Source organism: Chryseobacterium sp. ON_d1 (genome assembly GCF_006829085.1).
Classification (GTDB): Bacteria; Bacteroidota; Bacteroidia; order Flavobacteriales; family Weeksellaceae; genus Chryseobacterium.
This window is the reverse complement of record NZ_BJTC01000016.1, coordinates 57,672-115,342: the sequence shown is the minus strand read 5'-3', so window position 1 is coordinate 115,342 and position 57,671 is coordinate 57,672. Positions and strand designations below refer to the sequence as shown.

The following is a 57,671-nucleotide window of genomic DNA, read 5'->3' as shown; positions in this document are numbered from 1 at the left end:
TGAATCAGACTCTGAATTTTATCCGAATAAATATACTCCGGACTGGAAACTCCAATGATCAGATTTTCCGCTCCAAGCTCTGAAATATACCCTGCCATACTTGCATTCAGCAGAATAATTTTCTTAAAAGGAGTTTGATTTTTTTTAAAGTTATAACTAAAATTTCCTGATTTCAGCTCCAAAACTCCCTCATGTTCTTTAAACCGGGTACGGCTAGAGATATTTGTCCAATCTGAGGACGAATTTTTTGTTTCTCTTTTACAGGCAATTAGCGAGAATACCGTAAATAAAAGTAAAATTTTCTGTTTCATGTTTCAAAGAACGGAAAAAAGTGGTATATTTGCAACCGTTAAACAACAAGAAAACACAAGGCCTCGTGGCGCAACTGAATAGCGCATCTGATTACGGCTCAGAAGGTTACAGGTTTGAATCCTGTCGAGGTCACAAAACCGACATTTGAAGATTTTTCACTTCTTTGTCGGTTTTTTTTATTTCCTAATTCCTTCTTTATCAGAAAGATAGTATATACAAAAGTATTGATTTTTGCGGTTTGAAAATTCTCGCCGTCAAAGGTTAACTTTTCAGGATATATCAAACCAATTATAGCTCTTTTGTCTACTGAATCTGCTTTTTTATATCTCTCAGAAATTTTCGTAACAGCCTTCAAAGCCGCATCCAGCTTAAGTTCTACGTTATTATCCTTCTTGGTTTGCTTTATCGAATTGAGTTTGAATAAGAGTCGGTCAAGTTCATCCTTATTTTTTGTCTTCACAGCTCTAAAATCCTCTTCATCTAATTTATCTTCCAGATATAAATCTCTTGCTTTTGCTATCTTTTGTTCAATTCTGGTGACTTGCTCAGTCAGTATTTTTCGCTCATCATCAAGACCGTCCGTAACACTTGAAAAATTTTTCATCATTATAGTTTTTAACAAATTTGCAAATGCTGGAATAAACTCAAATTTTGAAAGTTCTGCCTCAAATAGTTCATTAACTATTTCAGAGTTGTGACGGAAGCCACATGCTAAGGTACAATGGTAATAGTAGTAATGCTTTGACCTTCCTTTAGCACTACTTGCAGTTAAATTTTTTCCACATTTTGGGCATAGCAGTAATCCGCGCAGAGGATACCTGTCTTCATTGATGACCCTACCTCCCGGTAAAAAAATATCTTTATTGCTTTTCCTTCTGAGTATATGTTGAACTTTCATAAAAAGTTCTTCTGAGATTAAAGGCTCATGTTTGCCTTTAATAATTCTCTCTTCTTCATCACCATGTGCTTTTAGGACAATATTACCACAATAAACTACATTGCGAAGAGCCTCAAGAAAAGAATTACGTGTGAGCTTCCTACCCTCCCTTTTATTCATTAGCTCTCTAACTTTTGCACTTGGGAGATGTCCCTTCGCTACTTCCTTAAAGGCCCAGATGATGTTAGAGGCCTCAGGTTCTTTTACTGCCACATATTTTCTGCCATCTTCCGTGCACTTATTGATATATCCGTAAGGCGCAGTTCCCATCATTCTGCCTTCTTTAATGGCTCTGCGCATACCATAAATAACATTCAATGCACGACGATCATTTTCTACTTCAGGAGTTGAAAGATATATAGCCAATAAAAGTTTATTTTCAGGAACTCTCAAGTCTAAAGGCTGCTCAATAGCCTGAGGAGAAATATTTAACTTAGTAAGTTTAGAGATCATCTGGTAAGCTTCGCTTGTATTACGGCTAAACCTATCCCATTTAGTAAACAAAAGAAGTCTAACTTCTTTAGCAGGCTTGCCTCTTCTGAAGCTAAACATATATTTCTTCCACTCTGGTCTGTCGAAAGTTTTTGCAGAATGATCCTCAAAAATTACCCGATCGATTTGAATATTTTGACTATTGCAATGTTTGCGAAGGCGCTCTTCCTGATCGCGCTGTGAATAACCTTTATCAGCTTGTTCATCCGTTGAAACTCGGATATATAAATCGGCGATTTGCATAAAGTTTTCATTAGTATGTTAGAAGGTGACTAATATTGAGATCAATTTGATTATCAATATTATATTCACTAAAATACGAAATTAATTTTTAGCAGAGATGAGCTCTTTGAGGGTCATCTTTACTAGAGTATGGAGTAAAGCCAGCACATCTGAAATTTCTTTTTCAGACATATTGATGTTTGATCTTTTCAATATTTTATCGGCCTCACTTACCGACATTTCGTTAAACTTCATAAGCGGTTCGAGCTCGAATTCCTTCAAATCTCTAAGTTGAGAATCTTTTTGTTTTCTTTTGCTACGCATCGCCCCTGAATACTTATCGCATTAACTTATAGATTAATTGATCATTTTGACTCAGTATATTTTTTACAATAACTGTTATTTTAATAATCAAATATTATCAGCTAAAATCGCAATAAATATGGTAGAATATGGCATCATAAATTGATCAAAGTCTATTTAACCACTAAATGGGTTACTTACGAATTTTGATTTGTAATAAAGGATTAAAATAGAATAAACTACAAGAGCAAAACTTATAGTTCTTATCATTTAAATTGTCTAGCCAGTAAAACATTATATAAAACGAAAGCAGATATTTGGAAAAGCTTTCTGCTAAAAATCTCCAGTCCAAAAAATACCCAATCAATCTTTATTCACCGGATAATAGCTAGAGCTTTGTAATCATACGATTGATTACTTCTGCATTACGCTTGTCTACATCGAACTCTTTTGACAAATCTTTCCATTGGTTTAATGCATATTTAGTCTGTTCAATAACATTATCGATTAGACTCTGTGGGAGTTTAGCTTCCTGACCTAACTTTGCCAAATGTTTTATGCTTACATTTCTGCCCTCTCCTAGGACCATTGTACTCTGCTCTCCACCAGGACCTGTCGAAAATGTTAAATCGTATGCAGGCGAAAGTTTCCAGTTGCCTGTTTCGTCCATTAAAAAACTGAAGTTCTTTGCATGGTCATCCCTATTGTGAGCCATAACATTGAAAACCGCCAGTCGATACATTTTTTCGACTTCACGAATATCTTTTGTCAGGGTTGCAGTCAAATTCAGTAGATCTTCGTAATCAAGCGAAGGTAACCTGAAATTGCTATGCAACAATCCACTTACGGTATGCATATGTAATCTCCTATTACCGTCCCTGTCGAATCTCTTCACTGCGAAATAACCGCTCCCACCATTTTGAGAAGGAAATAAATGCACATCCGGCATTGCGATACCCGCTTCTGCAGCCATCAGTGCATAGACATATTCAATAGCTCCGGAATCCGGACCGTCCTGTGAATTGGAAAACTTAACCAACCAATGTTCAAAAGTTTCGTCTAAGTTTTGGGCTCCGTATAAAATATTTTTACGTTCGCTATCTACGCCAATAAGTGCTTTAGGCCTGGCACCTGCTGATGAACCATTTAAAGCTAACAGCTCAGTAATTACCTCTTCCGAACTTCCTTCCAGGACTTTTTCAGTTTGTACAGCCAGCACGTCCAGGTCAACTTTATCTTGCGGCACTTCAGGACTATTATCCGGCTCGTAGACTAATGCTCCCATTCCGTGCATACCTACGTGAGCAAGGCGGTCCAGTGACGAAACATCTGAAGGCATCAATCCAAAGGTTCTGATCATTCTGTCAAACAGCAATCTTCCCCAGCCATCCGGCAAGCTGTCGCTGAATACTCCTGCCAATCCGTCAAATGGATGCAGAGGCAATTCACTAACGCCCCTTTTCAGAGGCAGCCTGAAAGGAGATATTTCGATTCCTGCGTCAAAAAAATTGTCATCGTATTGGAAGTAGATGACACCATCACGTATTGCAAGACGTCCAACAGGCTGGACTGCCAAGCCAAAATCTAACCCCACTTTTATTTCTGCAACAGGCTTAATCATTTTCTTCTACCTCTTTTTTTAATTATACTATCATCTTGTTTTAAAACATCATCTATTGAATTGAAAGCTGGCTTATCTGGCTTAAGAGCATCTAGCAATTCTTCCAATCCTCCAACCACCATCAAGATCTTTAGAAAAGAGTCCAGAGAAATCAATCCTTTTTGCTCAAACTTCCTAAGGGTGGAAAGTGCTACACCTGAACGTTCAGCAAGACCTTCCTGAGTAAGCTCCATCAGAAGCCTACGGTCACGAACATGAGTAGCAATCATTTTTTGCGCTTTAGATAATGATATAAGTAACATAACTGTATTATTTAATCATATTAATAAGCAATAATTATCATTATTGTATTACAAATATACTAAATACAGACTGTATAGATCGCTAAAATATACTATATTTTTTCTTTTAATTTAGATCTTCATACTAATTTCATTTTCTTTAGAATCCATCATGATCCCCCTTTTTAGAAAAAACAATCAATTCCATTTTATTCCCATCTATAATTGAGATGTCATCTGCGTTGTATAACGGGTCACTCACTTTTTCTGCTTTTTACGAAATGATTAAACTCAAATAATTCCTTGGCCGGTTGATCCCAGTTTTTTCTGGGAATCAATTGAAGGGTAACGAAAATGTCATTTTTCTTATTGTAGGAGTCGATACGTTCCAGTCTGCCTTGATAATCGGTTTCAGCGTGTTTGTATAGAGAATAAGGAAGAATAGTATCTGTGGGGAAGATATAAAACCGGTTATAGTTCCAGGGCGAATTGATTTCGAAGCGTTTGTATTGTTTTCCAAACAGAACGGTGTCGGAAAGATTTTTTCTGTTCCTGTAATTGGGAATCAATTCCTTTGAAAAGACGGCACCTTCACGCTTCGCCCACACCAATAGTGGCTTTTGTTTTAGAACAATATCAGAAAGCAGGAAGGTTTTCCCTTGGAAACCCAATGGATAGCAAAGAGAATCGGTCATATAGTAAAGCTGCTTGTTCATTTCCGGGAAGCTTCGGTCGGGAATGATCTCGATCAACTCATCTCCGGAATAGCTTATTTTAGAAATATGGAAACTCTGCATCTGCTCCAATCCTTTAGAAGCGTTGAAATATACATTTGAAACGAGATCGATCCCCCCTTTTTCGGATTTGATTTCCTTATTGCAGGAACTTAAACCGAAAGTCATTGCAAAGGATAATAATGTGAACTTTAATTTCATCTTGTTGGTTTTTATGAAAAGCGGTAAATCGTTAGACCTACCGCCTTCGGATAATAGTCAGGTAAAATTTATCGTTTGATACTCTGTTCTTTCACGTTATTTTTTTCATGCTTGTTATCCTGTTCCAGCCCTTCCAATGGTTTATTGGTGTTCAGCCTGTTCATCTCATTGTCATAGAGTTTAAGGTTTCTGTTCTGTGGGTCCAGAACTGCTCTTCCTTCGATGATGGAATCGTCCTGTTTAAATTTTACTTTAACGATATTTCCTTTTTCCAAAGATTTTATAGCATTATCCTTCCATTCTGGTTTATCGAAGACCAAATTTGCTTTCTCAACGATCTTATCCGTGTCAACACCGTAATTTTTGTAGAAGTTTTGAAACATATAGTTTCCTTTTTCTGTTTTAGGCTCATTGAAATCAAATTGCGCAAAGGCATTTTCCCGCTGCCCGCTTTTCGGATTATCGAATTCAATCTTTACACTGCGTCCTTCCAGAAGATTGATGGCCTCTTTTGCGGTAAAACTGTTATCCTTGCTGACAGGAAAATTATGGGAACGTTCCTCATTTTTTTCATTAGTCAGTTTTGCATTGAATGAATTGAGAAAAACGCCGCCGCTATCGGTTTTGTTGAATTTTAGCGTAAAATCAGCTTTGTTTCCGGGTAAAGCTTTATCGGAACCCGTCTGTATTTCAAAATGTTGCTCTGTTGATTGAAGGCCCTTTTCTAAATCTCTGTGAAGTTGTTCACTTTCGCCGAAGCCAAGATATTTCATCTGGTCTTTCAGGTATTGTACCCTGTCGAATTCTTTTTCTGTTTCCATAATTTGTGGATTTTGATTGTTAAACTTTATATCATTGTTTGTTAGTGTTTTATATGAGGGCAAATTATTTTCATCCAAATAAGTTTTTAATATTTCACCATTATTTAAGACGGTGTAAAACTCACCATATTCCCGTTTTTCCAAATAACCAAACGCCAATGCATATTTATCACTTGGTGTTAAAGAATGACCGTCGAGGATATCAGGGATGGTGTCCATTTGCTTTGCTGTCAGTGAATAATCGCCGTTAGTTGTTCCAAATTCCATTTCTTCCGCAAAAGCCTTTCTTTGGCTTGCTGTAATCATTAAATCTTTCAGTTTATATTCGTTTTCTTTTTTCAAGATTCTGTAATCTAGTAGCCCCTTTATCTCTTCTTTAGATAGTTTTGGATAAAGATCATTTTGTGCCGCTGATTCTTTTAAGGCTTCTTCAGAATCGCTTTTAAATTCATCCAAACTTTTAAAATCACCCATATTTTTCCATTCATTTTTTCCATAAGGTGATCGGTACTCCTGGGTTTGCAGATCATAGCTGTAATAGGAATGACCCTCCGGGCTTCTCAAAGAACCGCTTCCATCGTCATAATCATACCAGATCCACCCCTCCGGAAGGCCGGACGCAGCAACCAAATTCTCTTTTTCGCCATATCGAAAAAACAATTCAGATGGTACGCTTTCCAGTTCATTTATGAAATCTTTATAGGCTGTGGTTCTGGAACTAATTACTCTTTCGAACCAGGATAATTCCTTTCCATTGCGTTTCATGATTTCTTGTGACAGTTATTTATCGTTCGACTAATTTTTTCCATAACTATTTGCTTTGGCAGGAAATTCCAGCAATAATAACTGCTGCTGTAAGTAATCTTATTATTGACGAGTCCATTACATTTAAATTTGATTCTTTGATCAAACATCAGTAATTGTAATTCTTTTTGCATAAAAAGTTGTTTCGGTGCGGCATCATTTAACCAGGTATTGGACATTAACAATGCAAAAGGCTTATTGAAATTCAGACATTTTTCAAAAATTTTTCTTTTATTGGTAAAAGGAGGATTTGATATGATGATATCCCAGTTTTCAGGTTCGTACCTGTAGAAATCCTTACCTTCTTCCTTATGGGAAAACACAACTTTATTTGTTTTGCTGATTTCTTCTACAAATTCGCTTTTTTGTGTATCAAAGGGGCACCAGACAATAGCATTTTCCGGTATATATCCAAGGATTGGTATTACTGCGTATTTAGGAGTGTGACATTCATCATTATTGCCAGCGGAATATAAAATTTCATGACTTTTCATAATCATTGATGTATAAAAAATTATCTTCCTCTAAGTTTTGCCTTTTGTAACTCTTCTTCCTGTCCTTCATATTCCTCGCTCATTCTGCTAGCCTGGTCGTATAGATCTGAATCGATCACATCAAACAAAATATTAGAATCACCATTCCGAAACCTTTCATCTTCGATGGAGATTCTCGCAACGGCATCGAGTTCCCTGGAAACTATTGTGATATCATTTGAGATTTCTTTAGCAATTTCCGGGTATTGGTCGATTTTGTCATAGATATAATTTTTCAGCTTTTGTAGTTCAGCTTTGTAGCGGTTTAGTTCCTGCAGATTCTTTTGATCGGCTATAATAGCGGTAAGCTCAGTAGCATTTTTAATAAAGTCAAATTCAACTACTTTTCCATTTTGCTTATCAAAAATGAAGGCTTTCTTTTCGATACCCCAATCTTGTTGAGATTTTGAAAGATCTTTAATGTCCGTATACTGGAATTTTTCTTTGCTTTGTTCAAGAATTTCTGTAAGGTTCTTGTCCCTCTCAAGAAATATGACTTTCAGCTGGGTGCTATTATCAGTAAGTTGGAAGGTTGCCCTGTTTCTCTCATTATCTGCAACAATTGTATAACCCTGAAGAAATTTCTTAATATCGTCAGAACTTAATTTTTTGGAAAAAGTTAGATCATCATTAATAATTCCATAGTTTTTCAAATCTTCTGTAGGTAAATTTTGATGTTTCATAATTGTATTTTTTATTTTTGGAAATAAGAAGTTGGTTCGTTACCATAAGATGCTATTAGCAAATGATTCGCTCTGATCACGTCATTAAGAAAATGCACAGGATCGATAAATTTTTCATTCTTCTTCACCGCAAAGTGCAGGTGAGGTCCAGTAGAGTTCCCGGTATTGCCACTTTTTGCAATGATGTATCCCGTTCTTACCAACTCTCCCACTTTGTAATAGCTTTCTGAAAGATGTAGGTATGCCGTTTCAAAACGGTTGAAATGTTTTACTTTGATATAATTTCCGCCACCTTTGGGATCCCAGCCACTGGCTGTAACTATCCCGTCCATTACAGCATACACATTCTCAAAGTAGGCTTTAAGGTCAATGCCATTATGCATTCTCACTGTTCCGGTGATGGGATGTGTTCTTTTTCCGTAGGAAGAAGATATTTTAAAAGCATTGCTCAAGGGCATTGCGATCTTTGAGAACTTTACTTGATCATTCATATTCTCAAAGTCTCTCTTTTGTTGATGGATAAGTCGTTGGCTCTGTAAATCTAAAATCAGTGAATCCTTAACTTCTTTCACATCCCATTTTTTGTCTTTTTTATCTGAATTCTCCATAATCCATCTTTTCAGTGAGTCCAATTCTTTTTTCAGCTCAGCTTTGGATGTCGCGTTAAAAATGTCTTTCCAGAATTTTTTATCCGTTTTCTTTTTAAGATCCTTGGTCTCTTCCGTTTTTTCCAAGATTCGAACGCTTTCTGTTTTCTTTGGCATTGTAGGTGTAAGCGTATTAAATTGTCCATAAAGCGACGAATGAAAAGAAAAGAGCAATCCGATCAGAAAGTATGTTTTAAGTAAATTCATGATGCTGATTTTATAAATTCATTCACAATGAGTTCGACTTCCTTGTTGATCTTCCGGAAATTGCTCATAAGTATTTCTTCTTTGCGGTTAATTCCCCGTTTGTCAATAAATGAATAATAGACCGGCATCTGAGGGTATTGTTTCTCTTCTTCCTTAAGGACTTTCATATCCAAATTGATCTTTCCATGAATTGCAGATGTTTTATATTCATCTGCGTCGTTTTCTTCTCCTTGTGCAATCATTCCAACCATTTCACCTGTCCTCAATGCTGCTATTTTTCCAGCCGGGATCATATTATCCATTTTTTCATTGATGCTCGTTGTCGTTCCTTGCTGTGATATGGATTGGGAATAGGATTTCTGCTTGATCTTTCCGAACAGTTTTTCCAGCCATTCTAGTGTATTTTTGTCCCTTGCCGATCCGGAAAGAATATTTCCGACAATGGCAGAGATGGTATCTGCCACCTCCTTTTTATAAAACTGGCGAAGCTGAGGAATCTCCTGAAGGCCAAGCAACACGGCAACCTTGTTGCTCCTTGCTGTGGCGACTACATTGTCAATCTTATGGATATAAATAGTTGGAAACTCATCCGCAATAATGCCACCCGGCAGATTGTGCTTGGAATTGATCAGTCGTAGGGTTCGGTTTAACACGGACGAATACAAAGCAGAATTAATATCCTGTGTTCCCGGATCTGAGGCTAAGATCAGGATGGACGGATTTTCCCTGTCGGTAATCTTTAGTTCAACTTCATTGCCGGAAAACACCCAGAAACTTTCTTTGGTTGCTAACCTGGACAAAAATATCTTTAATGTTCCGATCTGCCCTTCCAATTGGTCAAAAGCTCTGTTGTCATAGGCCGTTTTGAATGGTGATATAAGGGAGCCTATCTCCTCATTAGTAAACAACGTATCAAAGATCTCCTGGTAGCTACAGTTCATAAAGGAAAGGATATGCGGCAGGTCTGAGTATTTTCCGTTTTCCAGGGTAGCAAAGAAATAGATACAGGATGAGAGGAAGTTGATTGCGGATTGGGTAAAGAACGCATCCGATCCTCCCCCTGAACTGCTTCCACCTTTCTGTAGTGAGGATACCATCGATTCCGCCATTTCCTGTGCTTCTGCTAGTGTTTGGATATACTTTTTATGAAAGGGATTGACCCGCTTTGATCTTTCGACCTCATTGAGGTTGATCACATGGAAGCTGTAATTATATTCAGACGTTTTACTTTTTTTCAGTAGATAATGATAATAGGTGATCTGCGCTAAATCCGGAAACTTAAAATCATAAATGCATAAACAGAAGCCTTTTGCGATCATCTGGCGGATAGCCGGATTGATCACCCCGAACGACTTCCCGCTTCCCGGTGTTCCGATCACCGTTGTTCCTCGGAAGGGATTGATGTTGATCCATCCTTTGTTGATCTTGCCCTTATAACGAAACAGGTAGGGAATATTAATACTGGTGTCGGTATTGACAAGCTCTTTGTTCTGGTCAAAGGATTCTTCTTCCACATTCCATCGGTCTTTCCCCATTTTCTGCTGCATCAGCTTGGAGATGCTGTCTGCGCCTATTTGAAGGATAACAGCACCCAGAAAAGAGAGAAGCGCATAAATGACCTGATACAGGTTCATCCCGGGGAAGACTTTTGGAAGCTTGGTGTCTACTGCTTCCTTCTGCCATAATAGGGAACAGAACATCATTACCAGTCCCAGAACCATTGGAACAATGATCTCCTTTGCTACATTAAGGTCTTTCTTTTTCTTAGCCTTCGTGCCGATAGCAACCAACCCGATCAAAAGGAGTGTGGCAAACTTGGCATTAATGGGTGGATAAATAAAGCTCATCTTCGAGAAGTTCTTTAATAGATTGGAGATTACCGGAACTTGAGCATTCAGGTAAAAAAGAGCAGCACAATCCAATGCAACCACACCATAGACTGCCTTTTGCAGGAATCCATAGATCTTTATCTGATGTTGTTGTTCTTGCATTTCTTTTTATTTAAAGTTTAGAAAAATGGAAGCGGAACTTCCGCTAGAAGGTATCTGCTTTAAGGATATCCGAATAGTTCACTTTCATTTCGATGGTCCTTCCGGATAGCTGTTGCTCAATCATCCGGATCATCATCACTTTGGAGTTCGGATAGGTAAATTTTTTAAAGATGTAAATATTCCTTAGGTTTTTCCTGAAATGCTTTTGAGCATTTAGCTGAAATACCGGTGTCATTTCAATACTTTGATTGTTGGTTGCCTTGTGGATCTTTTTATCCTCTATTGAGAACTTGAGCGCTTCCAAGTCGTTACTCAGGTTGGAAGTATTTTTAAAGGTCATATCCAGAAAGATGTAATCACCCATCACATACACATTGTTAAGCTGCATACTGAGATTCAGATTGTTTTCAGTTCTGACCGGTTTTTTATCGGCCTTCTTTTGAATGATGCCCAAGGCAAATTTCCTAAGCTCATGGTTTGAGAAGACCATTCTATCGAACTCGATAGGCTGCATCGCTTCGGGCTGAATGTGAATATTGATAACCGTATTGAGATTATCTGCGTTTCTATAAACCGCTTTATACTGTGCGATGAAAGATTGCCCGACAACCGTGATGATACCCACAGTATCTCCGCTGAAAAAAGGCGCGGACTGTTTCTTTTTATCTTTCTCAGAGCTTGGGTTATCGGTAATTTTAATCCTTGCGATATTGTTGGCTGGAAGATCCCCGGTCAGTTTATCGGTGGAAAGGTCTACATACTGAATCGGTTCGGGTGATATCATATGCAGGTTTATTCCTTCCGTGATCTCAAGTTCCGGCAGATCAGAAATGATTTGTTCAGGAGTAGCGGTTTGTGCGGTTAACAAGTTTACTGTAAACAGCATCAGACTGTATAATAAATTTCTCATCATTTTATTTATTTTGCTGGTTTTGTGATTCTTTAAGTTGTTTTTCGTCGATCAGGAATACATAGGAATTGTACTTCAGTTTGGCTTTATTGGTTTTTATCAGATTGGCTATAGATTTTGAAGTGGAAGTGAACAATTTGGAACCGATGCTGGTGAAGAAGCCCTGTCCGCCCATATCCATTTGCGTACCCTGAACCGAATTGCTTCCCATTTCCCGGATCATATCCCGGAACACGCTCTGGGGAACATATAGCCCTTTCATCCCGTCCACATCATAGATCGATAAGTTGACCGGAAAAATCTCTCCCTGGGTGAACACCGATACGATTTTGAGATCAACCCTTTGCATGGAGAATCCGGAGATCTGCCCATAGAGAATAGAACCTTTGCTGATTTTACGGTTGCCCACAAAAATTTCTTCCAATAGTCTGAATCTTATCCGGCTGCCAAGAAAGCCTTTATTATTCTCATCAATGACCGCTTTGATAAAACTGTTTTCCTGTTCTTTATAAAATGCATTAAACACATTGTTGATGCCCGATTTGCTGACATTAAAGGTAGAGTTAAGAAAATCTTCCATCTGTTCCTTATTGGCTTTGAGCCGTTGTTCTGCCGCCAGTTTGCTTTGGTATTCCGGATCTCTTGCCTTTTCCAGGGAATCCATCACTAGCATCTGTTGCTTCAGATATTTGACCGGGTCAGGTTGGACATTTTGTGTCTTTTCCTTCGGTGTCCCGGCGAAATTGTTTTCCTGATCCCCGTATGATTTCTCATTCAGCATCCGGATAATCTCAGAAGACCTTTTGTAGTCTTTGTCTTCATTTTGCTGCTTTGGATTATAATAGGATGAAGAATTTCCTTTAGCCTGGTATTGATACTGTCTTGAGGATACCGCTTTCAGGGAATCAATTTTTCTCTTTTGAGCCAGTGATAATTGATCGTCATAACTTAACAGGCTGTCCCGTTCCTTATCCAGACCTTCAAGCATCGTACGGTTGTCATCTTTTTTGAAAAATGCGTCGTAGGCATCGTTCTTATTCATAATCGAATCCTTTGTTTCTCCCAATGAAAGGGAAAGCTCCTTAGGCTTGTCTTTGGGCTTATCCTCTTTCGAAAACTCGGCACCGATGTAGCCGAAAAGAAACAGGAACGGCAGAGCCAAATTAATTTTCTTCATTGCGTTTTAATTTTTATAACATTCTCCGGTACTACCGGCTATTTTTCAACTGCTGGAATCGGTTAAACAAAAACTCTATTCTCAAACTGTCTTCTTTTTGTAAAGCATTCCGTTCTCTTTTGTCTTTAAGCAACTTTAGCTCATTAACAATTTTTTCCATTTCCGTTTCCTGAACGGAAGCCGTATTCTGGCTGATCCCACTATTGGAATAAAGAACAGGCGGTTTAATGGTAAAGGACTTTTGGGAAGGAAAAAAGATTCCCTGTATCAGCGATCCGATAAATGAGACCGAAAGAAAGATCATAGAATAGGTAAAGAACCTTTTCGGATTTTTTGCCACACGGTCCAACCACTTTTTGCCGGTTTGTTTTATAAAAGCATTCATCTTAATACGAATTTTTGGTTTGATTGGAAAGTTCCTCGTTATCGATGATGCGCCAGTTCTTCAACAGCACACCATGTGAATTATTGGTGCTTCGGATAATGTCCTCGAAGAATCCTTCAGTAATCAGCTTTCGGGTGAGGACCGATGATTTCCTCGTGATCATCTGCTTTCCGAAGAATTGAAATTTATTTCCATCCATATTGAGCGTGATTGAATCAGCATGGATGCTGACCATTGAGCTGGAAGCAACGATCTGGTTATAAAATCCTTTTTCCCGGAGATTGGTGTATTCCTTTTTCCCGCTGTCGTCAATCAGATAGAGTGACTTCTGAATATTCTCCTTGATATAAGCATCGTCCGGAGCCAGTGTGAAAAAAAGGCGGTGAAACAGTTCAATCTGGGCTTTGTATTCTACCGGGCGGTTCAACAGGACATCAGTCTGCTTAGCCAACACCGGAACGCCATTATCGAGAATGTAAATGGATCTTCGAGAATCCTGGATTATCCGATAGGAAAAGAAAAATCCGGCAATAATGATGAATACGGCAAAACCAATGGCAGATAGAGAAACGATCTTATTGATTCTGATTCGCTGTTCTATATTTTTTATCAGCATATTTTATTTCTTTTTGTTATTCATTGCACTGTTAACCCTACCTGAAGCGGAACCTGCTGCGGCTGCTTTGGCAGCTGACGCCACTGCAGCAGCTCCGCCTGTTTTCACAGTCAGTACGGCTGTTTTCGCACTGCTTGCCACTTTTCCGGCGGCTTGTTTCATTTTCGTCATAGCACCGGCCCCGCCTGCTGAAACAATACTGTCTGCTATTGTTGGAGTCATCAGAACACCAATACCGGTTACTATATATGCAACACAGGTAAAAAGTCCATTATAGATCATTCCAGAATTACTGACATAGACCATTAAGGCATCAAGGTTGGTAACAGTTCCGTTGGTCAGTAAGGTATCATACCGTTCGATTTCCATCGTGTAGCCTGAGGCGATAAGCTGTTGTCCAATGTTGATGACAGTATAAGCGACAAATGTGTACAGATTAATATTGATGAACTTGGATACCCAGCTGTAAAGCGAGTTTTCAAATCCCGGCACAAGGGCCATTCCAATAGCAATCGGACCTAAAATGATTAGAATGTATGCCCATATTTTCTGGATAAAAAATATCAGGTAAACACAAATCCTCAGAATGGAAAGACAGACAAACTCGATCACTTCAGCAACCATTTTCTGCATTTGGAACTGCATCCTGATCTGCCATTCCTTGATAGGTTGTAGCAGCTTGTCGATCCCGTCGCTGATATCAAACCACGAATCATCTGCATCTTTTGAAGTATTGTTAATCACTTCCTGCTTCGCATCTTCCTCCGCATTAAGCTTAATGACGGCATCCAACAATTGCTGTTGTTTTTTGAATCGCTGAACCCGCAGATCATTGACCTCAGATTCTATATCGCTGAAAATCGCAATGCCGGGTTCCGCAATAGCTTCAAAGGGTGCCTGTATAAGATTGACAAACCCCGTCCAATACACCAAAGTAAAGCCAATCAAAATCGGCTTAAGCATCGGGGTAATTTCCCATTCCCTGTCTCCGGCAGCCATCTGCCAGCCCATATAACCGAGGTACATCAATGCACCCAATCCTCCGATCGCCCTTCCGACCAATGCGGAACCTTGAGCACTGTCCTGAATACTGGTGTCCAGCTTGGTAAAGACCTCCATAAACCACTTTTCAAAAGCGCCATCACCCTTCAGAAACTGAAGCAGATTGCTGTAATCGCCATCGGTTTGTGCAAGGGTGATCACCGGTAGTAATATTGCCAAAAGGCAAAGCGTTAGTTTTTTATTCATCTCTAATATTTGTGTTTATATTGCTGCATCACGTTTTGAACAATTCCTTTGTCTGAGGTAGGTGTCCATTGTGTAGGCAATGCAGTTGGCAAATGGCTGTTCAGGATACTCCTATAATCCAGAAGCAATGTCGTTCGGTTATTGTACCTTCTCAGTTCCTGCACAAATATCCGCCAACGGATCAGCGTTTCGTGGAACATAATGAAGCGTTTTCCTCTCGGCATATCCATCGTCCGGGACCATGTGTATTTCTCTTTTATAAGATCAAGTTCTTCCTGAAGCCGTTTTAATGTTCCCGTACTATTAAGCGTTTCGAAGGTCTGCTGGTCTTTCAGTCGCCATTCCATAAAATTCTGTGGGTTGTCCGGAAATTCCGTTATCGGTTTGAGCATTCGTTTGTAGTACAGTAACCATAGCGGGTCCGCATCGACTGTAGCAGAAGTCCAGTGTGCAAGGTCCTGCACGCTTCTTTTATAGATCGTATCGGATGCAGCCTTGATCTTCTTAACTTCCTCTTCCTGGAATTTCAGCTGTGCGAACCGCAGATTTTGTTCTCCTGTAGATTTTAATGGACGGATATCGTCACCGTCCTTATAGTCCCTGTTGATCTTGGGTGCCCACATTCCCCAAACCGTTGCATAGGCAAAATTGGTCTGGATACCCAGGAAATATTTGGGGTATGGCCGCCAGTCTCCCCAGCTCTCAAAGGTCATACGTTTATGTTGGGCAACAATTGCTGGATCATTCAGTCTTTTGACACTTATTTGTGCTGATGCCAAAATAGCGACACATAGAAAAACCAAAAATGTCCCTTTTTTCAATACTATTTCCATAATTCTTAATTGAAGATGTATTTATATTTGGTGATGATATCTCCGACAATAGCTCTGTCGATATTGATATAATTCCTGAGGATCGGAACCTGGTACAGGTATGGGATCTTTTTGGCGTTTTCAAGTCTCATAATAATGTAGAGGATGTTGCCGTGAATATTCCTCACCCAAGTAAAAACTTTTTCGATCAGCATTTCGCGATCCATGGCATCCATCAGGAAATCATTATCCTCTTTCAGAATATCCTGCGTAACCTCCTGCTGGAGCTTTATGACCTGTTTTCCGATTTCAACATAATATTTGGAGACCAGGGAGGCGTATTCAGGATGCTGCACAGAAAGATCCAGCATCTTGTTAGAATTGCTGACGATCTTTCCCAGATATTGATACAGATAGATCAGCTTTTTGCTTTGGCTAAGTGCGGAATTGACATTCTTCAGCTGCTGGTAGATATACTCCTGAATGGCGATCACCTGCATTGTTTTATTGTTGATCTCGTCGTAAAGTTCTTTCTGCTTTTTGTAAGAATCCAGGAATGCCTGCTCGCTGGCCAGACGTACCCCGTGATTGACCGTGATCTGTGAGAGCAGTTTATCGTTGATTACGATCTGCTGGCTTGTAGCAGGAGTTACACCAAATAGGAATGTTCCAAAGATTATTATTTTCTTCATCGCTAAAAGGATTTAATGTGATTCATAATGTTTTCCACCACCTGGCGGTCCCTGTTGACATAATACTGGAAGGCTCGTTTGTTCCGCAGTACCTTGGCTTTGATATCCCGTATTTTTAGAAGCATATGGGTTGAATTTCTACTGAGCGACTTAACCTCGCGCAATGCATAATCCAGTAATACCTTGCGTTCCGATTGTTCCATCTGGTTGATTGCACCGTAAGACAAAATAATTCCGGTTAGTAGCCGTAAGGTCATTTGCAGGTCATCCACAAACTGTACTTGTGCCGGAAGAACAGCAATGATGGAATAAGGCGCCGTGTTAATTTCGTTGATAATTGCAGTTTGATTATCCGTAATCTTGGTGATTTCCCTGCTCATTGCTATGCCGGCGGGTATTGCCTGGATTGCAAATGATACAATACGCAGCCTGTCCTGGATCTTGGTCACCTTGTCTTTGAAATTCTTCCATTGGGATTGGTTGGCCGTTTCCACAGAGGCATTGAGCGTTTGCTTTTGCCGCATCTCTTTTTGCCGGTCGTGTTCTTTCATGGTAGCATTGATCTCAATATCCATCATCGGGAATGAAACATTTTCCTGTTGCCAGGCCGGTGTAGAACTACCGCCGGATGAAGTCAGCAGGAAATAGGCTGCCACAACGAAGAGAAAAGTGATCAGTTTCTTTTTCATCACTTTTGATTTAAAAATTTCTTTTATAGCGGTTCATAATGTCATTCACAATGGCCTTATCGGTATTAATGTACCCTGCAAAAGGATTGATGGAATTCCAGAATCCCAGCCTGTTGGCTTTCTCCAGTCTCAGCTTGATGGCCAGAAGCCAGAGCTTGAGGTTTTTCACATTTCCCGAAATGTTATGCAGGATCTTGTAACGATCTCCTGCTGTTGCCAGGTTTAATTCTCCAGATGTCAGGATATCCGTAACATCCGTCACGATCTTCAGGCTTTGCTCATACATTTTCTGCGAAGCCCTAGTACCGAAAATCGCATAATGCGGATGCTGTGATGCCAGCTGCACCACCTGTGAGGAATACATGTAGCACTTATTCAGTTCGGAATAGATCTCCTGTACCTGGATTCCATTCTGTAAGGTTCCCGAAACCTCCTTCAATCCTTTCAATATCTTATTTTGAATATCATTGGCAGCGACCATCTGGGTTCCCACCCAAGTCTGCGCATCCTTCAGTTTGGACGTTTCATCAATAACCTCGTTCTGTTTAGCTTTCAGATTTTCCGAATAGAGGATCATCGCAGCGGTTACTGTCGGGTCGATGTAGGTATTCTGAGCAGATAGCAGTCCGCAGAATCCTAAAAATAACAGGCTAAGCTTTTTCATACTGATATTCATTTTTATTAATTAATTCAGGGAAATTGATGTTTCGTTCTTCCAGTTCCTGGGCGATAACCTTGAAGATATTTTTCCCGGGATGATTGTTCTTCATCTTTTGGTAGTAGGAAACGACCTTCTGATCCAGAGGATGCCTGCAGAGATTTACCAAAGACACCAGGTTTTCAAGACTATCACCAAAAGCTTTTAGGTCCGATACGATTTTTATCAAAGCCTCGTCATAATTGCCGTACTTTTGAACATAGTACTCAACGGCTGATTTCTCAGGCTTTTCAGTGGTATAGGTCAGGTATTGTTCAAGGGAGACCTCATTTCCATAGACTTCACCCTTGGAACCTCTCTTCAGATAGAATTCCTTGAATCTGCTTCGTCCGGATTTATTGTTGAGATTATTGATCGTGAAGATCTTGTTTTGCTCTACTTTGTTCAGTGATAAAAGAGACGCAATCCGGTCAAAATTATCTTTGAACTTGGTCTGGTCTAACAGGATGAAGGTGTCGGAATTGTTGATGATAGAATCCTTCACCACAGCATTTCCAATGATGTCATCCAGTTCCTGTGTCACGACCACCGCCTCGCCCCAAAACTTACGGACCGTTTTATACAGGTACAAAATGTAACCTCCCATCAGCTTACTCGCAATCGCTTTCCAGGCTTCCTCAATGATGAGGGCCTTTCTTTGGTCTTTTCTCAGACGCATTTTCTGAATGAACGTGTCCATAATGATGAGTGTCACAATCGGAAAGAGCTTTGGATTATCCTTTACATTGTCGATCTCGAAGACAATGAAGGATTCATCGAACAGTGTATTGTCGGCAGACTCGTTCAAAGTCGTTCCATATCTACCGCCTTTATAAAAATCCCTTAGCACAAACAAAAATGTTCTGAGATTAAACTCTTTTTCCGTGATGCTATGCTTCTTGTTGTTGAGATAAAGAGGCAGAAATTTTTCGCAGTAATCATAAAATCCGTTGAACGAAAGCTCTTTGATTTCAAGTTTTTGTTCGAGTTCCTTAATCTTTTTAATAATGGCTTTTCGGAAGTTTTGATCCCAGTTTGCTACAGATTCCGGACGCTCTACGATATCTTTTGATTTAATAAGAATCAGCTGCGTTTCATTGTATATCTTTCTCCGCTGCTCATCACTAAGGGTTTCATATGCTTCATACACTCTGTAAAACATTTCGCTGTCGTAGTCTGGATTATTCAGATTTTTATCTGGATGGTAAGATTTCAACAATTTTCTTCCTGTCTCTTTAATCTGATCTGCAGATGCATCAAATGATATCCCAAGAATATCGTAATAGCTGGTTTCAGAACGACCACCTGTCGCTGATTTAGCAGTAATGATATCTTCTTCGTGAATATTATACTTTGCCAGGTACAAGACCAATTCTTCTGATGTTTTACTTTCAAACCAATTGGTTCCTGAATTGAAATACTGATGGTAATAGGACATCAACACATTATCAAGGATTGATTTCTGCGCGGAGGACACCATTGCATCCGGTCCCTGCCAGATCAGGAAGATCAGGTTGGTCAGAAACTCAATTTTCTCAATATTGAACTCTTTTTTGTCCATCAGAAAAGGATTCATCGTAATCGGTTTTTCTTCGGTATATTGAATATATCTTCCGCCTTTATATTTACAGGTTCCCGAATAAGAATCTCCCGTATCAACAATGACTACATCATAATTGTAAGTAAGATACTGCTCAATAATATTGTTCATCAGGAACGACTTTCCGGAACCAGAGGGACCTAAAACAAATTTGTTACGGTTATTGATTCGTCCGGTTTTCATCGGCAGGTCAGCGGGGTCAACTTTTAGTGGTACTCCCTGCCGGTCTGTGAATCTCAGATAGAAATTGGATTCTTCATTCACGGGATAGCTTTCTTTAAAAAAAAAACACAAGGCCGCTTCGCTTGTCGTCATAAATAGATCGTACTCCCTGAGTTCCGTTGCATTGCCCGGAATGGCTGCCCGGAATAGTTCCAATTGATTGTATGCATTCCTGGAAACGATAATCCCTTTAGTAAACAGCTTGTTCTCAATCATGGACTGGACCTCTTCCATTTCTTCCAGCGCGTTTGCTGAAAACAGCAGCGAAAAATGGGCATTGACCACCAGCTGGCCATCAATAGCAATATTATGCAGCAGGTTTTGGATCTCTTCTGCGATAATAGCATTGGAGGGCGAATTGTTGGCGGCACCTTCGTGCTTTTTCTTTTTCTTGTCCAGTTCTCGTTGCTGTTGCGCTTGCAGTGGAATGGTAATGACCTGGTTGTAAACAATGGTTTCATAATCTTCCAATTCATTGATGAAGGTAAAATTATCAACCGCTGTTTCCGAAGCGGCTCCATTTCCGCCAAGTATTGAATAGGGTTCTATTTCTGAGGGCAGATCGATATTTTCGACATCGACATAGGCGATACTCTTGACATACCGATTGCCAACTTTTAGATATTCACTGGTACTTTTGATATTGTCAAATAACGGCACTTCTGAAAACTGCATTGACAAAACGCCTGAGATGTAAAATTCAAAATCTTTCTCAAAGAGAAATTCCGGTTCGCAGCCACTCTGATTCAACAACATAAACACCTTCTGGGACTTATCACGAAGCTCCTTAAAACCCTTTTCGGAAAAGCTGTAATGCTTGCTTTTCTTTTTCAGCTTGTCATCCACGATGTCGGTAAAGAGCAAAACAGTCTCAATAGTTTTAAACAATCTTCCGTCAAAATGCTCTGAATATTTTTGCTGCAGGAATTGAGGTGATGGCTCGGCGGTGTATTTCTTCTTCGTGAATATATCCAGTTTTTGAATGATCCTTCCCTCTCCTATGATCGACACGACCTGATTAAGTACCGTATGGAAGTTTAGGTAGTTATCCGGATCAGCAGAATACTGCTCAACGATGTTTTTGATCCTGATTCCGATAATGGGATTGCCGTACTGTCCAAACAGCACATCAAAATCCCAACTGAAATCCTTTCCGTAATCGTAACCGATAAACGGAATATCAAATGGATGTTTTTTTGCTGTTGCCATTTTTTAAAATTTTGTTGTTAAACCTTTTTGGAAAAATGAAGATCTGATTGAAGTTTTTGGTCTTGTCGTAGAGTCCATATTTGTCCTGTCTTCTGAAGATCAGGTAAACGCCTCCTGCCGTAGCTGCCAATCCCACCAACGAACCGAGCAATCCGAATTTGGATAATATCAATGCGGCCACAACACCTGCGCCGATCACGCCTACTGCATAGATGATATACTTTCCTTTGAGACCGAAGAATACAAGAGGCTTTTTCAATCCTTTGTATAAATAGAAACCCATAACTTAGGCAAAGAATGAGGTTACGAACTCGGGAACAACGATTAAGAAGATCATCGCTCCGCCATACCCCAGGATTTCCTTGTTGACATCCTGATCACCGTTGGTCCATTTGTTATATACTCGAAGTCCGCCGATGAATCCAACTAGTCCTCCGACAGCTTTTAAGATCAGCTTAATCGGATCCCAATAGTCTTTAATGTCATTGGCTGCATTGGAGATAGCCGTAGCGCCACCCTGTGCCATCATAGGCGTGACCGCCATAAGAAGAAGTGTTACTGTAAATAATTTTTTCGTCGTTAGGTAACGTTTGCATTTGTGTTTCATAATACGTGAGATTTTATATTTGAATTGTGTTTTTGTTCAGAAAAAGGCATAGGACGTATGCTATCCGGCTAATGAAGCGGATCATTTGAAGATTTTTATATTTCGGTTTTCTTCTAGATCACTGAATGATAGACCTTGAATCCGTCACGGTCTGAAAGGACCTGCACCTGGGTTTCTGCAAGGCTTAGGAATTGGTTGAATTGCTGTTTCAGCTTTAAATTAATATCCTCTCTTTTATAGTCAGAATGAATATTATCTTCTTCTTCAGAAGGAGCTGCTAACAACTCTTTTATTTCATCGATTTGAATATTTTCTTGTTCAACCGAACGGTATTCCGGAATTTCTTGTGGCTCTGTTGAATCCCTAGTATTTTCGGGTGTAGTCTGAAATGCATCAATATCCTGCTCCGATTCGAATTTTATGCGCCAGTAGTCGAGATCACGCGGTTCAATCGGCTCGTCTTCCATTGAAGGAAACAGCTCTTTTGCGCTGAATGAACGCGGTGTATTAAGATGTTCAACATCATCGATGCTGACTGATTTTATTTCGGTTTTGTTCTGCCCTGTAAATTTAGTCAGGGCATATTCTTCCGCTTCATTTTCTTTTAATGCAGCATCCTTTTTCAGAAAAAGGTCATAGACAATATTTCCTGCATAGTACAGCAGATAAACAGCCAGAATGGTTAGAAATATTTTGATCATTGTAAGTGTTTTTAAAATCGTTATATATTAATTTCAAGCATTTGATTAATGTGACCGATCAGTTCATTGAAAGGATTTTTGACCGCGTATTTCTGCTCGTAGGTCAGTTTCCTTGTATCAATGGTCTGAAGACAGTTTCTTTTGAATACAGGACTTTTCAGCAGAATTCCGTATTTACTGATCTCAGCATCCATTCCTTCCTGGTTTTGATATTTATACCCCTTATCGTATTTAGATCTAATGAATATTCGTTCTGCCTGGCTTTCCAGTAATCCTAAAAAATTGATAAAAACCAGCGTGGATTTGGCGGAGACATTGGAATACTCAAATGGGATCACGATAAAATCACTGTAGATCAGCAGGTCACTATATCTGGCATCCAGCGTTCCGGCTAGGTCAAAAACATTGACCTCTTCACTTTCTTTCATTTCGATCAGATGCTCAAAATCGGAGAAAGGCTGTTCATTGTCCTCATCAATAATCCTGACCTCATATAGTTTAGGCAGTTCTGATTCTTCATCTTCGATCCATTTGTGATAAAAGGATTTCTGAAAATCAAAATCGAACACGTTGACTTTCCTTTCAGATATTCCCGAAATATAATTGGCAAAAGCAATGGCAAGTGTGGTTTTGCCCGTTCCTCCCTTTTGTGTTCCAAAGGTGATAATCATTTTTGTTACCGGTTTTATCTTTTTTTTCGCCGCTTTTTCAATTCGTTCTCAGATGGGTCTTTTGCTGTACCGGAAGACCTCATCCATTTAAACAGCATTTCGTTAACCGCTTGCTTCAAATCGTTTTTGGTATTGTTTTCCAATAGCTTTTCATTTTTAATTTCCGGATTTAGAAACTGCTGATATTGCTTTTCTCCGATCAATGGTTGCAGCTCTCCAACGAAGTGAAGCCTGGAATGGATCGCGTAATATTTTCCTTCCTCGGATTTTACAAGGCTTACATTATCTCCACCCTGACTTTTGAGATATTCCTTTACATCATTTCTGATGGCATTGAATTCTTCCCTGTTCTTCATCTTTTTATTCTCAAACAACATAAAATCCTTCAGCTCATTTTCCGGATATCGTTCTTTAAGATATTGTAGCATCACCATCCTGGTTTCCGCATTGGGAATGCCATAGTCTTTCAACTGCTCAAAAAACCTTTTATCCATCATGGTTGATGTGAATTCAAACAATTCTCCCATCTTCATTATCTCACTGCCTTTATGAACTGTTGCGGTCTTGTGATCGATCAACGTGTAGCCGAAAGGCATTTGATCATCCTTATGATGAAACACGATATCGATACCGAAAGAATCTCTCAATTTTTTCTGAAGTTCGCTTTCAAATTCAATCTCTGGTTTCCAATGGTCTTTATGCTTGTCTTCAGGGAGCATCGCCTCCTGTTTTCTGTAATCATCCACTCTGAAAACTTTGTTGGCATAAAGCTGCCTGTATTTTGAAAAAATGGCTCTGATCTGCCTGATCCGTTTCTCGCTTTCCTTATTGCTGAAAACAATCTGATCTGCTGAGATTCTTCGCTGTACAATGCCGTTCTTTGAAATGGTAATGGATTTTCCATCATTTGTGTTTTCGATCAATTGGTAACCATTTCTGTTGAGCAAAGTTTTCAGCTGCTGAAAAGAGCCAATTTTGTAATTTAAAAGTTGATTTAATTTTTCCTCTTCATTTATTCCGTAACGTTTTTCCATCACCTGAGCCATAGCTTTTTGGGCTTTTAGCTTTTCGTAGCTGTCATCGATCTTTTTTCCGGTTTGTTTATTGACCCTTGTGGAAACTATATGGATATGATTATTCTCAGTATCCTTGTGAAAAATTACAATGTAGGGCTGTTGTCCGTATCCCATTTGCCCCATAAAGTCTGCGCTGATCATTGTAAGTTCTTCCTTGCTGTGCTCCTGGAATTTGGTAGAGATCACTGCGTGGAATTGTGGCTTTTGTACCTTATTGCTTTTGGATATCGCTTTCAGATAATCCCTTACTTGCTGCTTATTGCTATTTTCATTAATGAATGACGGAAAATTCTTCATCAGCATCAGCTCTCCCTTTCCCTTTTCGATCTTCTTATCGTTGTACTCAACTCCGGGAAAGTTTGATCCCGCAGGTTTCATTAACTTGACGATCATTTTGAAAGCAGTCGACAGATGTTTTCAAATATCATATTTTGCCTAATTTTCAGTTTTGCTATTTCTGTGAGCTGTGCGGAAAATACTTCTAATTGACTTTCCGAGATGAACTTCTGTCCGTTAACCATTCTTGCTAACTGATTAACATTGGTTTCGATCTTTACAAAGATATTATCCTGCTTTTCAATGAACTCAAGAACTTTTCTTCTTTCATCATCCATTATCCGGCGTTCAACACAATCGATAATCAGACTGGTCAGAGAAATATCTTTTTCTTTGCACAATTCCTTCCAGTTTTCCTTTCTTTCCTTTTTGATTCTGAAAACAACCACAGCAGATTCTGTACTATCATCTTTATTCATGGCACACTCCAACTGGCAATTCCATCAATGCTTTTTAAAATATATGTTCCTGTCGAAGGAGGTGCCGGAATTATTTCTGATGCGAAACCAAATGAACCATCAGCTTTTGCCACAACTTTTTTTGTATATGATGCGTCGCCGTCTGCGTTTGGCATCTGGGAAGGTGTAACGCTTAATTTACCATTAATATTTAACCACCTTTCGGAAAAATCCCCCGATATCAAAGCAAATCTGTAATCCGTATAGTTATTGGAAATACTGTCCCAAAAGCTGGTTGAGCTTGTTGTAACGGGGGTTGAATGTATAGCTAATTTATTATTAACACTTCTGTCACCTACAGCCGGACTTCCGGCGCCCACGCCAATGAATATATTATTGGAGCCTGTTCGGTTTCCTGTTCCTGCCAGATATCCAATTGATATATTATCATTACCTGACGTGATGTATGACATGACGCCGGCCCCTATTCCGATATTCCTGTTACCAGATATGGTTCCATTAGCCATTCCATTCAAAGCCGATACGCCTGCTGCATAATTCAGTTTTCCTGTCACTTTTCCCTGCGACATGGCATAAGCAAATACCGAATTTCCTTTGCCGGAAGTGATGTTGGAATCTGTTGCAACAACAGTATTATACTCGCCAGTAATCGGACTTCTTGATTTTCCCAGAATATAATTTTCTTTCTGGTCAAAATCGAGCTTAAGAAAGTCCTTTACGATAATTTCAACGGTAGAAGTATTGCCTCTGAGTGCAACCATTTCCAAAGAGTCATCCTTAGTCAATGCATTCCACTGCTGACCGTCAAAATAATACAATCCCGATTTCGTTAGTTGAGCTGCCTGTCCTGTTGGGCTGTTTGCAGGCGAGGTGACGTATACAATGGCTCCTTTTTGTGCGGTGGAATATGTCTTTGCAGACAATTCATCGCCGGTAACACGTGGCGGAATGATTCCGTCAAAATGATTCATTTCACCTGGTTTTCCAACCACTTCAAGTGTTGCTTTCGGAAACTGAGTATTAATGCCGACCTGTCCTGAGACCGATATCGACATAAGACTAAAGAAAAAGTAGACAAGTGTTTTCATCTTTTTTGATTAAGATTTCTGTTGCAAAGTTGGAACATCAAATCTCCCAAAACAATAGCTTTGAAGGGACTTGGACTATTTAAAGTCAGTCCGGATTAATCTGAAATTTGTAAAGATTAAAAAAGAACAATTTGGAATATTATACCAGATTTAAGAACAACAAAAGACGAGTTCCGAAGTCTTTTCCCCTTTTGCAAGAAGGCAAGATCGTCTTGGATGTACAACTTGAAAAGTTGTATATACAAAGACACATCTTGCAGTTTAAATTGAAATTATTTTTCAGAGTTCTAAAAATCGGTAAATAAAATTACAACAAAAGCGTAATTAATTGAAAATCAGTGTTTATTTTTTAGTAAACCTATTTTCAAAGTTCTGACTGAGCAAAAGCAAAGCTGTCATTTTATCCGCTTGTCGATATGTATCTTTTCAATGCAGGTTGGAACATAACCTGTATCTATTTTACGCATATATCTGTGAAGAGTGTGTAAAATAAGTGCAGGTCAAAAAAAAGTATGTAATTTTTGTAGCACTAAGAAAATTTTAAAAATTTGAATAAAGGTTTGAATCAAAATACTCATTTTTGAGCAGGTTTTAAAATAACCCTTGTATATTTTACACAGGTTTAAGGTTTAATGTATCCGTATTACGAAACACACTGATTTCGTTTAAATACTTTTCTAATCGAAATCTTAATAACTTTTATGAAATTTTCTTATCGGTAAAGCCTATCTCATGTTCATTGTCGAACTTTTTTGATCCATATTGCTGATCTTTTGACTCAGACAGATACCATTTTCTGTAAGGATGGCGTTTATTATGTAACAATTTGATTATTACGATTGTCATTAGTATAATTAACCACTAAATATTTCAGATGAAAAAGTTATTTCAGGTCATCAAACTTATGTTACTTCTGTTTGCTGTATTATTTTCAAAACACTTGACTGCTCAAAACACCACAGACAGTATTGATCTATTCATCAAACAAAAAATAGTACAGTCGAACATCCCTGGTCTTCAGTTGGCAATTGTACGTAATGGAAAAATTGATAAACTTAAAAATTACGGTTTCGCGAGCCTGGAACATCAGGTAGCAACAATTTCAGGAACAACCTTTTCGATTAATTCTATGACCAAAGCTTTTGTAGGGGTGGCAATATTGCAGTTGCAAGAACAGGGTAAATTAAATATAAAGGATCCCATATCCATATACATTGAAGACATTCCTAACGAATGGAAATCTATAAGGATCGATCAGCTTTTAAGCAATACTTCCGGTCTTCCTAATAATATAGACGAAAAAGAACAGGTATTGGGGGATGGTGATGAAGATCGCAACTGGGAAATGGTAAGAAAATTACCAATGGAATTTAGTCCCGGAGACAAATTCAGTTACAATCAGACAGGATATTATATTTTAGGAAGGATCATAACCAAACTCAGCGGCCAGCATTTCACAAAGTTCATTGAAGAAAATCAATTCAGGCCCTGCGGTATGGTCTCCACCCGTTTTGGCGATTCAAACGATGTCATTCCAAATAATTCAAACGCGTATTCCACGATTTACAATGATGGCGGAAAGTGGATCAATGACGGTAAGCTTCATAATGCCTATGCCACTTTTCCTCTGTTTTTCAGAACTGCAACCGGGATTATTTCGACATCCGAGGATCTGGCCAAATGGCTTATTGCACTTCAAAGCAAAAGAATGTTGAAAAAACAGTCAAGCCTGGATCAGATGTTTGCTACAGCCAGACTGAATAACGGAAATATCGGAGGATTCAATAAATTGACCAATGGTTATGCCCTGGGCTGGCCGACAGTAGTGAGAGAAGAGCACCCTGCATTGGCACCCGTTGGCGGAATGCGCTCCGCACTGTTTGTCTATCCTCAGGACAATTTATCGGTAATCGTGTTAACCAATCTTCAGGGTTCAAACCCCGAATGGTTCATTGATGAAATTGCCGGTTTCTATCTTCCGGATATGAAAGTAAAAAACGGCTTCGGATTAAGTAAGAATTTGAAGTTCCTGCGCCAGCAACTGTTAAAGAATGATTTTAAAGATGCCAATAAAATTTTCAACAAAATCAGTAAAGACGATAAAAACTTTAGTCTGACCGAGGATGAAGTCAATTCATGGGGGTATCAGCTTATAGAACAGGGCAAAAAAAATGAAGCAATGGAAATTTTTAAATTGAATACCCAGTTGTTTCCCAAAAGTTCCAATGTCTACGACAGCTATGGGGAAATACTGGAAACACTTGGAAACCGAAAGGAAGCGATCCTCAATTACAGGAAATCATTAGAGCTGAATCCTGACAATAACAATGCTGCCAACTATTTAAAAGATAAAAAATGAGAATGTATAAGTAAACACATTTTAAAACTTAAGCCTATATGAAAAAAACGCTATTAATGTTCACTTTAATCTGCGCATCATGCTATTTTGCGCAGACAGGTTCCATAAAATTTTCTACCGACAATAAATTAAAAACAGCATTCGATTCCCTGGTAGATCGATCGATATCTGCGTTTATGCAGAATAATTCGAGAGTCGGTATTTCAGTAGGTATCATAAAAAATGGGAAGAAGTTTATTTATAATTATGGCTCAACTGAAAAAGATAAGCAGGATCTTCCGACAGAACATACCATATACGAACTTGCTTCCATCACAAAGACATTCGGTGCTACGCTACTGGCAAAGGCTGTTCTTGAAAGGAAAGTAAATCTGAATGATGATATTAGAAAATATCTGAAGGAAGATTATCCTAATTTGGAATATGATGGAAAACCGATCACGCTGCTCAATCTGGCAAATCTCACATCCGGACTACCCAATTGGATGCCGGATAAAGATATCTTTGGCAAAGCTGATCCGGATGCTATACCTTATATCTTAGATTCTGTACACACGATGTACAGCAGACAGGATCTCTATCGGGATCTTCATCAGGTGAAATTAAAAGGCCAGCCGGGAAGCATGTCGAAGCATTGCAATACTGCAGCACAGTTACTGGGATATATAATGGAGGGTGTTTACAATGACAATTATGAAAATCTTCTGAAAAAATATTTTGCAAAGCCATTAAAGATGAAAAATACCTATCTGCTGAAATCCGGAGAAGTTCCATTAAAAATGGCAAAAGGCTACGATGGCAAAGGGCGAATAATGCCGGTGATCGATTGGGAAGACCTTAGAGTAGCAGCCAGCATCGCATCCTCCACTTCTGATATGCTGAAATATATGGCTTTCCAATTGAATGAAAAAGATCCTGTTGTATCTCTGAGCCATCAGCCTACTTTTGGTAAAATGGAAGACGGAGCTATTGCACTTAACTGGAAGGTTAAAAAAACGGAAGATGGCAGGAGAAGCATCTCACATACAGGTGGAAGTCTGGGATTCAGCAGCTATATGGTCTTTTATCCTGATTTGAATTCCGGTATTGTTTTGCTATCCAATGAAGCAGATCAAGGCACCCAAAATGAACTGATTACTTTGGCAGATAAGATAATGATCTCTATAACTCGCGAATCAACCGGAAGGTAAAGTGTATCCTAGGTTCATTTGCAATCTGGATTTAGCAATCTTGTGGTCCCAATGTTCCTGAGGATCTCCGTTCATTATAAGCAACGAACAATGAGAAAGTGGCAGGCTGTATTTACTTTGATGATGATCCTTTTTTCTTTAAATCAAGTTTTGATTTGTCCAAAACTGCGTGAGTAACGGAGTGAGGATACAATTTACGATACTGCAAAATGTTTTATTTATTATCCATTGTTACATGAGATAATGTAAAATAGCACCGATTTGCCCTACAGCTTTGTTAAAAATATTACTATTTGTAATACACTTTACTGCTTAACTCGATAGGATTATAATTCTTTCTAATTTCCTCCTGTCTTAATCGTTTTATGTCATCCAGATCCTTTACATTTTTTACTTGTCTACCATATATAGCCAATGTGTAATCTTCTCCCATCATCATTTTTGTTCTAATTTCAGAAAAAGGATTATTATAGGCGTTAAGAAGAAGTTTATTAAATACGTCTACAGTGACAGACAGGGCTTTTTTGCCAAAGTTTGATTCCAAAAAATTCATGGTATCATATTCATACGTAAGTTTTTTTATCTCGGCCAGTTTAAATTTGAAGTATCCTTTGTCGTCTTCAACTTCAAAAATTAGTCCAGGTAAACCATGAAATTTGTAAGGACCCTCAGCGAGATTAATCTCTTTACAGAACCAAGCCTTCCAAATCCTTCCACCGAATTTAGTGGTGGCCAGCTGTAAGTTGTATTCATTTACTTTTTTACTTTCTGATTCTATTTTCCAACGCAGTTTATCAGAAGATTTTATTTTGTAATAATCACTATCAATAAACTTGTAAACAGTATTCTCATCCGAACCAGTGTCTCTTGTACACATAAGTGAACCCGACATAGTCATTGATGTATTCTCTTTTGTTTGTTTCTGTATAGAATCAGATATGTAAAAGTTTTCATTATAAAACTTAACTTTCTTAGGATAAATATCTAAATAGTACCTTGTTGAAAATTTATTGTTGGTTATGGTATCTGTTACGTAACTGTAATCGTAGATAACTCTGTATGATTGTGAAAAAATAAATATTGGTATTAAAATAAAAAGAAATTTCATTGATAAAATTTATTGGAAGTTTAATTATATAATTTCAAAAATCCATCCTAATATTAGGATGGATAATTTATTAACGATAAAAATCATAATGGTAGTATTCAATCATACATAGAACAATATATGACTATGAACCAATAACCTTTGGACAGTTTTTAGATCCGCCACCTGCTCCACATGACACCCCAAAGCCATCGTTGGCAACACATGTGCCTTCGCAGCTTATTGATACCGAACCACCTCCGGGGCAAGATGCAGTACAGGACGATAATATTCCGTTGCCGAAAATATTATTTAATTCAGTTCTGGAAAGTTTCTTTAGATTTCTCATTGTATAAATTTTAAGATTAATAATTTTTAATGAAAGATTCTCAATATTGACTTCACCGGAGTGAGGTTATAGTGAGTTAAAATGTTTCTATAAAAAATTGATCAATGAATTAAGAACCTATGACTTGTGGACAGTTTTTTCTTCCACCACCTGGACCTGAGCAGGATACACCTGAACCATCAGTAGCTATACAAGTGCCATCACAACTAATTGATACTGTACCACCTCCGGGACAAGATGCACTGCAAGATGATAATATTCCGCTACCGAGAATATTGTTTAATTCAATTCTGGAAAGTTTTTTTAAATTTTTCATGGTAATATATATGATTTGATGTGTTCCTACTCTGACAAGCTTTTCGGATTCCGCTATATTTTTATTAGTTTTTATAAATATAAGTATTTTATTTAATTAATTTGTTCATAATCCATTGGTTAAGCGAAAAGTCAAATTAATTCTCTCTTTCATTGGAATAGTTGATTTAGCAATTCTATGTTCCCAATTCTCCTGAAGGTCACCTTTCATAATTAATAAAGATCCGTGAGGTAGAGGAAGGCTGTATTTGCTTTGATGGTGGTCTTTTTTCCTAAAGTCAAAATTTCTGGTTTGTCCAAGACTGATCGATGCGATAACAGGTCGTTTACCATAACGGCTCTCCTTATCCCTATGCCAGGCTACTGAATCGTTATTGTCACGATAAAGATTTAAAAGCACACCATTGAATTGATAGCCGAATTCTTTCTCTATCCTTTCTTTCAAAGAAAACAACTCAGGAGTCCAGGAATTAGAACTTGAAGTATTGTTATCTGCAGAATCATATGATTTCCTGTCATTACCATACCAAGCTGTCAGACGAGGAGTGATCACCGTTTTGTCATACATTTTCTGAGTACGCTGTTCCCAGGATGTAGAATGAAGCAGCTTATCTTTTAAAAGATCAGCTTCTTCCCTACTCAAAAAATGTTCCCTGAACTCCAAAAGGTCTTTTGGAAATTCATATAATTCTTCGGAATCAAATAAGGTTAGCTGAGTCATGATTTATTATATTTATTTAGCCATTACTTAAAATGGATTTGGTCCTTGTCTCCCATCCTTTCTTTGATATGCTTTATATCAGTCTTAATCTCCGCAATGAAATCTTGTATATTTCGTTCTGAAAACTCGTTCGGTTCGTATTCTTTTGTGCTGATACTACATGCAAATTCCCAGATCTCCCTAATCTCAGATAATGGAATTTTATAAGGTTCGTAAAAACTATTGTCAGCCTTAACCCAGATGCCATCCGCTTCGTGAAACTGGAATCTTTTGTAACTGATACCATTATTAGTAGTAATGAAGACATAAGTTCGGTCCGTTTTCAAATCGGAAAGATCTTCAACATATCTTCCTACAATATAAGTTCCGTTCTTATACGGAGGCATTGAATCTCCATCAGCCGGAAATGCTCTGAACTTACCGCCCTTTAAAAAAGGTAAGGATATCGTATCAAGACTTTCTATGTATTCAGGATCACTGTAACCATTCAGATATCCCATGGATGCCTTTTGTGGAATGATCTCAATTTGATCGTTTCCATCATCGTCAACCCTGATAGGCAGAACAACTCTATTATCGGGAAGCTCCACGATCTCATCAATGGAATATTTACTGACATTGATGCTTAATAGTAAGTCAATGCTTACATTATAATATTTTGAGATCTTCACCAATATTTCAAGAGGTGGCTCTGTGGCTCCGTCCTCATATTTTGCATATCTGCCGCGGGTTATTGAAAGGTCATCAGCAACCTTCTGTTGTGAATGGCCCAGCTTACCTCTCAAATACCGCATGTTTTCTGATAAAATTGACATTGCTATAATTTATAGCAACAAATATAAACATTTTTGATACAAAACGTAATAATTTTGTGGACATGAATCGCGCAATTGCCCATATGGATCTTGACACATTCTTTGTTTCCTGTGAGAGACTGAAGAACTCCGACCTTGTTGGAAAACCGCTTATCATTGGTGGCGGAGACAGAGGCGTGGTAGCATCCTGTTCTTATGAGACACGGTATTTTGGGGTAAGAAGTGCCATGCCGATCAAGATGGCTTTACGGCTTTGTCCAGAGGCAAGAGTTATCAGAGGTGATATGGAAATGTACTCGAATATGTCGCATACGGTCACTGAAATCATACAGGAAAAAGTGCCTGTTCTTGAAAAGGCAAGCATTGATGAATTCTACCTTGATCTTTCCGGGATGGATAAATTTTTCGGTTGCTATCAATGGACCACTGAAATTGCAGAGGCAGTCAGAAAAAATACCGGTCTGCCCATCAGCTTTGCCTTATCCACCAATAAAACCGTTTCAAAGATCGGGACCGGCGAATCGAAGCCTATTGGTAAACTTGAAATTCCTGAGCAGAACATCAAGCCCTTTCTGAATCCACTTTCCATAAAGAAGATTCCAATGGTTGGAAATGTGACCTTTCAATTGCTATCGAGGTTAGGTGTAAGAAATATCCAAACCCTATCGGAAACACCGATTGAAGTTTTGCACCAGCTGATCGGAAAGAACGGGCAGGAACTCTGGAAAAAAGCCAACGGTATTGATGAGACACCTGTTGTCCCTTATTCCGAAAGAAAGTCTATCTCAAAGGAAAATACATTTTCACAGGATACCATCGATATCACCGGCATAAAGAGCATACTGTCAGGAATGGTGGAACAATTATGCTTCCAACTCCGTCAGGAGAAGTGGCTGACTTCTACCGTTGTCGTGAAAATCCGTTACTCCAATTTCGATACTGAAACCAAACAATACAGGATTCCTTATACTTCGTCCGACCATACGCTGCTCAGGTATGCATTAGAATTATTTGAGAAGGTCTACAACCGCAGGATGCGAATCAGGCTGATAGGTGTAAAGTTTACCGGTCTGGTACACGGATGCCACCAGATGAACCTTTTTGAAGATACTGAAGAGCTGATAAGTCTTTATCAAACATTGGATAAAATTAAAATGAGGTTCGGATCGACAAGTGTCGGACGGGCTTCAGGACTTCTCACTTAATAATTTATTTATGTTTCTCAATTGTCATTCTTTTCACAGTCTTCGATATGGTACCATTTCCGTTAAAGAATTGGTTCAGCAGTTGGTTGAACTGGGAATCGGTGTGGCTGCCCTGACCGACATCAATTGTATTTCCGGCATATATGACTTTCACAGGTTATGTGAGAAAAACAACATCAAACCGGTAGTTGGTGTAGATATAAGAGACGATAATAGACAGCATTACATCTGTCTGGCAAAAAATCAATCAGGGATTGGCGAGATCAACAGGCTTTTGACACGGCATAATTGTGAAGGAAAGGATCTGCCATTACATCATCCCTGTCTGTCAGAGGTATTTATCGTATATCCTCTGAGCAATTATCCTGATAAATTAAACCGAAACGAATACATCGGCATACGTCCCGAAGAAATCAATTTGTTGATGAATTCTACCCTAAGAAAGTATCTGCCAAGAATGGTCATTTTACAACCAGTGACTTTTACAACAAAGAGAGAATATAAACTGCACAAGATCCTGCGTGCCATCGACCGGAATACGCTGGTCACAAAACTTGATGAAACTGACATATGCGGCCAAAACGAGAAGCTGATCTCAAAGGATGAGCTTCTAGAAAAATACCGGCATTATCCACAAATCATTGAAAACACAAAACAATTGCTGGAACAATGCCATTTCCATTTTGACTATAAGATTCCTAAAAACAAAAAGAACTTTACAGATAGTAAAGACTGTGACATAAAACTTTTAACGGATCTTGCCAATAAAGGGTTTAAAAAGAGATATCCTGATGATGACGGAAAGGCTAAAGAACGGATGAACAAGGAATTGGGTGTCATTGACCAATTGAACTTCTGCGCTTACTTTTTGATCACCTGGGACATCATCCAGTACAGCAACCGGATGGGATTTATGCACGTCGGTCGTGGAAGTGGTGCCAATAGTATCGTTGCCTACTGTCTTGGCATTACAGACATCTGCCCGCTGGAGCTTGATCTGTATTTCGAGCGCTTCCTTAACCTGAACCGCAAAACACCGCCGGATTTCGATATCGACTGGAGCTGGCAGAACAGGGATACGATTTTACAATACATCTTCGATAAATACGGAAAAGACCACGTAGCATTTTGCGGAACAAACGTTGAGTTTAAATACAGATCGATTTTCCGGGAGGTAGGAAAAGCATTTGGGTTACCCAAAGAAGAGCTTGATGAGCTGGCGACAAAATCCATCGAGCAGCACGATATTAATTCGGTGTCAGCAATGGTTCAGAAATATGGAAAGCTTTTAGAGAAATTTCCCAACCAGCGAAGTATGCACTCCTGTGGAATTTTAATCTCCGAAGAGCCCATCACCAATTATTCAGCATTGGAAATGCCATCAAAAGGATTTCCGATCGTCCAGTTCGATATGCACGTAGCCGAGGAAATCGGCCTGGAAAAATTCGACATCCTTTCCCAGCGGGGATTGGGAACCATCAAAGATACCGTAAAACTCATCGAAGAAAAACGGGGTGTTAAAGTCAATATCCGGGATGTTAGTTTGTCAAAAGATGAACAGAGATGCAATGAATTTCTGAGCAGGGGAAAAACAATCGGATGTTTTTACATTGAAAGTCCGGCAATGCGAGGACTACTCAGAAGATTGAAATGTAACAATTATAAGGTATTGGTAGCAGCATCATCCATCATACGTCCGGGCGTGGCACAAAGCGGAATGATGAAGGAATACATTTTCCGTCACAACAATCCTGATCAATTTGAATATTTCCATCCGGTTTTTGAGAAAGAACTGGGAGAGACTTACGGCATTATGGTATATCAGGAGGATGTTATAAAGATAGCCCTTCATTTCGGAGGCCTGTCCCCTGCTGACGGCGATGTATTACGTCGGGCGATGAGCGGCAAAGGACGTTCGCTCTCTGCCCTGCAGAAAGTCAAAGACCACTTCTTTGAATCCTGCAAGGCTTTGGGTCATCCTGAACAGCTCTCCAGAGAGGTCTATCGCCAGATAGAATCCTTTGCAGGCTATTCATTCTGCAAGGCCCACTCGGCATCTTATGCCGTAGAAAGCTACCAAAGCCTTTATCTGAAGGTGTACTATCCTATTGAGTTTATGGTTTCGGCGATCAATAATGGCGGCGGTTTCTACAGAACAGAGGTATATGTCCACGAAGCGAAAATGTCAGGTGCGACTATATTAAACCCTTGTGTCAATCTAAGCGAATACCAGACTACGGTTTATGAAAAAGACATTTATTTAGGGCTCATGCACATCGAAAAGCTCGAAAGCAAAATCGCGCTTTTAATTCCTGAAGAACGAAAAAACAATGGCGATTATACTTCCCTGGAAAACTTTGTCAAAAGAATCCCCATTGGTATCGAGACCTTACAGACCGTGATATTTATAGGAGCATTCCGGTTTACCGGAAAGCAAAAGCACGAATTGTTAATTGAAGCCCGGTTTCTTTTAGCAGGAAACAGGCCGACTTTTAAACACCTGACATTACTGGAAGAGCCACAAAAAGAATACACGCTTCCAAAAGTACAAAGGCATCCTTTAGAGGACGCATTTGATGAAATCGAGATATTGGGATTCCCGGTTTCAGTAAGTCCATTCGACTTATTACAAACCAAATATAGGGGAAGTGTAATGGCAAAGGACCTGACGAAATACCATAAGAAGCAAGTCAAGATGCTGGCCTATCTGATATCCCGCAAGCACGTTCCCACCAAAAGAGGGACGATGTTTTTCGGAACCTGGATCGATGCGGAAGGAGAATATTTTGATACCGCCCACTTTCCGGATAATCTTTCACAATATCCTTTTCAGGGTGGCGGATGCTACCTGTTGTTAGGAACGGTTGAAGTAGATTTTCATTTTCCCACCATTACCATATTAAAAATGGCAAAAATGCCTTTCATTCCCGACCCAAGATACACTTTGGATAAAGACAAAGCGTATGAAGCTTATAACAATATCCGGGAAGATATAAGTATGACCTTCAGGAAACCATATCCCCAAGAGCACGAGATAGGATTGCCCAGGAGGAAAATGAGTTAAATAAAAATGAGAATTTTAGAAGCTGGTTTATTGAAAAAAGGAAATGGGAAAGCGGAGGTTTTGTAATTTTTTGAAATCCAGTACAAAACTTACCAACAATACAAAAATATGCGTAATTTTATAGAAATTAATCACAGGAATAGTTGTTAAGTATTTGAATTTCAAAACACTATTCCATTTTTTTATACTATAATTTATACTAAATTATTAATCAAACTCAGGTTATAGTGTAAAATTGTCATTTATAAAAAAGAAAATATGCATTCTATTAAACTTATTTTTTTCTGTACTCTTTTTTACATCTCATCACACGCCCAGTCCAATAACAAATATCAGAGATTAATAGCTCAAGCGAGTTTGTATCACCTTCAAAAGAATCCTGAAAAAGCAGTTTATTTCTATGAAGACGCTTTCAAAATACAACAACCAGATGCCCTGACTGCATATAAAGCTGCCGGAGTGTTTTCTCTGAACAAAGATTCAGAAAGAGCTTTCCAATATCTGAAAGTTTCTTTATTGTCAGGTTGGACGGAATCAGATTGGCTGTTATTCGACCCTTATTTTGATTATTTACGAACTAATAATCCTGAAAAATGGAAAGAGATAGAAACGATTGCAATTGCACAGGAAAAGCAATATGAAAAGACGTTGAAACTTCCTGCTTTAAGAAAAGAGATTAATCTGATGTGTCTCAATGACCAAAAACTCAGGTACAGAAAATCACAAAATAATGATGATAATTTTAATAACATCATTAATCAACAAATCAATGAAGCAGATTCATTCAATTTGATTCAAGCGAAAAAGATCATTAAACAATATGGCTGGCCAAAAATGTCCGAAATTGGGAAAGACGGACAAAATAATCTTTGGCTAATTGTTCAGCATGCAGACCAAGATGTCCTATTTCAAAACGAAGTTTTATTGGAAATGGAAAAATTAGTCAACACAAAAGAACTTAATATGGAAAATTATGCTTTTTTGTATGATAGAGTTCAGTGCAATTTGAATTATAAACAATTGTATGGAACACAGGTTATTTGGTCTGGCCATGGAGAAGCATCTGGTTTCAGACCTATGTTAAAAGAAAATTTAGTCAATAAAAGAAGAGAAAAATTGGGACTTGATCCATTGGAAATTTATTCTTTAATCTACGGATTCTCTTACGAACCAATTAATTTAGAAGAATCCCGAAAAAAAGATTCTATTTATGATTCGGAAGTTAAAGAATTGATGATTAAAGCCAAACAAGCATACAACAAAAAGGATTTTCAAAAAGCATATGATAACTATAACGCGGCTTCCACTTTTCTTGGAGGAATGAGCGATGGTGATAATTTTGAAGCTGCAATTTTGTTTTCGAAAATAGCAAAAGTTGACAAAGATGAAAAATACAAAGGTATTGCTTTGGATTTCTTGGACTTGTTATACTTACGAGGAAAATTAACCAAAATTCAATTAAAAAAACAATCTGATTTTAATACTTTACGTCAAGAACAACGGTGGATTGATTTGTTGGGAAAATTAAATTAACCAAATCTTATTCAATAAATAATAATTTTGAATTACTTTGGACGAAGGATATAACAAATCACATATTGAATGGTTTAAGTAACAAAACTGTATTGCCCAACCAGAGCGAAGGCGAAAAGATGCAATTGCAATTTGATCCGGTGTGTACATCATCGCACAACGATTTACGTCTTGAAATCTAAGCATTAAAAACGATCCCGCAACCTTTTTTCAAGACATTTCAGCAGTAACGGAAATGTTGTAGAAATAGGGTTGCTCCTAATCGTACAAAAATGCGTTTCCGACAAAAGGGAGGAATTGTATTTTTGCCTTTTAAAGAATTTTAAACCTAAACAAAACCGCAATCTGAGCAGGCTCAGATTGCGTTTCAATAAAGATCATCACTTCAGTCGCAGGAAGTCTTGTAAATGTTTTGATTTTTTAAAATTGATATAGGTCTTAGACTCAGGATTTTTTATAAACGCCTTAAGCGCTCTGATATATTGCATATCCTTTTCGTCAACACAGGAAATTTTAAAGCAGGCAGTGCCTATTTCTCCGAAACAGTTTCCTGCACCAAAAAGAAGAGAATGGTAGGTTTCCCTTGAAATCGGGCGGGCGTAGTGCGGAAGGTTCTTTTTTCCTTCTTCGTCTTCATTCATAAAACGCAAATCTTCTTCAAACATTTCCTCTGTGAAAAACACACCATACTCCACGCCGTTAAACGTTTCGTATTCCAATTGATAGCTGTTCTTTAACAGTTCGTTGACTTCGACGGCTTTTTCAGCCTTTTTTAAATAGATGATGGCATAGGTTCCCATTGTTATGATTTTTGAAAGTTATTAAACACGATTGCCTGTACATCGTGAGGTTTTTAAGATTAATGTTCACTTGGAAGCAGCAGCATGTTGCCTTCTTTCCAGATGGTGAACTCGTTAAAGAAGAAATCCGAAAACGGAATGTCCTGCGTGGCAAGTACCTTGTTATTTCCGTCAGTTGCCGTAAGCCTGAATTCGGTTTCTTTCACTCTTTCGAGTTTCCAGACCTGGAATTCTTCCTGACGGAACTTCTCAGAAAGCTGATACGATACAATGCAGTCGATCAGCCAGAAGCATTGTTCTTCCTCTGCAATAATTTTAACGCCATCCGTAATGACGAATCCGAAGAAATAGGCGAAATACTGCTCAGTACCACTAAAATGGTTGTAAAATTCATTGGCTGAAATACCTGGATTTTTCATAGTTAAAAATGTAAAGGGTTGATATTGATTTTTGATTGTTCATTGAAAATGTAAAGAGCGCTTTGCTTTGTGTCCGACGGGCCTGTCGTTTTTCATTGCTTTTTGACGATAGAAATTCCGTTTCAGCCAAAACCGGAATGGAACTGATGGAATGAAGGCCCTGAAATCTTTTTGTTCGCAGAATTCAGGAGTGTCTGGGAAAATTAGCGAAGAGAAGCGGAGCGAATTTTTTTAGAAGCCCAAAAAGATTTTTTTGAGCAGAAACGGGATTTATACTTTTGCAACCTGAAAACGAACGCCCGTCGGATCGCGAGCATAAAAGCCGCATTTTTTTACGGTAATCCCTTGAACAGAAGTCAATTTATCTTTATATTTGGACTACGATAACCAGAAAAAATGACAACAATTAGTATGAGACAATTCTTAGTTTTAGCCGCTGTAGTAATGACGGCATACGGATACGGCCAGACGAATTGCGATGCCCTGAAGAAAGACAATGAAACCTTGCAGTCCACTAACAAAGTGCTGACTTCCGAAAATGAATACCTGAAAAAAGTTCTTGATCTCAATAAACCCATTCTGGAAAGTGAACAGGAAAATTCCACCTATACAATAACAGCGGTAAAAGGCAATAAGGCTGGGAAGACTATCGAAATTACCTTCCTGATCGAATCGAAAGATGAAAATCACAGAAGAAATTCAGGAATAACAGCACGCTCAAATTCTCTTTTAATGATATCTTCTTAAAGAGCAATCCGGAAGCGAAAAACATTTACTCGGGCTATGTAGAAAACTTCATCGTGAGAAGGGACACCGCGTGGTGACCTTGTCCTACACCTATAACTTCGGTTCAGGCAAATCCGGTCAGCCAAGAAAAACCGGCGGCGCCGATGATTTGAAGCAGAGGGCGCGGAATGGGTAATGTGATTGCGAAAAATTAACCACTGTCATTGCCAGGAACGAAGTGATGAAGCAATCTCAACTTTGCAAAACAGTATTTTTCATTGCAAAACCTTACATTTGGGGATAAATGCAATGGATTATATTTTATATTAATGCAATGCGTATATTTGATTGTTGTACGTAATTCTTAACAGACACCTTTATCCAACGGAGTATAACAATTTGACAGCCTATGCGTGTAATAATAAGTAAAAAAATGTTCAGCAAACTTAGACTATCAGGAAAAAATTGCCTGCTTATATTATTCTTGCTATTATCTTCTCTGGCTTTTTCCCAGCAGATAAACAAGCTAACGCCTTTGCAAATGAAGCAAGACATTGATACATTAATTCACTATTTAGAGGAAACACACATTAATCCTTATTATCGATACCCGAAGGATAAATTCTATAAAGACGTAAGTTTAGTTAAGAAAAATTTGACTAATGAGTTGGATTTAATCGACTTTTATCTCAAAATTGAGCCGCTTTTGGCTAAATTAGAAGACGGTCATACAGACCTCCCAATCCCACAAAGAGAGTATGAAAGCAAAAACCCTTTTGAATTACCTTATGTTTTCAAATTAACTCCTGACAAGCCATATATTGTTTGCGAAAGTGTCAAGGGTAGTTATACGCCGCAAATTCCAGGCAATAGTGAAATCATAAGTATAAATGGCCATTCTGCAAAAAAAATTGTAAATGACATTATTAACCTCAATACAGGTGAAACCCCAGTGTTTAGGGCAGAGTATGGCGCTGAAAATTTTAGTTTCTTCATTGAAGAACTTTATAAAACAAACGGAAAATACAAGATAAAATACACGCACAATTCCAAAGTAAATTCGATTGTTATTGACGGAGTAAGACAAAATGAACTCTTAGCAAATGAAGATCTCTACAATAAGGCTTTGCCTGAAGAAAAAAAAGAAGTTGACAATAATTTTACGCTTACCATTCAAAACAATATCGCAATAATTAATTTTAAAGTATTTGATTGGAACGGTTTTAAAGAATTTGCTGATTCAACTTTTAGCGTTATAAAGGATAAGAAAATAAATAATCTTGTTATAAACTTAATTGACAACCCGGGAGGAGATTCGGATGTGGGAGATGCATTTCTTCAATATTTTTTAGATAAACCATTTAAGCAATATGACAGAGTTGATGTAAAATTTAGCAAATTATACAAAGACCGTTTGAGGGCTCATATAGGCTCCAAGGAGCCTACTAAAGAGCAAATAGAAGTGCTAACCAAAAAAAATGGGACAATTGAAACATTGTATTTAAATAATAACACTATAAGTGACAACCCGTTGCGTTATCATGGTAATATCTACCTTTTAATTAATTCACAAACTTATTCTTCTGCAGCAGACTTTGCCCAATGTTTTAAATTTTACAAGAGAGGAATTATAATTGGAGAAGAAACTGGCGGGTTAATTAAAAGTTTTGGTGATATCGTCACGACTCATTTACCCAATTCCGATTTAAAGTATACTATATCAAGTACATTATATTATAATATTGGCGCTAACAAAAATGATTTTATTGGTGTGGTCCCTGATATTGTCACCTCAAAAGAAAAAGCACTAGAAAAAGCATTGGAAATAATTGAGAGAAGTAATTAACAATTACGTACAACAAGGGCTTGCCAAAAGCGGAGTTGAAGTCCAGACTTTCATTTAAGAGAGAGTTTCCGTCAAAAGTTTTAAAGATAATTGGTTCCTGCGCTTCTGCATATTCGTTGAATTCATTATTGATCATACTGACTAAGTTGTCGTAAACCACGCCTTCACTCTCTGCGAAGAATGAAATGTACTTGTCTTGATGTCAAAGAACGTCTGCAGATGAATTGATTCGTATAACTGAGGTTCCGGCTTTTTCTTTGCCGATAACGATAGGAAAGTATCAGGCACACAAAACCCGATTCGTTTCAGCTTAAAAGCAAACTGCTTACGGATCGGGCTTGAAATCTTTTTGTTCGTAGAATTCAGGAGTGTCTGGGAAAATTGTCGGAGTGAAGCGGAGAGATTTTTTTTAGAAATCCAAAAAGATTTTTTTGAGTGAAAGATGCTGTCCTACATTTGCAACAGTAAACAGCCTAACCTCGGTATGAGATCAGTTCCGGAACGTTCTTATCAACGAAAATAGAATTGAACAAAGTATGAAATACGGTTTTCTGGAATGGCTTTAAAATGGAAATCTGTTATAAATGACCAATTACTTATCATTTGTAATTACCGAACCACCACGAGTCAAATACATTTTAGACAGATCAAATTTCCAGAATGGTTCATTATTATTGACCACCGCAAATGTTTTGTCCTCCATATCAAATTTCCGGACGAAACAGCATACCAGAGCTTTGGAAACCGATAAATATCTGTTTCTTTTCTGATGCCGCAGGATACAGCGCAGGGCATAAGGCTTCCCATTGAAAAAATCGACATACTGGGAGAGGATGTGTTCCCTCAGTAAGACTTTTCGGCCTTCAGTGATCCAGCCGCTTAAGCGCTTAACCCGTCCTTTATTTGAAATCACAAATCGGTTTCCTGAACCTGGTATCGGCTTCCAGCATTCACCGGGAAGGTCCTCTAAAGACAGGTTCATACAAGCCGGAGGATTCTTTTTATCAACTAAAGGTCTTCCGAGGTTTTTCCATACCGTTTGATTAAAAATCTTCTGTTTGCCTTTAGGCTTTGGAATCACCTCAAAATCTTTTTCGGTAATGGACTGGCTGCTAAGAAACCACCGGTAACCACCGGCTGTCAGGAACACTCCGTGCACGGCATCCATTATGCTTTCACAGCCTACGCAGGCTACTTTTTCAGCGCTGTACATACTGTCGAAGCCAGCGATAAAATTCCCGTTAATGTCATACTGGGAGACCGGCTGTGAATAAATGGCATTTCGGTTTCTTGCCCTGTTGCTCTGAAAGGTTCTGTAACGGCTTTCGCTATGCGATATCTTTTCAAGGTTGGTGTAGTGCAGGTGCAGGCTGTTGCCGTCTTTAAATGCGATCTTAATATTGTGATCGTTGTAATCAAATTTTTCTACGAAATGATAATAAATCAGCCGCGCCATCGATTTGCGATACTTTTTTCCGTCAGAGGATAAGGTACAGTGGAACTGGTAAAAGTATTTTTGAAGATATTGATTAAACTGCTTAACGACGATCAACTTCATAATCATCTCCGGCTCTTTTTTACCTTTTGTTTTGTTGGGTAAGAACGTCCACCGTTCCAAGCTCTTTAATCTGCCAAAGCTCGATATGGCATAATTGGGGAAATCTTCCACAGCTTTCCATTCTTCACCATTCAAAGCTGATAAAGAACGGTTGTAAATCACTTCCTTTACATACTGGTCTTCAAATTCGGCAGGCAACTTCAAAGCAATGGTATCAACGTTGTGTTTTATTAATAATATCTGATATAAAGATAAACAACATTCAGAAATTTCCGCTATTTAAAGAATTGTTGTTGCAGAATTCGTTGGAAAACCAATAAACAATTATATTTGCAGCCATTAAATTATTTATACACAAGCATAGCTATGAAAGAACTTATCGAAAAAATCAATGCTGAATTCGAATCATTCTCCAAAGAATCAGAACAACAAGCAGAAAAAGGAAACAAGGCTGCGGGGACAAGAGCTAGAAAATCTGCTTTAGAATTGAGCAAATTATTCAAGGACTTCAGAAAAGTTTCCGTCGAAGAATCCAAGAAATAATATCGTAAAAATTAAAATCCCAGCAACAAGCTGGGATTTCTCATAAATAACCTTTCTATCATCATTTTGAATCTCCAGGCTTATGCTTGTGGGGCTTCAGATCCGGATGTTTCGGCTGGTTAGGTGGTGTTACCCTAGGTCTTCGGTCTGGCGTTCCATCTTCCTTTTTAGGTTTCGGGCCAGGTTTGATCGCTTTAATCGTTTCCATAGAATCATATTAAGTGTTAACCCGATAAAGGTAGACTGGATATTGTAATTACAGTTACGGAAAACCGCAAGGGAAATTAGAAATTACTTATATTGGCGTCTTGGTTTTAACGAACCATTCATTCAGATCTTTACAATCGTGATAGATTAAGGAGCAATCTTCTACATTCTTATAGTCATTTCGGATTTTTGATGCAACGGATTTACCGTTAGCATCATTGTCAAGAAACAGCAGGATCTTCGGGTATTCTTGTAAGATCTGTTCTGCTTTGAAAACCATCGCCGTAGAATTTAAAATAAGACAGTCACACGCTGAATTGAATCTATTTTCCAGGTTCCGGAACGTGAGAAAATCGAAGAACCCTTCAAAAACAGCAATTTCAGAAAATGGCCCAGATCCGGCCCGAACCAAAGTAACGACTTTAGAGCCCAAGCAAAGTTTAGCATACTTGTTCCTTATTTCAAAACCATCGGAATCGTTTTTAAATCCGATCCCGAAATATTTTCTTCCATCCACTTCATAATGCACTTCACACACACATTCCTTTTGCTCATAAACTTTTCGTGATTCCAGATACTGAATCAGTGCAGGGTGTCTGATTTCGGTGATTTTTAAAATTCGGTAAGAGATTTCCGACTGTGTTTCTTCAGTTACATACTCTGCTTTAGCTGGAAAATTAAATGATGAAAGGTATTTCAACGCTTCCGAAACCGAACATTTTTTTATTTGCTGCACAACAGAAATTACATCGTAACTCTTCCCTGTCCCAAAATCAAAAGCACTATTCTTACTATAATCCACACAAAGACTTGGAATTTTTTCTTTCCTGTCCAGCGCAAAATAAAAAGCAGTTCTACGATTTTCTTTGACCGGAAAAAGACTGAATGATTCCAACACCGAACGGATGCTGATATTTTGTTTGATTTTTTCGCAATTCATTTTTTTTCTTTTTTAAAGCAAAATTTCTCTAACAGATTCCTTTTAAGTAAAAAAATAACTTTTTCAACCTTTTCAATCTACTTTTAGCGATACGATAAACTGAACTAGCATAAACCCTTTCAATGATTTCTGAAATGAGTGCAATTCAGATATAAAGATCAGTCTAATTCCGAAATAAGAATAAGTCCAAATCCGAAAAAGAAGTGTTTTTCAAATGAGTGCAAATCCGTTTTAAATTCTCCTTTATTCATCAAACCAATGACTTATCCACAATATTGACAAGTTATCAACATAAGAACAGTTTTTCTAAACATAGGGAACGAGTGCAATTCCGATATGTAACTAAGAAACTCTACACTTTTAACAAGGGATTAACTTCAGTGAGTGCAACTCCGAAATACACAAGAGTGCTATTCCGAATTACGAATGAGTAGTAATCCGAATTCAAAGAATTACCGGATAGCCATTCGGCATCAATTTTCCTATTTTAGTTTCTCTATACAGTCTTATAATATTCTCCTGGATTTCCATCAAAAATATCCGACCTTGGAAGTGGACAGACCTCTTTCCTTTCAATCTGTTAGTCCTTATAAATTCCGAGAAAGCTCTTTCGATGAGCTCGCGGGTCTGCAAAATATTTCTGTACTGGTATGAAAACTGAAGTATGTCATCCTGTTGCAAACCATATCTTTTCCTGAAATACCTTAATCTTCTGGTAATATCTGTGTGCGTGGGATTTCCGTCCATCTTTTTTTCTGAAACAAACTCTTTCGTGGGATAAGGAATAATAAAGATCATATCACCCTTATACTTGAAATGAAATGATAAACTATTATACTGATCAAGATTTGACCTGACGGGCTTCAGGAATTTAAAGCAAAGATCATTGGCCGTCCTGTAGCTGAGTCCAAATTTTTTATTCAGGGTGGAAAGCTTAAGCGAAGTTCCGGTCTGAGGAAGTTTGGCCAGCCATATGGCAAATATTATATGCTTGTTATTTCTGATATTATACACCAGATGGTAAAGCACATAATTATACTCCGGAATGACCATCAGCTTTTTAAGCCAGTAACTGCTTATCAAAAAGCTGGTGTAACCTCTTTGATCATAGCTGGGAGTTGAAATGAGACCTCCAAACGTTTTGATTTCCTTCCCTTTTGAATTAAGAGACACGTACCAGCCCATCTTAAACTTGGCGAGATATTCATAGGCATCTATAACCTGTCTGCTTGAACCGCTTGGAGAGATCTTACTGTTTTTGATCTTCATCGAGGCAAACACATTATTTTCCGTCTCAAATTCTTCATCAAAAAGAGAAAGCTGTTGAGGACGGTCCTCTGGTCTGAACTGCTCACTGCTGATGATCGCAATGATATTGAATATGACCCGCAATGCGTTGATCGGAATATCGGCTGCTATATGGCCATCAAAGATAAAATCATCAACAAAGCCATTCCCCAGCCTGATTCTTTCCGGAGTCTTTTCAATCTGACTTTGAAAAACTTTACGCACAAGCCTGCGGTCTGTTGGATAAAATGTCATTCTCTTAATTTTATGAATTAGAAGCAGTAGATCTTCATCATTTTTGCTCAGGATGTCTGATATGAGGAATATCCTTTACTGACAAATGAACACGCTTATTATCGGACAAAAGAAAAGGCATGATGTTTTTCAGAGTGGAACGCCAATTGGTGATTAGTCGTCCATTACTGCTTTTCCAATTATTCTTTAACCAGCTGTCATACTTTTCCTCAATAAGTTTATCGCAATCAGGAATGTAGGCATCTAACGTCCTTGCAAAATCTAAAAATTCCCTGAGATCAGGAATATTCCTGTTTATAGAAACAGAACTGGAAAACACTTCGATGTCCTGCGCCATATTGTTCATTTCAGCTTTATCTTTACCTGAGCCCTTTTCATAAGTCTGACTACTTTCAGACAATGTTTCCACTACAATATCCCGTTGTTTATTCCTGACCTCCCGACCCTCAAGAGGATAATCCAGAATCAACCTGTAATGTCCCGCAGCCCCATTCTTTGTCCTGAATTCTATCAGTCCCAGATCCCTGAGTTTTTCCTTAGTTACTTTTACAGTTGAACGGCTTAATGAAAGCCTTTTTCCCAGCTCCACATCTGAGATCCTGAACTGGTAATCATTGTGATCTTTCGCCATCTTAAGCAGATAAAGATAGAAGGCAATAACAGTATGACCAGCCCCTTCCCTTTCATTGAATTTCCAGAACCTGTCAATCAGCTCCACATAATACATCCGTTATTTTTTTGCGAAAAGCTGCAATGCTTTCTCTTTATCAATAATGATAATATTCCTGTTCTGGATAATTGCCTTATCCAGTATACCTGAGGATTTGACCTCGGATGCCTTTGATACCGAGCAGCCCAGTATCTTAGCAAGACCTTTCAGACCATATTCATATTTCTTATCGTTGCTAAAGTTTTTAGACAATTCCAGAAATTCAGCAACAGTGAGCTTCCATATCGGAGTGCTGGGGTCGATATCTTTTAATGCCATAGTTTTGAGATTTACGTTTTACTGATAAAAATTAATAAGACAAAATTTCAAAATCAATGGATATATCTTTCGGTAGTTCTTCGGTACTACCGAAAACTTTTTAACCTCTTTAATGGAATATCTTAATCACAGATAAACAGAAATTTCGGGACCTGGTAATGGTATAAGCAAGAAAGATCTCCCGGCAGCAATCTTTACTGCAGGGAGATAATTATTTCAAAATAAGGGTTCAACAGTTATTATATTCCCATAAAGGATACTTTTTATTAAAAATTCAATGATCAGACGTCCAGATCATCCAAATACTGGTTGAAATTTTGTCGGATCAGACTTATAAATTTTGATCGGTCTGCTTTTCTGAGCCGTATTTCAGAAAGCGTCTTATGATAATTGCCCAAATTAATCTTCAGCGAGTTTTCAGCCCATCTGAAAATTTCAGCAAGGTCAGCATGGCCACCATTAAAGCAATTGCTTTGGTATAGCGCATACAGAAGTTCTGTCAATGCCACTTTCGGCGCTGTCCATTCTAAATGTCTGACCTGAGTAACGTCGGTATCCGTGCAGTCACCGGAGTTGATCTTATTGGTAAGATACTGATCCAACAGATCATTGGCGATAATCTGAGATATCAGATGATCGTGAGAAGTCGAGAACTCCTCATCATAGCTATAAAGTTCAGGACTAAGCTTTAGCTTGAAATCGAATCGAAATCGGGTAAAGTATTTTTTATCCAAAAAGGTGGATTTCCTGCGATAGTAATTGATAAAATCTTTCTGTTCGCTGTAAAAGTATAACAGATTGCTTCTTTCCTGCTCAAAATATGATCTGAGTGCTGCGGGGTCGGCAAAAGGCTTAGAAGCTTCTATCGAAAGGATCTTTGAATAATAAATGTACAACGCCACAAATTGTGGCTTTGTATTTTTAAAGAAGTAAATTTCCTCATTCCAATCTGCAAATTGATACTGTTTTAAAATGGTTTTAAGCTGCCTTATTGCAACATCGGTTTCCATAAGGATTTCTTCAGCCCGGGGGATTATATCATTCTCACTCCTATTGATCTGGTCAATGCTGCTCATAAGATCACTCCACAGCCGATCAACTTTTTTTCTGAAAAGCTTTCCGTTCATACATCAAATTTTTTGTTGGCGTAAAAATCGGGCTAAAAAACAGAAATCACCTTTTTTCAAGTTCCTGAAGCCTCTTCTTTACGAAATCGGTTGGCCGAATGCCGTTGATTTCCAAAAAGTGATTGGAAAAAACAATCCTATTCTTCATCCCACATTCAGCAGCCAGTGTATCCATACTGTATTGCAAATAGATATTGTTTTCCATCAGCTGTTTCGTAATATATTTGATCCGCAACATTTTAATATACTGTGTGAAGGTAGTATTCATATGCTCGTTGAGTACAAATGACAGAGCTGATCTGTGGGTATTAATTAACCTGGCTACATCCGGCAGCTTAAGATCCTTATTAAGGAACTGCTTTTTTTCCTCAAAAACCTTCAGATTTTTTCTGATCTCTGCAATGGCCTCTTCACTGTATAGCCCTTTGACTGTATTGGAATTTTCCTGCAGATTATCTCCTTTAACTTCATCCGGCATTTTCAGTTTTTCCAATAGATCGTTGTACTTGGTCGTGATAAGCTTTTCTCTTTGTCTATAGCGATAAAGTGAGTAGCAGAAAAATAAGGCGACACAAACTATCAATAAAATAAGAAATATATTTCCATATTTATGCTTCTTTACCAGCTGATCACGGCTTTCATTTAATTTGTTGACCTGATATTCTCTGTATAGCTTTGCCGATAGTTTAGAAAAGTCCGAAGTAATAATTGAATCTGCTCGCAGTAGTTTATTGGTATAGTAAAGCTGAAGGCGATCATCGCCCTTGTCTTTTGCAAATTGAATAAGGTATTTATAATTACCGACCACTTCAGGGGTAACAAAATTAAATCGATTAAGTATCGAATCGACCTTATGAAAATAAAGGACAGCTTTCTTTTGACGCCCGTCGGCCATATGAAGCTTACCCAGATAAAAATACACCGTTGCCACTGCAGCAAAATCCTCTTTTTTGCTTAAAAGCCTTCCTGCATTCTTCAGGTACTTTTCAGCAAGTGGCAAATTTCCGTTACGTATGCTATTGATTCCTTTTGCTTTTTGAAAATAGGCAAACTCCTGTACAAATTCATCTGAGTTCCTAACTTTTTTAACGCCGATATCAATCAGTGAATCTTCCTGCCTGTACAGTTTCAGATTTCTATAACAAGTACTCAGCCTGTACAGGCTGTTCAGATACCCGTGCTGATCATTCAGTCTCAGGTTTGGGTCGGTCTCACAGGAAAGCTCCTGCTCGTAGTATAATAAAGTTTCCTTGAAATGTATCGCGGCCTCTTCGTAAAAACCTAAATAAGATTTTACCATTCCCAGGTGATATAAAATTTTGTGGTACAGATAAAGATCTTTCGTATTTTTCGAGTAGCTGAACGCCCTCAAATAGTCCTGCAACGCTTTATTGTAGTTTCTTTTGTTATAATAGTAAACAATTCCTCTTTTCAAGTAGGACATCGAAATCTCATCGGGATCATTCGCTTTGATTGCCACAGCAACCGCACTGTCAGCATACTTTATTTTCCGTTCTGCGGAATGTTCATAGTATACTGCTTCGTCGTATCCGGCAATCAGCTCCGATAGATTTTTTTCTGCCTTAGCCTTCTTAATATACAGATTAACAAAAACCATCGCCCTTGCATCATTCTCCGGATAAGCGTCAAAAAATGCCGTAAGCTGAGCGTAAGTATACGGTCTAATCTGCTGACCTTGGACGCTGCAGATTATGATAAACAGGAATAAAAAAAGAAACTTATTGAAGACTTTCATGGTGATATTACATCAAATTTAAAGAAAATGTTTCCATCATCCCGCCTATCATAATAGTATTTACTGAACTACCAAATAACAATTTATTTTTCAGCCAGTTGTATAATAAAACACTGGTAATAAAAGATCTTTTATTACGTAAACAAAAATCAATCATTACCATCACTCATTTTTTAATCGGAGTGCCAGTGGTAATTTAGCTGTACGAATTCGATAAAATAACCGGCCGCGATAACTTTTAAAATCATTAATTCTATGAAAGAGTATATCTCAATATTAATTTTTGGTGCAATAGGGATTCTGCAGTCATGTGATCGATCAGATGCCAATTTTAGCACCGACTACGAAATCCCATCTCAGAAGCGTGTCGATAACATTTTAGTTGCAAGGTCTGCAGAAACTGGTATTAAAGAAAGCTCATCTTCCTATGAACGAAAGAAAAAACGAAAGGATAAATCACATTGGCGGGTTCATATTGATACTGTGAGATGATGAATGAATCACCTAAAAATGGAGATCAAAAAACAAAGGAGATCATCATTCAATCAGGAAGGATTTGTACTATCAGCGGTGAGTTTGAAATCAAGGACCGTATCAGCACAACAGCTTACGTTTCCAAAGGGGAATTAATGCCATTGTATTGTGGCAGAAAAGTAAAATGGACCTTAGTTAGGAAAGGATAAAAATCCGTACTATGAAGACTATAAAAACAAGATTTGTTGAATTCACGAGCTATTTTTTCATACTGCTGTTCTGTTACGCCAGTGTCAGCAAGATCATGGATTTTGAGAATTTTCAGGTACAGATCGCACAGTCCCCTATTTTCAGTTCAGTTGCAGGATTGATTTCTTACGGTGTGCTGATTGTAGAACTGCTGGTTTGTATTCTGCTTATTATTGAAAGAACAAGCATCATCGGATTGTACTCTTCTTTTTTTCTGATGGTCTCATTTACGATCTACATTTATGTCATTTTAAACTATAGCGAAAATGTACCTTGCTCCTGCGGTGGGATATTGGAAAAAATGGGATGGAGAACCCATCTCATTTTCAACTTCGCGACGGTTCTGATTTCTTCTTTTGCAATTTTGGCATATGCCGTTCAGAGAGGAAAAAAAATAATTACGACAGCTTTGCTCCAACTTCTCCTATCTTTTGCAAGTACCGCAATGATCATTGCATTATACCATCGCTCCGACTATTTGATCAAGAAAGAGAATCCTTTCATCAGAAAATTTCTGGAACATCCTGTAATAGAGGAAAAGAGGTATGATCTCCAGGTCAATTCTTTTTATTTCGCAGGCTCAACGAAAGACTCCGTGTATCTCGGTAACTACACCACTCCTTTCTCGCTGATTTCTTTAGATGCAGAACTAAAAGAGATGAATGAAAAGAAAATCATTCCGGATCGTTTTGATTTCAGCTTTAAACGGGCTTTGATACAGATCAATGCACCCTATTATTATCTTTATGACGGAACCGTTCCTGTCATTTACAAAGGTTTGCTGGGAAATGAAAAAGTGACTACTTACAGTAGATCTCAAGCCTATTTTAGTCAACTCGTCAATTGCGATCAGCACTCTTTTGCTTTCAGCACCTACTATGCACCTTTGAAAAAACAGTCGTTAGGGATTTTATCTCCTGAAAAAGAAAATCCTCTTCAATTAAAAACAGATCTTTTAAAGACATATAAAGACGGGGTTTTTGATACAGACGGACTGATACATTCTGATCGTGACAACCAAAGTCTGGTCTATGTTCATTACTATAAAAATCAGTTTTTGATTCTGGATAAGGGCCTTAATATAAAAGGTGATTTTAAAACCATTGATACCATCAGCCGCCCTCAAATTGATGTTGCTGAACTAAGCGATGGAAGAAGAAAGATGAATAAGCCGCCACTTAAGGTCAATATCACATCAACCGTCAAATACGGCTTGTTGTTTAACCAATCCAATCTAACGGGCAGATACGAAAACAGCAAGAACTGGGAAAATAACGCAGTCATTGATATTTATTCAATTACTGAGCAGAATTATATAGGCAGCTTTTATCTTCCAAAACCTAAAAAAATCAAGAAGATACAATTAGAGATCTCAGGAGATCATCTTTTTGTATTGGTCGGAAATGAGATTATCAGGTATCGTTTTGCGCAGAATCTTACCAGGCATTTCATGAAAGGGGAAAGCCGAAAACCCTGACCAAGAGTAGGCACCAATAACAAATTTCAAGCATTATGAAAAATTTAAGAAAAATCGCATTGCCCGTAGCCATACTATTAATGGGAGCCGGAAGTGCGTATGCTACAACAGCATTCAAGTCAGTAAAAACAGATTTCCAAGGCTATCGTTTTGATCCTTCAGCACCTGTGGGACAAAGATGTGTTCTGACGGAAAAAATGTGTACCGATATTCAAGGAGAAGTCTGTACCTACAGCGATGCTTCCGGAACACACAATCTATCCAAGAACATCGACGGTACTTCTTGTGGAGATCAGTTGTTTGAGATCGAATAATTTTAATAGGTGAAGGATGCTAATAAGCATCCTTCATTTGTTTATCTATCCAAGGGATATTTCCTTTATTCTTTAAAAAATATTCGAACCAATCCAGCATTCTTAATGTGTAGTCCTTTTGTGCAGGATATTGCGTTATGGTATGCCCTTCGCCTGCATAAAACAATGCAATAACTGTTTTCCTGTATTTTCTTAGTGCACTGAAAAATGTTCTAGTCTCCTCACGATCAACATTCTTATCCTCGGTACCTGTCCATAAAAGCATCGGCGCAGTCACTTTTGATGCGTGATACAAAGGATTATTATCAAAATATTTCTGGTTATTACTCTCAAAACTTTCACCCATTCTAAATTGGCCACCTTCAATACGATAATAGTCTGGTGATTTGAAATTGTAGTTGAATGAATAGGCCATATGAACAATGTCGGAGGGAGATGCACCCGAAATATATGCAGCAAAACGATTGCTGTGTGTAGCAATGAAATTGGTCTCATAGCCACCAAAAGACTGCCCCATTAGTGCAATCTTTTTCGTATCGACCTGCTCCAATTTCGAAAGCTCATCCAAAGCATTGTTTATACACTGTAAGGCTGACAGTCCTGCTCCTTTATTACCATAGTTGATATCCGGAATCAGCACCATATATCCAGATTCCAACAATAACCTGGCATTAAAACCACGTCTGTTTTTGAACGTTGGCACTAAATATTTATCGGTAAACTCCTGCTGCTTTTCGTAGATCCATAATACGACAGGATATTTTTTTTCCGAATCAAAATTTGCAGGTAGAAACAGACTTGCCTGAAGATCTTCATTGTTGACACCTTTATAGTACAACTGTTTTTTAGTAATTGTTTTAGCTCCTTTATCCTGAGCATTATATTGATAAACGGTTCTGGAAGCTGAAGATTCTATTTTCGTCATTACCACTGGCGGCTTGTTGTAATTCTCTTCAGTCCATATAAAATTTTTACCATCATTACTTGACTGAAGATGTTTGATTCGATCTGTGCTCTCTTGAATAATGACAGACTTCTTGCCCTGATCCAACATATAGTAGGTCGATCGGAGATCGTTATCGTGATGTGCAGCAATCAGTAGATAAGGATCATCCAAATAGTAATACTTTCTGTGAAAACCTGCTTCGGTCGATTTTTTCACCACGTTGATAACCTCAATGCTATCCGCATTGACGGACAGTATTTTTTTCTTTTGAAGGTCATTTATATTCAGCTCCCATAATTCACCTTTTGAAGACCATAAAATTGTTCCTGACGAACTAAAGTAAGGAACTGCTTTGGATGGCATGCCTATAACTTTATCCGTCATTGTTCTGGTGTCCAAAAGTTTCCAGTTAGCCTTGACATACCTAAGAATAAAATTCCCTCCTTTATCAAAATACATCACATCCCCATCTTTCTCAAGTATTTGATCTTCTCCTGATAATGAATTCCATAAATGCATCTCATAATGATCGACCTTATCAGCGCCTTCTATAACATCTATTTTTTCTTTGTCCACCTTTTTTCTTAAAAAAAGATTTGTCCTGCCAATACCTGTATACCCACTGTAACTGGAATCCAATTTGACAACCTTCTGCTCCTTAGGATACCATAATAGATCAACGCTTGGTCGTTCTCCATAAAAATAATTGCTAAGGTCTTGTTCCTTACCATACCAGATACTTACCGTCTTATCATCTATAGGAAGCCTATCGCTGAGCGTCAGGAAAACAGCGTTTGAATCAGACGACTTCTTAACGGTGATCTGGGTATATTTACTGATCGAGGGATCATCCAGTTCCGCGATACTCAGATCAGAACCCACAAAATAAGTTTTCAATCCTTTTGCCGCAGAAACAGAAACCACATAACCCTCTTTTTCGGTGTCAGATTTTGATAACTGATAAACTTCATCTTCCGATGACCAAATTGTTCTATATGAACGGCCATCTGAACTGGCCTTCAATAAATTTTTCATTTCGCCCTTATTCTCAAAAATTATCAGATCTCCTTCTGTTTTCTGCCATCGTAAGACTGATTCAATTCGCTGTCTCAAAATAAAGCGATCATCATAAATCTCCAGCATATTGTTTTTACTGCTGTCATAATGAATCAATAGCTGTCTTTCACCCTCTAAAAAATCAATGGTTTTGATGTTTTGTATTACAGATTCCTTCTGAGACTTTAGATCTATCTTCTGAAAGACACTCCCTACCTGAAGAACCAATATATCATTGCGCAAAAAGAAATTCTTTGACACATTCGTCTTGCGGATCTTTCTGAAAGGTTTCTGTGTTTCAGAAATGATAAGACTTACTTTAGAGTCTTCATTGATCTCAAACATCAGCACATATTTTCCATCCGGAGACATTTGCATGACCAAAGGTTCCACTGTATCCTCTGCTAATTTTTCAAGCTCCGGTCTCGGTGTCTGTGCGTAGATTACCAATTGATACCTGATTACGAACATTCCCAACAACATCATAAGGATGTAGATCAACTTACATAAAAAACTATTCATAAAAGCAATATTTAGTAACCAGTATTCTGAGGATTAAGCTTTGGATTCAGAAGCAATTCTTTCTGCGGAAGTGGCCATTGCGCGTGAAAGCTTTTCCAATTCGGCTTTAGCAACGTAAGCTGGTCCAGCAGTCCCCATCTTTTCAGATCAAAAAAACGGATGCCGTGCTCCGTAAAGAATTCTCTCCTTTTTTCTTCCCGCATCTGGATCCTGACGTCATTTCCAGATAATGTACTGCTTAACGCAGGTAGACCTGCCCGCTGTCTGGACCGGTTGATCAGCGGGATGGCTTCCGAAGCCCTATTAAGTTCAGTAAGAATTTCTGCCTGCATCAAACAGACCTCATCCAGCCGGTAGATCACCGAATATTCAGTCGGATTATTGACCGAGAGGTTCTTATATTTTGCAGAACGGTAATTGGTCTGCTGTCCGAAAGGGACTGCTGCCATATAGTTCTGACGGCGCAGGTCTGCCGTCGAAAATAAGCTGACCAGATCAGGTCTAAGTACAAATGATGTCGGAGCTCCCGTGAAAGTGTATAAGGAGGCTTCTTTGGTGGCATCATTATTATTCTTCGGCTTAAGCTGCCAGATGATGTGGGACCCGCTCTTCTGAAATACTTTTGAAATATCATTCTGATAACTGTAGGCTGGGTTCTGCATAATTTCAGAGCATAAGACCTCTGCCTCATTCCACTTTTTCAGGAGCATCTTCATTTTAGCCAGTGCCATATAGCCCGCATATTTATTCGGATAGATCCTTTCCGCATTCTTATAGGCTGAGGGAAGAAGATTAACCGCCTCTGAAAGATCCGTCTCTACCCTTAGCAACAGTTGATCCTTAGGCATTCTGCTTAGTTTACTGTTGACCATATAGTCGGTGGTATCCGTGTAAGGAATCTCACCGAAGATCTGATAGAGCTGCAAATACAATATCGACCGCACAAACAAAGCCTCTCCCCTGATCCTCTCCTTAACGGAGACAGAAAGTGCTTGTGAACTTCGGGCACCTTCCATAATACTGTTCGCCGCATAGATCTGCTGGTAAGCGTTCGTCCAGAATGTCGTAATTGTCGTATTGGTAGGAATCTGCTGGTTATTGTAGAGGTCAAGCACGCCATTGGACGTACTGGTATAGACACAGGTCAGATCATCGGTGTAAGTACCCAGCAGCGCACCCATCCCATCGATGCCTCCCGAAAACATCGAGTTCGTCCAAAGGCCGGCATAGAGACCTGCCAGAGCAGCATCCGCAGTCTGCTCATCTTCAAATACCAGCTTGGTGGGGATCTGGTTGGAAGGAAAATCCGTTTCAATAAATTTTTCGCACGAGACCCCAGAAAGTAAAACAGCCGTGAACAGACACCCTGTTATAAAGTATTTTATATTTTTTGCCATGATTTTAATTTTAAATTATAGTTGACCATTTCGACAAGTCTATCAAAAGGTGATCTGAAAGCCTACAGAATATGTTTTCAATGGTGGTAAAAATCCATTCAGCACAAATTCAGGGTCCAGACCAAAGTATTTGGTAATCGTCAGCAGGTTCTGTCCCTGCACATAGATCATCGCCTCCCTGATCCCGAACTCCCTCACAGGG

General features: G+C 38.5%; 56 protein-coding genes and 1 tRNA gene (2 of these 57 cut by a window edge). 12 read left to right on the top strand and 45 right to left on the bottom strand.

Annotated features, from left to right (window positions below):
- Positions 1-311, bottom strand: partial view of an ABC transporter substrate-binding protein gene (locus CRS_RS21735; protein ID WP_172617135.1) — the 5' portion only. Its footprint begins 736 nt before the window's first position; the window shows 311 of its 1,047 coding nt (coding positions 1-311); its start codon is at positions 309-311; its stop codon lies off the left edge, out of view.
- 59 nt (positions 312-370) lie between these two features.
- Here CRS_RS21735 and CRS_RS21730 point away from each other — a divergent pair.
- Positions 371-444: transfer RNA gene (locus CRS_RS21730), tRNA-Arg, on the top strand.
- On the opposite strand, the gene CRS_RS21725 is transcribed toward CRS_RS21730, so the two are convergent.
- From CRS_RS21725 to CRS_RS21595, 27 genes are all read right to left on the bottom strand, one after another.
- Positions 410-1,984: a recombinase family protein gene (locus CRS_RS21725; protein ID WP_142726045.1), complete on the bottom strand. Its 1,575-nt coding sequence runs from the start codon at positions 1,982-1,984 to the stop codon at positions 410-412. The genes CRS_RS21730 and CRS_RS21725 overlap by 35 nt on opposite strands.
- 81 nt (positions 1,985-2,065) lie before the next feature.
- On the bottom strand, positions 2,066-2,245 hold the full coding sequence (locus CRS_RS21720; RefSeq protein ID WP_142726044.1) for a hypothetical protein: 180 nt from the start codon (positions 2,243-2,245) through the stop codon (positions 2,066-2,068).
- A gap of 409 nt (positions 2,246-2,654) precedes the next feature.
- Positions 2,655-3,842: a type II toxin-antitoxin system HipA family toxin gene (locus CRS_RS21715; RefSeq protein WP_228451322.1), complete on the bottom strand. Its 1,188-nt coding sequence runs from the start codon at positions 3,840-3,842 to the stop codon at positions 2,655-2,657.
- A 41-nt stretch (positions 3,843-3,883) separates the two neighbouring features.
- Positions 3,884-4,189 (bottom strand): helix-turn-helix domain-containing protein, encoded by a 306-nt coding sequence (locus CRS_RS21710; protein WP_142726042.1) that lies wholly within the window; start codon positions 4,187-4,189, stop codon positions 3,884-3,886.
- A gap of 233 nt (positions 4,190-4,422) precedes the next feature.
- A complete protein-coding gene (locus CRS_RS21705) occupies positions 4,423-5,103 on the bottom strand; it encodes a hypothetical protein (RefSeq protein WP_142726041.1) in 681 nt (226 codons plus the stop codon).
- A 68-nt stretch (positions 5,104-5,171) separates the two neighbouring features.
- Positions 5,172-6,689: a hypothetical protein gene (locus tag CRS_RS21700; RefSeq protein WP_228451321.1), complete on the bottom strand. Its 1,518-nt coding sequence runs from the start codon at positions 6,687-6,689 to the stop codon at positions 5,172-5,174.
- Positions 6,686-7,222: a tRNA (adenine-N(6)-)-methyltransferase gene (locus tag CRS_RS21695; RefSeq protein ID WP_228451320.1), complete on the bottom strand. Its 537-nt coding sequence runs from the start codon at positions 7,220-7,222 to the stop codon at positions 6,686-6,688. Before CRS_RS21695 ends, CRS_RS21700 begins: the two co-directional genes overlap by 4 nt.
- Positions 7,223-7,242: 20 nt before the next feature.
- Positions 7,243-7,944, bottom strand: a complete 702-nt coding sequence (locus CRS_RS21690) for a hypothetical protein (protein ID WP_142726040.1) — start codon at positions 7,942-7,944, stop codon at positions 7,243-7,245.
- Positions 7,945-7,955: 11 nt separating this feature from the next.
- The gene (locus CRS_RS21685; RefSeq protein WP_142726039.1) at positions 7,956-8,798 is read right to left on the bottom strand and encodes a M23 family metallopeptidase; all 843 of its coding nucleotides are present in this window, start codon (positions 8,796-8,798) and stop codon (positions 7,956-7,958) included.
- Positions 8,795-10,789 (bottom strand): type IV secretion system DNA-binding domain-containing protein, encoded by a 1,995-nt coding sequence (locus tag CRS_RS21680; RefSeq protein ID WP_142726038.1) that lies wholly within the window; start codon positions 10,787-10,789, stop codon positions 8,795-8,797. The genes CRS_RS21685 and CRS_RS21680 overlap by 4 nt, the downstream gene beginning before the upstream one ends.
- Positions 10,790-10,832: 43 nt before the next feature.
- The gene (locus CRS_RS21675) at positions 10,833-11,699 is read right to left on the bottom strand and encodes a DUF4138 domain-containing protein (protein ID WP_142726076.1); all 867 of its coding nucleotides are present in this window, start codon (positions 11,697-11,699) and stop codon (positions 10,833-10,835) included.
- 4 nt (positions 11,700-11,703) lie between these two features.
- A complete protein-coding gene (traM, locus tag CRS_RS21670) occupies positions 11,704-12,876 on the bottom strand; it encodes a conjugative transposon protein TraM (RefSeq protein WP_142726037.1) in 1,173 nt (390 codons plus the stop codon).
- Between the two features lie 31 nt (positions 12,877-12,907).
- A complete protein-coding gene (locus CRS_RS21665) occupies positions 12,908-13,261 on the bottom strand; it encodes a hypothetical protein (protein WP_142726036.1) in 354 nt (117 codons plus the stop codon).
- 1 nt (position 13,262) lies between these two features.
- Positions 13,263-13,877 (bottom strand): conjugative transposon protein TraK, encoded by a 615-nt coding sequence (traK, locus tag CRS_RS21660; protein WP_142726035.1) that lies wholly within the window; start codon positions 13,875-13,877, stop codon positions 13,263-13,265.
- 3 nt (positions 13,878-13,880) lie between these two features.
- Positions 13,881-15,125: a hypothetical protein gene (locus tag CRS_RS21655; RefSeq protein ID WP_142726034.1), complete on the bottom strand. Its 1,245-nt coding sequence runs from the start codon at positions 15,123-15,125 to the stop codon at positions 13,881-13,883.
- 2 nt (positions 15,126-15,127) lie between these two features.
- Entirely contained in the window at positions 15,128-15,958 is an 831-nt protein-coding gene (locus CRS_RS21650) for a hypothetical protein (protein ID WP_142726033.1), read from the bottom strand.
- A 5-nt stretch (positions 15,959-15,963) separates the two neighbouring features.
- Positions 15,964-16,629: a hypothetical protein gene (locus CRS_RS21645; protein WP_142726032.1), complete on the bottom strand. Its 666-nt coding sequence runs from the start codon at positions 16,627-16,629 to the stop codon at positions 15,964-15,966.
- 2 nt (positions 16,630-16,631) lie between these two features.
- The gene (locus tag CRS_RS21640) at positions 16,632-17,318 is read right to left on the bottom strand and encodes a hypothetical protein (RefSeq protein ID WP_142726031.1); all 687 of its coding nucleotides are present in this window, start codon (positions 17,316-17,318) and stop codon (positions 16,632-16,634) included.
- Between the two features lie 10 nt (positions 17,319-17,328).
- On the bottom strand, positions 17,329-17,982 hold the full coding sequence (locus CRS_RS21635; RefSeq protein WP_142726030.1) for a hypothetical protein: 654 nt from the start codon (positions 17,980-17,982) through the stop codon (positions 17,329-17,331).
- Positions 17,969-21,046, bottom strand: a complete 3,078-nt coding sequence (locus tag CRS_RS21630; RefSeq protein ID WP_142726029.1) for a TraG family conjugative transposon ATPase — start codon at positions 21,044-21,046, stop codon at positions 17,969-17,971. Before CRS_RS21630 ends, CRS_RS21635 begins: the two co-directional genes overlap by 14 nt.
- On the bottom strand, positions 21,018-21,329 hold the full coding sequence (locus tag CRS_RS21625) for a DUF4133 domain-containing protein (RefSeq protein WP_142726028.1): 312 nt from the start codon (positions 21,327-21,329) through the stop codon (positions 21,018-21,020). The genes CRS_RS21630 and CRS_RS21625 overlap by 29 nt, the downstream gene beginning before the upstream one ends.
- A 3-nt stretch (positions 21,330-21,332) precedes the next feature.
- On the bottom strand, positions 21,333-21,653 hold the full coding sequence (locus tag CRS_RS21620) for a DUF4134 domain-containing protein (RefSeq protein WP_142726027.1): 321 nt from the start codon (positions 21,651-21,653) through the stop codon (positions 21,333-21,335).
- Positions 21,654-21,766: 113 nt separating this feature from the next.
- Entirely contained in the window at positions 21,767-22,354 is a 588-nt protein-coding gene (locus CRS_RS21615) for a hypothetical protein (RefSeq protein ID WP_142726026.1), read from the bottom strand.
- A gap of 20 nt (positions 22,355-22,374) precedes the next feature.
- Positions 22,375-23,025, bottom strand: coding sequence for a ParA family protein (locus CRS_RS21610; protein ID WP_142726025.1), 651 nt, complete (start codon positions 23,023-23,025; stop codon positions 22,375-22,377).
- A gap of 14 nt (positions 23,026-23,039) precedes the next feature.
- Positions 23,040-24,494: a relaxase/mobilization nuclease domain-containing protein gene (locus CRS_RS21605; RefSeq protein ID WP_142726024.1), complete on the bottom strand. Its 1,455-nt coding sequence runs from the start codon at positions 24,492-24,494 to the stop codon at positions 23,040-23,042.
- Positions 24,491-24,856 (bottom strand): plasmid mobilization relaxosome protein MobC, encoded by a 366-nt coding sequence (locus CRS_RS21600; protein WP_142726023.1) that lies wholly within the window; start codon positions 24,854-24,856, stop codon positions 24,491-24,493. Before CRS_RS21600 ends, CRS_RS21605 begins: the two co-directional genes overlap by 4 nt.
- A complete protein-coding gene (locus tag CRS_RS21595; protein ID WP_142726022.1) occupies positions 24,853-25,944 on the bottom strand; it encodes a hypothetical protein in 1,092 nt (363 codons plus the stop codon). Before CRS_RS21595 ends, CRS_RS21600 begins: the two co-directional genes overlap by 4 nt.
- A gap of 874 nt (positions 25,945-26,818) precedes the next feature.
- Here CRS_RS21595 and CRS_RS21590 point away from each other — a divergent pair.
- Together CRS_RS21590 and CRS_RS21585 are read left to right on the top strand one after the other, a co-directional pair.
- Positions 26,819-28,303: a serine hydrolase gene (locus tag CRS_RS21590; protein WP_142726021.1), complete on the top strand. Its 1,485-nt coding sequence runs from the start codon at positions 26,819-26,821 to the stop codon at positions 28,301-28,303.
- A gap of 38 nt (positions 28,304-28,341) precedes the next feature.
- Complete coding sequence (locus CRS_RS21585; RefSeq protein WP_142726020.1) at positions 28,342-29,493, top strand: serine hydrolase; 1,152 nt, start codon at positions 28,342-28,344, stop codon at positions 29,491-29,493.
- 289 nt (positions 29,494-29,782) lie between these two features.
- Here the strand turns inward: CRS_RS21585 and CRS_RS21575 are convergent, their stop codons facing one another.
- The 4 genes from CRS_RS21575 to CRS_RS21560 form a co-directional block, all read right to left on the bottom strand.
- Positions 29,783-30,601 carry a GLPGLI family protein gene (locus CRS_RS21575; protein WP_142726019.1) on the bottom strand — a complete coding sequence of 273 codons (819 nt, stop codon included), beginning with the start codon at positions 30,599-30,601 and terminating at the stop codon, positions 29,783-29,785.
- A 124-nt stretch (positions 30,602-30,725) separates the two neighbouring features.
- Positions 30,726-30,929, bottom strand: a complete 204-nt coding sequence (locus CRS_RS21570; protein WP_142726018.1) for a hypothetical protein — start codon at positions 30,927-30,929, stop codon at positions 30,726-30,728.
- Positions 30,930-31,350: 421 nt separating this feature from the next.
- Positions 31,351-31,965, bottom strand: coding sequence for an alpha-ketoglutarate-dependent dioxygenase AlkB (locus CRS_RS21565; protein WP_142726017.1), 615 nt, complete (start codon positions 31,963-31,965; stop codon positions 31,351-31,353).
- A 23-nt stretch (positions 31,966-31,988) separates the two neighbouring features.
- Positions 31,989-32,780 (bottom strand): helix-turn-helix domain-containing protein, encoded by a 792-nt coding sequence (locus CRS_RS21560; protein ID WP_142726016.1) that lies wholly within the window; start codon positions 32,778-32,780, stop codon positions 31,989-31,991.
- Positions 32,781-32,842: 62 nt separating this feature from the next.
- Between CRS_RS21560 and dinB the strand changes: the two genes are divergently transcribed.
- The 3 genes from dinB to CRS_RS21545 all read left to right on the top strand — a co-directional run bounded on the left by dinB (position 32,843) and on the right by CRS_RS21545 (position 38,582).
- Positions 32,843-33,985, top strand: a complete 1,143-nt coding sequence (gene dinB, locus CRS_RS21555) for a DNA polymerase IV (RefSeq protein WP_142726015.1) — start codon at positions 32,843-32,845, stop codon at positions 33,983-33,985.
- Positions 33,986-33,995: 10 nt separating this feature from the next.
- The gene (locus tag CRS_RS21550) at positions 33,996-37,049 is read left to right on the top strand and encodes a DNA polymerase III subunit alpha (protein ID WP_142726014.1); all 3,054 of its coding nucleotides are present in this window, start codon (positions 33,996-33,998) and stop codon (positions 37,047-37,049) included.
- Between the two features lie 258 nt (positions 37,050-37,307).
- Positions 37,308-38,582 carry a DUF6624 domain-containing protein gene (locus CRS_RS21545; protein ID WP_142726013.1) on the top strand — a complete coding sequence of 425 codons (1,275 nt, stop codon included), beginning with the start codon at positions 37,308-37,310 and terminating at the stop codon, positions 38,580-38,582.
- A gap of 380 nt (positions 38,583-38,962) precedes the next feature.
- Here the strand turns inward: CRS_RS21545 and CRS_RS21540 are convergent, their stop codons facing one another.
- Positions 38,963-39,382: a hypothetical protein gene (locus CRS_RS21540; protein ID WP_142726012.1), complete on the bottom strand. Its 420-nt coding sequence runs from the start codon at positions 39,380-39,382 to the stop codon at positions 38,963-38,965.
- Positions 39,383-39,441: 59 nt separating this feature from the next.
- Complete coding sequence (locus tag CRS_RS21535) at positions 39,442-39,801, bottom strand: DUF6876 family protein (protein ID WP_142726011.1); 360 nt, start codon at positions 39,799-39,801, stop codon at positions 39,442-39,444.
- 411 nt (positions 39,802-40,212) lie between these two features.
- Here CRS_RS21535 and CRS_RS21530 point away from each other — a divergent pair, with 411 nt between their 5' ends.
- Positions 40,213-40,548 carry a hypothetical protein gene (locus CRS_RS21530; protein ID WP_142726010.1) on the top strand — a complete coding sequence of 112 codons (336 nt, stop codon included), beginning with the start codon at positions 40,213-40,215 and terminating at the stop codon, positions 40,546-40,548.
- Positions 40,549-40,960: 412 nt separating this feature from the next.
- Positions 40,961-42,373 carry a S41 family peptidase gene (locus tag CRS_RS21525; RefSeq protein ID WP_172617133.1) on the top strand — a complete coding sequence of 471 codons (1,413 nt, stop codon included), beginning with the start codon at positions 40,961-40,963 and terminating at the stop codon, positions 42,371-42,373.
- A 592-nt stretch (positions 42,374-42,965) separates the two neighbouring features.
- On the opposite strand, the gene CRS_RS21520 is transcribed toward CRS_RS21525, so the two are convergent.
- Positions 42,966-44,135, bottom strand: coding sequence for an NUMOD4 domain-containing protein (locus tag CRS_RS21520; RefSeq protein ID WP_142726008.1), 1,170 nt, complete (start codon positions 44,133-44,135; stop codon positions 42,966-42,968).
- A 162-nt stretch (positions 44,136-44,297) separates the two neighbouring features.
- Between CRS_RS21520 and CRS_RS21515 the strand changes: the two genes are divergently transcribed.
- Positions 44,298-44,474, top strand: a complete 177-nt coding sequence (locus CRS_RS21515) for a histone H1 (RefSeq protein WP_142726007.1) — start codon at positions 44,298-44,300, stop codon at positions 44,472-44,474.
- A 61-nt stretch (positions 44,475-44,535) separates the two neighbouring features.
- Here the strand turns inward: CRS_RS21515 and CRS_RS24545 are convergent, their stop codons facing one another.
- The 7 genes from CRS_RS24545 to CRS_RS21485 all read right to left on the bottom strand — a co-directional run bounded on the left by CRS_RS24545 (position 44,536) and on the right by CRS_RS21485 (position 51,034).
- Complete coding sequence (locus tag CRS_RS24545; RefSeq protein WP_172617132.1) at positions 44,536-44,682, bottom strand: hypothetical protein; 147 nt, start codon at positions 44,680-44,682, stop codon at positions 44,536-44,538.
- Positions 44,683-44,769: 87 nt separating this feature from the next.
- Positions 44,770-45,621, bottom strand: coding sequence for a toprim domain-containing protein (locus tag CRS_RS21510; RefSeq protein WP_142726006.1), 852 nt, complete (start codon positions 45,619-45,621; stop codon positions 44,770-44,772).
- A 444-nt stretch (positions 45,622-46,065) separates the two neighbouring features.
- The gene (locus CRS_RS21505) at positions 46,066-47,163 is read right to left on the bottom strand and encodes a hypothetical protein (RefSeq protein ID WP_142726005.1); all 1,098 of its coding nucleotides are present in this window, start codon (positions 47,161-47,163) and stop codon (positions 46,066-46,068) included.
- A 37-nt stretch (positions 47,164-47,200) separates the two neighbouring features.
- Complete coding sequence (locus CRS_RS21500) at positions 47,201-47,890, bottom strand: hypothetical protein (RefSeq protein WP_142726004.1); 690 nt, start codon at positions 47,888-47,890, stop codon at positions 47,201-47,203.
- Between the two features lie 3 nt (positions 47,891-47,893).
- Positions 47,894-48,151: a DUF3853 family protein gene (locus CRS_RS21495; RefSeq protein WP_142726003.1), complete on the bottom strand. Its 258-nt coding sequence runs from the start codon at positions 48,149-48,151 to the stop codon at positions 47,894-47,896.
- A gap of 281 nt (positions 48,152-48,432) precedes the next feature.
- A complete protein-coding gene (locus CRS_RS21490; protein ID WP_142726002.1) occupies positions 48,433-49,278 on the bottom strand; it encodes an RteC domain-containing protein in 846 nt (281 codons plus the stop codon).
- Positions 49,279-49,324: 46 nt separating this feature from the next.
- On the bottom strand, positions 49,325-51,034 hold the full coding sequence (locus CRS_RS21485; RefSeq protein WP_142726001.1) for a helix-turn-helix domain-containing protein: 1,710 nt from the start codon (positions 51,032-51,034) through the stop codon (positions 49,325-49,327).
- Positions 51,035-51,522: 488 nt separating this feature from the next.
- Here CRS_RS21485 and CRS_RS21480 point away from each other — a divergent pair, with 488 nt between their 5' ends.
- From CRS_RS21480 to CRS_RS21470, 3 genes are read left to right on the top strand one after another with little or no spacing between them, the layout of a single operon-like run.
- Entirely contained in the window at positions 51,523-51,717 is a 195-nt protein-coding gene (locus CRS_RS21480) for a hypothetical protein (protein ID WP_142726000.1), read from the top strand.
- An 11-nt stretch (positions 51,718-51,728) separates the two neighbouring features.
- Entirely contained in the window at positions 51,729-53,234 is a 1,506-nt protein-coding gene (locus CRS_RS21475; RefSeq protein ID WP_142725999.1) for a MauE/DoxX family redox-associated membrane protein, read from the top strand.
- Positions 53,235-53,269: 35 nt separating this feature from the next.
- Positions 53,270-53,548 (top strand): DUF6520 family protein, encoded by a 279-nt coding sequence (locus CRS_RS21470; protein WP_142725998.1) that lies wholly within the window; start codon positions 53,270-53,272, stop codon positions 53,546-53,548.
- Positions 53,549-53,567: 19 nt separating this feature from the next.
- Here the strand turns inward: CRS_RS21470 and CRS_RS21465 are convergent, their stop codons facing one another.
- The 3 genes in view from CRS_RS21465 to CRS_RS21455 are tightly spaced (at most 42 nt apart) and all read right to left on the bottom strand, a layout consistent with a single transcriptional unit that may run on beyond the window.
- Positions 53,568-56,072 (bottom strand): S9 family peptidase, encoded by a 2,505-nt coding sequence (locus tag CRS_RS21465; RefSeq protein WP_142725997.1) that lies wholly within the window; start codon positions 56,070-56,072, stop codon positions 53,568-53,570.
- A gap of 11 nt (positions 56,073-56,083) precedes the next feature.
- On the bottom strand, positions 56,084-57,469 hold the full coding sequence (locus tag CRS_RS21460) for a RagB/SusD family nutrient uptake outer membrane protein (RefSeq protein WP_142725996.1): 1,386 nt from the start codon (positions 57,467-57,469) through the stop codon (positions 56,084-56,086).
- 42 nt (positions 57,470-57,511) lie between these two features.
- Positions 57,512-57,671 carry the 3' end of a SusC/RagA family TonB-linked outer membrane protein gene (locus tag CRS_RS21455; protein WP_142725995.1) on the bottom strand. Its footprint extends 2,825 nt past the window's final position, so 160 of the gene's 2,985 nt are visible here — the last part of the coding sequence; its start codon lies off the right edge, out of view — the gene reads right to left on this strand; it ends in the stop codon at positions 57,512-57,514.

Bases quoted from the DNA above. Each gene is read 5' to 3' on its own strand.
- CRS_RS21725 (WP_142726045.1), bottom strand. From the start codon at position 1,984: ATGCAAATCGCCGATTTATATATCCGAGTTTCAACGGATGAACAAGCT.
- CRS_RS21710 (WP_142726042.1), bottom strand. From the start codon at position 4,189: ATGTTACTTATATCATTATCTAAAGCGCAAAAAATGATTGCTACTCAT.
- CRS_RS21705 (WP_142726041.1), bottom strand. From the start codon at position 5,103: ATGAAATTAAAGTTCACATTATTATCCTTTGCAATGACTTTCGGTTTA.
- CRS_RS21700 (WP_228451321.1), bottom strand. From the start codon at position 6,689: ATGAAACGCAATGGAAAGGAATTATCCTGGTTCGAAAGAGTAATTAGT.
- CRS_RS21695 (WP_228451320.1), bottom strand. From the start codon at position 7,222: ATGAAAAGTCATGAAATTTTATATTCCGCTGGCAATAATGATGAATGT.
- CRS_RS21690 (WP_142726040.1), bottom strand. From the start codon at position 7,944: ATGAAACATCAAAATTTACCTACAGAAGATTTGAAAAACTATGGAATT.
- CRS_RS21685 (WP_142726039.1), bottom strand. From the start codon at position 8,798: ATGAATTTACTTAAAACATACTTTCTGATCGGATTGCTCTTTTCTTTT.
- CRS_RS21680 (WP_142726038.1), bottom strand. From the start codon at position 10,789: ATGCAAGAACAACAACATCAGATAAAGATCTATGGATTCCTGCAAAAG.
- CRS_RS21675 (WP_142726076.1), bottom strand. From the start codon at position 11,699: ATGAGAAATTTATTATACAGTCTGATGCTGTTTACAGTAAACTTGTTA.
- traM (WP_142726037.1), bottom strand. From the start codon at position 12,876: ATGAAGAAAATTAATTTGGCTCTGCCGTTCCTGTTTCTTTTCGGCTAC.
- CRS_RS21665 (WP_142726036.1), bottom strand. From the start codon at position 13,261: ATGAATGCTTTTATAAAACAAACCGGCAAAAAGTGGTTGGACCGTGTG.
- traK (WP_142726035.1), bottom strand. From the start codon at position 13,877: ATGCTGATAAAAAATATAGAACAGCGAATCAGAATCAATAAGATCGTT.
- CRS_RS21655 (WP_142726034.1), bottom strand. From the start codon at position 15,125: ATGAATAAAAAACTAACGCTTTGCCTTTTGGCAATATTACTACCGGTG.
- CRS_RS21650 (WP_142726033.1), bottom strand. From the start codon at position 15,958: ATGGAAATAGTATTGAAAAAAGGGACATTTTTGGTTTTTCTATGTGTC.
- CRS_RS21645 (WP_142726032.1), bottom strand. From the start codon at position 16,629: ATGAAGAAAATAATAATCTTTGGAACATTCCTATTTGGTGTAACTCCT.
- CRS_RS21640 (WP_142726031.1), bottom strand. From the start codon at position 17,318: ATGAAAAAGAAACTGATCACTTTTCTCTTCGTTGTGGCAGCCTATTTC.
- CRS_RS21635 (WP_142726030.1), bottom strand. From the start codon at position 17,982: ATGAAAAAGCTTAGCCTGTTATTTTTAGGATTCTGCGGACTGCTATCT.
- CRS_RS21630 (WP_142726029.1), bottom strand. From the start codon at position 21,046: ATGGCAACAGCAAAAAAACATCCATTTGATATTCCGTTTATCGGTTAC.
- CRS_RS21625 (WP_142726028.1), bottom strand. From the start codon at position 21,329: ATGGGTTTCTATTTATACAAAGGATTGAAAAAGCCTCTTGTATTCTTC.
- CRS_RS21620 (WP_142726027.1), bottom strand. From the start codon at position 21,653: ATGAAACACAAATGCAAACGTTACCTAACGACGAAAAAATTATTTACA.
- CRS_RS21615 (WP_142726026.1), bottom strand. From the start codon at position 22,354: ATGATCAAAATATTTCTAACCATTCTGGCTGTTTATCTGCTGTACTAT.
- CRS_RS21610 (WP_142726025.1), bottom strand. From the start codon at position 23,025: ATGATTATCACCTTTGGAACACAAAAGGGAGGAACGGGCAAAACCACA.
- CRS_RS21605 (WP_142726024.1), bottom strand. From the start codon at position 24,494: ATGATCGTCAAGTTAATGAAACCTGCGGGATCAAACTTTCCCGGAGTT.
- CRS_RS21600 (WP_142726023.1), bottom strand. From the start codon at position 24,856: ATGAATAAAGATGATAGTACAGAATCTGCTGTGGTTGTTTTCAGAATC.
- CRS_RS21595 (WP_142726022.1), bottom strand. From the start codon at position 25,944: ATGAAAACACTTGTCTACTTTTTCTTTAGTCTTATGTCGATATCGGTC.
- CRS_RS21590 (WP_142726021.1), top strand. From the start codon at position 26,819: ATGAAAAAGTTATTTCAGGTCATCAAACTTATGTTACTTCTGTTTGCT.
- CRS_RS21585 (WP_142726020.1), top strand. From the start codon at position 28,342: ATGAAAAAAACGCTATTAATGTTCACTTTAATCTGCGCATCATGCTAT.
- CRS_RS21575 (WP_142726019.1), bottom strand. From the start codon at position 30,601: ATGAAATTTCTTTTTATTTTAATACCAATATTTATTTTTTCACAATCA.
- CRS_RS21570 (WP_142726018.1), bottom strand. From the start codon at position 30,929: ATGAGAAATCTAAAGAAACTTTCCAGAACTGAATTAAATAATATTTTC.
- CRS_RS21565 (WP_142726017.1), bottom strand. From the start codon at position 31,965: ATGACTCAGCTAACCTTATTTGATTCCGAAGAATTATATGAATTTCCA.
- CRS_RS21560 (WP_142726016.1), bottom strand. From the start codon at position 32,780: ATGTCAATTTTATCAGAAAACATGCGGTATTTGAGAGGTAAGCTGGGC.
- dinB (WP_142726015.1), top strand. From the start codon at position 32,843: ATGAATCGCGCAATTGCCCATATGGATCTTGACACATTCTTTGTTTCC.
- CRS_RS21550 (WP_142726014.1), top strand. From the start codon at position 33,996: ATGTTTCTCAATTGTCATTCTTTTCACAGTCTTCGATATGGTACCATT.
- CRS_RS21545 (WP_142726013.1), top strand. From the start codon at position 37,308: ATGCATTCTATTAAACTTATTTTTTTCTGTACTCTTTTTTACATCTCA.
- CRS_RS21540 (WP_142726012.1), bottom strand. From the start codon at position 39,382: ATGGGAACCTATGCCATCATCTATTTAAAAAAGGCTGAAAAAGCCGTC.
- CRS_RS21535 (WP_142726011.1), bottom strand. From the start codon at position 39,801: ATGAAAAATCCAGGTATTTCAGCCAATGAATTTTACAACCATTTTAGT.
- CRS_RS21530 (WP_142726010.1), top strand. From the start codon at position 40,213: ATGAGACAATTCTTAGTTTTAGCCGCTGTAGTAATGACGGCATACGGA.
- CRS_RS21525 (WP_172617133.1), top strand. From the start codon at position 40,961: ATGTTCAGCAAACTTAGACTATCAGGAAAAAATTGCCTGCTTATATTA.
- CRS_RS21515 (WP_142726007.1), top strand. From the start codon at position 44,298: ATGAAAGAACTTATCGAAAAAATCAATGCTGAATTCGAATCATTCTCC.
- CRS_RS24545 (WP_172617132.1), bottom strand. From the start codon at position 44,682: ATGGAAACGATTAAAGCGATCAAACCTGGCCCGAAACCTAAAAAGGAA.
- CRS_RS21510 (WP_142726006.1), bottom strand. From the start codon at position 45,621: ATGAATTGCGAAAAAATCAAACAAAATATCAGCATCCGTTCGGTGTTG.
- CRS_RS21505 (WP_142726005.1), bottom strand. From the start codon at position 47,163: ATGACATTTTATCCAACAGACCGCAGGCTTGTGCGTAAAGTTTTTCAA.
- CRS_RS21500 (WP_142726004.1), bottom strand. From the start codon at position 47,890: ATGTATTATGTGGAGCTGATTGACAGGTTCTGGAAATTCAATGAAAGG.
- CRS_RS21495 (WP_142726003.1), bottom strand. From the start codon at position 48,151: ATGGCATTAAAAGATATCGACCCCAGCACTCCGATATGGAAGCTCACT.
- CRS_RS21490 (WP_142726002.1), bottom strand. From the start codon at position 49,278: ATGAACGGAAAGCTTTTCAGAAAAAAAGTTGATCGGCTGTGGAGTGAT.
- CRS_RS21485 (WP_142726001.1), bottom strand. From the start codon at position 51,034: ATGAAAGTCTTCAATAAGTTTCTTTTTTTATTCCTGTTTATCATAATC.
- CRS_RS21480 (WP_142726000.1), top strand. From the start codon at position 51,523: ATGATGAATGAATCACCTAAAAATGGAGATCAAAAAACAAAGGAGATC.
- CRS_RS21475 (WP_142725999.1), top strand. From the start codon at position 51,729: ATGAAGACTATAAAAACAAGATTTGTTGAATTCACGAGCTATTTTTTC.
- CRS_RS21470 (WP_142725998.1), top strand. From the start codon at position 53,270: ATGAAAAATTTAAGAAAAATCGCATTGCCCGTAGCCATACTATTAATG.
- CRS_RS21465 (WP_142725997.1), bottom strand. From the start codon at position 56,072: ATGAATAGTTTTTTATGTAAGTTGATCTACATCCTTATGATGTTGTTG.
- CRS_RS21460 (WP_142725996.1), bottom strand. From the start codon at position 57,469: ATGGCAAAAAATATAAAATACTTTATAACAGGGTGTCTGTTCACGGCT.